Origin of the sequence: Anaerorhabdus sp. (genome assembly GCF_036657415.1) — a bacterium.
In the GTDB taxonomy this organism is placed as follows: Bacteria; Bacillota_I; Bacilli_A; order Erysipelotrichales; family Erysipelotrichaceae; genus Anaerorhabdus.
The window spans coordinates 1-57,671 of record NZ_JAVXGL010000003.1; the positions used below are offsets into that span (position 1 = coordinate 1).

Genomic DNA, 57,671 nt, shown 5'->3' on the forward strand with positions numbered 1-57,671 from the left:
GATGCCCTTATAGGGCGAAAATAAAACCACACGTTTTACGTGTGGATAGTTACTTCGTAAAGTTATAAAATTCTTCAAGAGTTAATCCACTATCGACAATTTTTTGAGCCTCTTCGACACCGACATATCTAAAATGCCAAGGTTCAAACATATATCCAGTTATATCTTCTTTACCATCCATGAAACGTAAAACAAATCCATATTTATAAGAATTCTCTTTTAGCCAAATACCTTCAGGAGTATCTTTAAAACTGTTTTTTAACCAGTTTGCCAAACTACCATCACCAATATCGGCAGCTAATCCCGTTTGATGTTCGGATTGTCCAGGTCGAGCACTGTATCGATTGGCTGCATCTTCTCCATCACGAGCTACATAATTATTAAATAAACGCTCTTGGGTAGAGTAAGAACGATAACCACTTCCAAAAATGAGTGTATGTCCTTCTTCTTTTGCAGCATTGAACATTAGTTCCAAAGCCTCTGCAGCTTCCTTACGCATTGTTAAACCATCTTTTGTCGCTTTTACATTAGGGACAACTAAATCAGTTGGCTCATAGTTTTCAGGTAAAGGATGCGTTTTATTAATGATGACATAGATACTGTCATAACTAGTATGATCCAAAGAAACGGGTGTTGGAGTTGGTGTTGGGCTAGGCGTGGAATTTGGTGTAGTTATAGGAGTCTCAACTTCTGGTGTAGCAGTTGAGGAAGGAAGTGTGTTTTTATCAAATATAGGTTTTGTAAGTATATAGGTAAATCCAATAAGAGCTATAAGTACCGCAAGCACCACAATAACTCGCCCTAATCTAATTTTTCTTTTTCGCTTCATAAGTTTCACCTCATGGTCCCAATTATAACACAATAATTGACAAGAGAAAAAGAATGCTGTATTATTGTATTATGTAATTAGTACAGTAGAAAAAGGAGTGGTGATATGCCAGGGTTTGATGCAAATATTCCAATTTACTTACAAGTAATGGACTATATTAAAAAAGAAATAGTTTCAGGAAAGCTAAAACCAAACGATCAGGTTGCGACCGTCAGAGAAATGGCTTTAAAATTTGGTGTTAATCCAAATACAATTCAACGTTCATTACAAGAATTAGAACGCGAAGGATTATTAAAATCAGAACGAACAACAGGAAGATTCATTTGTGCTACAGAGGAAATGATTTTAGAATTAAAACAAACACAAGGGAATCAAAAAACTAAGCAGTTCATTCACGAAATGAATGATCTTGGGTTTACTCATGAAGAAACTGTAAACTTAGTTGAGAATATGAAAGGTGAATAACTATGAGTGAGAAGAATATTGTTGAGATTAAAAGTCTAACAAAAACCTATGGTTCTAAAGTAGCGTTAAGTAATGTTAGCTTTAATCTTAAAGGTGGGAGAATAGTTGGTTTACTAGGACCGAATGGTAGTGGGAAAACAACACTTATTAAAGTATTAAATGGTTTATTAAAAGATTATCAAGGAACAGTAACAATTGATGGGCAAAAACCTAATGCCCATACAAAGAGTATCGTTTCATATTTACCAGATGAAACATATTTTGAAGATTGGATGAAAGCACGTGATGCTTTATCTATGTTTCATGATTTATACAAAGATTTCAATTTAGAAAAATGTATGAATCTAATGAAAAGAATGGAATTAAATCCAGATATGAAAATTAAAACAATGTCTAAAGGGATGAAAGAAAAATTTCAATTAGCTTTAGTCATGAGTAGAAATGCCATGGTATACATTCTCGATGAACCAATTGGAGGTGTGGATCCTGCAGCACGTGAATTGATTTTAGAAATTATACTAAATAATTATTCTGAAGACAGTGTAGTTATGATATCAACACACTTAATCAGTGATATAGAAGCAATATTTGAAGAAGTAATTTTCATAAAAGAAGGAGAACTTGTTCTTCATAGAAATGCTGAAGAATTAAGACAAGAAAAAGGTCAATCAATTGATGAAATATTTAGGGAGGTATTCAAATGCTAAAACTACTAAAATTCGAATTAATTCATAGTTACCGTAGCTTTGCGCTTGTATTCGTAATCTTCCTAATGGGTTGTGCAGCATTACCATTATTTCCACTCGATGTATTCGCTATTGCATCTGTTTTACTTGTTTTCGCAACATTTGGAATCACAATTGCAGTGTTTGTAACGATTGTAAGAAACTATAACTCTTCGATGTTTAAAAAACCTGGATATTTAACATTAACACTTCCAGTAAGCTCACATCAAATAGTAATCTCTAAAATAATTTCAGCACTTATTTGGTTTACTATAACAGGAATAGTACTAGGCTTTGGCTTATTTATTATGTTTCTAGTATTAGGTTTAAAATCAGGAGCAGAAATTGATTTCGGAATAATTTTCAATGCCATTGCCCAACAACTAAAATACTTAAGATTCGATGATTATCTTGAATTATTCAAACTATTAGTTAGAGGAATAATTATATCAATTACATCAGTAACAGGAATTTATGCACTTGTAACCATTGTACAAACAAAATATACAAGAAAGCATAAAGTAGTCATTGCCTTTGTAATTTACTTTATATATTCATTCATACTTAGTTTATTAACACAAAATATATTTGGTGTTAATACGAATCTTTATCCTTACACAGAGGATGTTTTATTCAATGTAACAACATTAATCAATATAGTCCAATTTGTTGTGTATTATTTCATTACAATTTATGTATTAGATTATAAACTTGAATTAGAATAGGCAATTTGCTTATTCTTTTTCTTATAATGGGAAATTAAGAAAAATAGTGTATGATTTATGATAGAATTAACTAAAGTAGGTGAGAATATGCAACTAATAAGTTTTTTAATTAATGTAGCATTGGTGGTTTTCATTCTATCAATGGCAATCGCATTCGTATTTTTAATTAGACGAAATACAAAAAATAAGAAAATTGTTGAATGTGTAGAAGCATTTGATAATGAAGATGTTTTCTTCAATAAAATTGATAACTACATCGAACTAGAAAAAGACAATGAATTTAAAATGAAAGGTAAAATACTAAAACTTTGGGGTTGTGTTAAATATGACCATAAAGACAGCATTGAACCACTGTTAAATGAAATTGATTGTACACCACTCTTTGAAAAAAAGGGTAAATACAATAAAACAAAAGCAAGCTTAAATGAAGACAGTTTTTATTATTTGTGTCTGGCTTGTTGCAATACATTGTATGGTAGAAAAGATCATGATTTATTAATGAAATTCAAAGAAAAACTAGATGATCTTGATCAAAGTATAAATCGTTTATTAGTCTATCAACTATCAATGAATGGGTTTAAGTTATATCAAGGCGAAGAAGATTTAGGTGAAGAATTCTTCTCAAATACTCTTCAAGGAGATACTGGTGATTTGCATTATGCAAAACAATTAATAGGTATCTATAAAGATATTTGTGCAGCATATTTAACGAAAATATATTTCATTCAAAATCGTAGTGAAGATTATGAAGCAATTAAAGAGGATATGCAACGCTTTTATAGATCTGGTTTAGGTAAACGATATTTAACAGAATTAGAAATTCCGCAAGAATGGGTAGTAGAACCGACTGAACCTGAAGAAAGTAGCGAAGAAATAGAATAGCTACTTAATTAACAAATAATTCTAAGAAGAATAAAGAATGAAACCTTCAGAATGGGTTAAAAATTGAAGTGTTAACAAAAGAGAGAGGCGCACTGCCTCTCTCTTTAATAAACTTACAACGATAGTGTGTTTATTCGTGAATTTTAGGTAAACCCGTGGTATTATAATTGAGCAAGAGATAGGAGGATGACATGAAATTAATTGTTGGACTAGGTAACCCTGGAAAAGAGTATGAAAAGACGCGACATAATGCCGGGTTTTGTGTTATGGATGAACTCGCAAAACTTTGTCATACCTCAATAGAACAGAAGAAATTTAATGCCTTGATAGGAACAACACAAATTAGTGGTGAACAAGTGATGCTGATGAAACCGCAGACATATATGAATTCATCAGGAGAAGCAGTTATACAAGCTGTAAACTTCTACAAGATAGATCCTAAAGATATCTTGGTAATCCATGATGATTTAGATATCCCAGTAGGTAAATTGAGAATACGTACACAGGGAAGTTCAGGTGGACAAAAAGGAATGCAAAGTATTATGAATCATTTGCATACCCAAGAAATTTCACGCATTCGTGTAGGAATTGACAAAAACCCACTTATTCCAATCGTAGACTATGTATTGGGTAAAGTCGCAAAAGAAGATTTAAAAAATTACGAAGACTCTGTTAAACGGGCAGCTGATGCCGCTTACATGAGCATTACCCATTCAATTGAAGAAGTAATGAATAGGTATAATAAAAATGAATAGTTGGCTATTAAACGAATTAGAAAATAATCCAGCGGTCATTGATTTAACAAACGGGATTTCAAACTATACACCAACTTCCTTTATTCAAGAAGCATTGATTCTTGCAAGCAGTTATCAAAAAAAGAAACGACCCATAGTGGTTGTGAAAAATAACTTATATTCCGCACAACGACTCTATGAGAGATTAAGCACCCTCCTCCCTCAAGACGAATGTGTGATTTTTAGTGTTGAAGAGTCTCTACGAGTTGAGGCAATTGCCGCAAGTCCAGAGAACATCGCAAACAAAGTAGAAGTACTTTCTAAACTACTAGATAATTCAAACCGTATTGTTGTTACACATGCTTCTGCATGCATTCGTCAATTACCACGAACAGAATTATTTAGAGATAGCAGTATTCATTTAAAAGTGGGAGACACAATTGCATTAGATACCTTAAAAAGAAAGTTAATACAAAGTGGTTATTCACAAGTATCCCATATTGATACTCCTCTTTGCTTCGCTGCTCGTGGTGGAGTTTTAGACTTCTATTCAATGAACTATGATAATCCCATAAGAATCGAATTCTTTGATACGGAAATAGAACGTCTTTGTTTCTTTGATATTCAAACTCAGCGGTCATTAGAATCAGTTGAAGAAGTTGTGTGTATACCAGCAACAGATATTCTATTCAGTGATGAAGATGTAAAACATATTAAAGAAAAAGTAGAGACAATATTAAAAGACTCTAAAGATGATGCACTAATCTCTAAGATAGATATTGATATTCAATATTTAGAAAATCATATTAAAGATAATAGTTTATACCAATACTATACTTTTGTTGAACAAACAGGATGCTTATTTGACTATCTTCAAAATCCATCGATTGTGTTATCCACAAGAGAAGAATGTCTAGAAACAATTCATCATTCATTAGAAGAAAATACAAGTTATCTTCAAGAGATGGTTCAAGAACACAAAGCACTACCAAAGTTTAGTATCACGCATGACTTTGATCGATTACTGATGAACTACAAAGTAATTGAAGGTGATCGTTTCGCAGATAATATTTCACAAATAAAAGAAGTTAATTTACCAAAAGAAACAATAAGTGTTCAAATTGAATTATTAAAAAGAGAAAGCGAAACAAAAAGAATTTATTTCTGTCTAAGAGACAAAGAAATAAAACAAGTCATTGATGCATGTATAGAACGTGATGTTGTATATCGTTTTATTCAAGAAGATGTACCTGCAGAAATTGGAATTAATATTACATTTGCATCACTGTTTGAAGGATTTGAAGCAGAGTTAGAGAATATAAAAGTTATTACCTCGACAGAATTATTTGAAAGTAGAAAGAGTCAATCTAAATTCACTAATAAATTTAAAAACGCAGAGGTATTAAAAAGTTATCAAGATTTAAAACCAGGAGATTATGTTGTTCATAATCAACATGGTGTTGGTCAATACATGGGACTAGAAACACGCTCTGTTTTAGGTGTACACAAAGACTTCTTGCGAGTAATATACAAAGGAAATGACGAGCTACTAGTACCATTAGAACAATTTAGACTTGTCAGAAAATTTGTATCACGAGAAGGTGTTGTACCTAAATTACACAAGCTTGGATCCAATGAATGGAACAATACAAAAGCTCGCCTAAAAGAAAATGTAAGTAATCTTGCAGAAAGACTAGTAGAACTTTATTCTTTACGTGAAGATCAAATTGGTTATGCTTATGGTGAAGATAGTGAATACCAAAATGAATTCGAAAATGAATTTGAATATGAACTAACAAGAGACCAAAAAATTGCGATTGATGAAGTGAAAAAAGATATGATGAAAAACAAACCAATGGATCGATTATTGTGTGGTGATGTTGGTTTTGGAAAAACTGAAGTTGCGATACGTGCAGCATTCAAAGCAGTAGCAGAAAATAAACAAGTTGCCTTCTTATGTCCTACAACTATCTTGTCACGCCAACACGCAAAAACATTTATGAAGAGATTCAAAAACTATCCTGTAACGATTGAACTTATGAATCGATTTGTAACTGCAAGCAAACAAAGAGAGACAATTGAAAACTGTAAAGAAGGAAAAGTAGATGTATTAATTGGAACGCATCGACTGTTAGGAAAAGATATTAAATTTAAAGACTTAGGACTTCTAATTATTGATGAAGAACAACGATTTGGAGTTGAACACAAAGAAAAGATAAAAGAGCTAAAAGCATCAGTCGACGTATTATCTTTATCAGCTACACCAATACCAAGAACATTACAAATGTCTTTGGTAGGAATTCGTCAATTATCACAACTAGAAACTCCACCAGATAATCGTGTATCAGTACAAACATATGTTGTTGAAAAAAATCCTGCTTTAATAAAAGAAGTAATAGAACGTGAATTATCACGAGATGGTCAAGTCTTCTATCTACACAACAATGTTGAGGAAATTTATCATACTGCAAGAAAAATCCAAGAACTCGTACCGTATGCAAAAGTTGCAGTTGCACATGGTCAAATGGGTAAGGAAGAAATTGAAGATGTAATGATGAATTTTACAAGTGGTGAAGCAAATGTATTAGTCTGTACAACCATAATTGAAACAGGAATTGATATTCCTAATGCCAACACTATTCTGGTTGAACATGCACAAAACTTTGGACTATCACAGCTCTATCAAATTAAAGGACGTGTTGGAAGATCAAATCGATTAGCCTATGCCTATCTAATGGTACCAAGTAAAAAACAACTCTCAGAAATCGCAAGCAAGCGACTACAAGCAATCAAAGACTTTGCCCAACTAGGTAGTGGTTATAAAATTGCTATGCGTGATTTAACAATTCGAGGAGCTGGTGATATGTTAGGTCCTGAACAATCAGGATTCATTGATACAGTAGGTATTGATATGTATATCGAAATGCTAGAAGAAGCCATCAATGAAAAGAAAGGTATTATTAAACCTGAACGTAAAGAAATGGTTAAAGCAAATGTTCAAGTGGATAGCTATATTCCAGAAGTATTTGCACCAGATGATTTTGATAAGATTAGCATGTACCAAACAATCGACAGAATAGAATCACAAGAAGAATTACGAGCTTATGAAGAACAAATCTTAGATGAATTTGGACAACTACCAAAAACAGTAAAAGTATTATTCGAAAAGAAACGTTTAGAGATATTAATTAACTCTGAAGATGTAGAAAAATATCGAGAACTAAAAGGACAAATAGAAATTACTTTTTCAAAAATGTTTAGCGCACATGTAGATGGAGTGAAACTTTTTGAAATCTTGACAAGCATTTCAAAAGATATTACACTTCGCTATACAGACCAAAAAATCATTGTGAAATTACCACAAACAAATGATGGTTTGAAAATGGCAATAGAAGTATTAATGAGAAGTAAAGAGGCTAAGAAAAATGAGAATTGATAAATACCTAAAAGTATCACGTATCCTTAAAAGAAGAACAGTATCTAAAGAACTAGCCCTTCATCAAAGAATAGAAGTAAATGGTAAGTCAGTAAAACCATCATATGATGTGAAACCAGGAGACTGTATTACTATAATTTTTGGTCAAAGACAAATGACAGTAAAAGTACTTGAAACATCAAACTTTTCTAAAAAGGCAGATGCTCCAATGATGTATGAAGTTTTAGAAGAAAAATGGCTAGAGGAAAATTGTTGCGAATAACTGCATTGAAACATATAATAAATATATCCAGAAAGGAGAAAAAATGACACAACAACCGGTAAAAAGAAAAGTTGTTAGAAAAGTAAAGAAACCTAAAAGAAGAACGCTTAGACCAATTACAAAACTTTTGTGTTTTGCTGTCATCATCTTCTCAGGCTGGTTAATTTATGGTGTAATTGAAGAAATTGGTACAACTGTTACATTACAACAACAACTAAAAGAAACAAAAGTTAAACTAGAAGAAGTTAAAGATGAAAATCAATATTTGATTGATCAAAAAAATAAATTATCTGATCCAAACTATGTACAAAGTTATGCACGTGGAAGTTATATGCTAACAAAAGATGGAGAAAAGATTTACTATTTACCATCAAAAGATAAATAAAATATATTCTAAACAAAGTATAAAAGATATTGAAAATTCAATATCTTTTATTTTACTTCAGCTGATGTATTTTTCAAAAAACAGTTTCGTGAAACTGTTTCATGAGAGTTAAATTATGTGGTTAAAGTTCAAGTAAATTTGTAATTAATTATTTCATTGATACAAGAAAAGGTATTAAACAAGGGAATAAAACAGATTTTGGAAAGTAATAAAATCATCCAATAGATATTGCATATTATATGATATTTAATTTATTTCTATATGGAGCAATATAGGAGGTATAGACTATTGAAAGACAACGTGCTATATAAGAAGTAGTCATTTAAACCAAGACTAGAAAGTGAGAATTATAATGAAGAAGATTGGTAAAATAGTGTGTGTATTTGCTTTGATTACAACTATGACATCATCAGTATTAGCAGAAGATAAAGTTGAAACATATCTTGATGATAATGGATGCGTTGTAACAACAGTAAACGGAGAAATCACAGACGTAGATTGTGACGTAGAGATACCTGGTATTACTACATTTGATTTGATTTATCCTTGGGGATAATAAGTTAAGCATTAATTTATAATGAAAGAATGGTATAATTGTCCTTATTAAAGAGTGGGGAAATAATTATGCCATTTTATGTTAAAAGTCTAAATAATGATACAAAAGAAAATCGGCTGTATGGATGTATAGTAAGACGAGCAAGAGAAGACCGTCAATTTAGTTTAAACTTTGCTGCGGATAGTACGTTTGTAAATCCTAGTCATCTAAGTAAAATTGAACATGGTAAACATGCCGCATCAAAAGAGTATAAGAAAATCCTAGAAAGCTCATTAGGGATAAATGTAAATACCTGCCTAGATTTTAAAGATGAAGTTGAGGAAAAGTTAATAATATTTTTTAATTGTTGGGCAACGTGCAATGCTCAAGGTATGAAAGATATTTACAATCAATTCATAGAAAATAAAAGTGAGTATAAATATTCATTCGCATTTCCATATTATGATTTTCTTATCATTTTTTATGAAGTTATTTTTGAAAAAGATTTAACAAATGCAAAAAAGATATTGGATGAAATGAAGAATTATAAAAATTTATTAGAGACTCCATATCAACTATTATATCAAGATTTAAAAGCACAGTATTATCTAAAAACAAGTAGCAGGGAAAAAGCAAAAGAAATATACGAAGATTTGGATAAAGAAATTCCAAGTTCACCTAAAAACTCAATTATATTTTCGATTATTTACTATCATCTTACATACTTTAATGCATTATCCAATGAAATTGATATAGCGATTAAATATTATAAACGAGCTAGAAATATGCTTGCGGATTTATTCATGTTTGAAAGAATTGCATTTTTAGGAATCGTCATTGCGAATGGATACACATCTGCAAATCAATATGAAAAGGCAATGAATATCTATGAAAATATCCTATCTTTTTACTCAAGAGAAAATAAACAAGGTGAAATGCAAATGTTATATGCAAATATGAGTTACTGCGCATTAAAAGAGAAGAACTATGAAAAAGCAATAGACTATGTACGACAATTGGATTTATCGAAAGATTTATATTTGAGCGCTAGTTTTTATGAACCTTATGCATTGTGGATGATGGGAAGATATAAGGAAACCAAGCAAATCATAGAAGATAATATAAATACCAAAAATATGAAAACAAAGTTAATCCAAGAAATAATCTTAAACTCAATAGAAGGAAAGGTTGAAGAAGCATTTAAAGCTTGTGATCATGCTTGTCAAATTATAGAAAAAGATAAAGACTTTGAGAACCAAGAATTTATCTATAAAATAGGACTTAAGATTGCAACAGACAACAATTTACTCGAGGAGAAATATAAGTACTTAGAACTTCTATATAATATGAAGTAAATAGTATAATGGACAAATAGAGTATAAAATTTAGTAACATTAAGGAAACTGTATAATTAATACAGTTTTTTTATATGGAGCAATACAGACGTATTGAAAAATCTTGAAGAAAGAAATAGTATTAAAGATGGAGAAGGATCTGGGTATGATGGGAAAAATTGGGGAGATAATAAAGCCTGTCTATCAAGGAGGGAAAAAATGTACAGTATACCTGGTTATGTAGATTTTGAATTAAAGGGAGACACAATTAGCATAATCGACCATTTAACAAAAAATGTAATTGAGGTGAATGCATCAAACAAAAAGGAACTGTTCAGTATCTACAATAGTGGATCAATAGCTATTAGAACAGACCTCGAAAAATTTTTGTTTCAACATGGAGTATTGGACGAAAAAGTTAAACTAGCTGCAAAGGTAAATGGTAAGCTAGAAAGTTTATCAAGTAAGTTGAATGTTACAATTATGGTTACTGAGTTATGTAACTTTAACTGCAAGTATTGTTATGAAAGAAAAAATCCTAAAGCTATGAGTGATGAAATGATGAGATCAATCGTAAATTTCGTCAGCAAGCAAGTGGAGGAAGACAAACAACTAAAAGCAATTAATGTGGTATGGATTGGTGGAGAACCACTTTTAGAAAAAACCAAAATTCTTAAGTACGGAAAGATGCTTAAAGATTTAGCAGAAAGCCATGGACTAAAGCATTCTGCAGAAATAAGTACAAACGGATATTTTTTAGATGAAGAAGTTTTTGGAGAATTGCTTAGTGTTGGAATAAGAAAATACTATATTGCATTAGATGGAAAAACACATGATTATCTAAGACCATTAATTACTGGTGAAGGAACATCAAAGGCAATATTTAGAAATCTTATCGCAATCAAAAGACATTATGGTAAAACGGAAGACTTTGAAATTGAGATTATAAACAATATTTTAGAGAATAATAGAGACTTCATTTGGTATGATAAATTGAAGATTCTTATCGGTGACACAGAACATTTTGTTTTTACAGTAAAAACGATTGATCAATTAAGAAAAGATTATGATGCTCAAAGTACAGCAAACATTGTAAAAAGAAATAAATTATTAAAGGAACATTATGACTACTTAGAATTTATTCATATGCGTACTGATCGTAAGAGTTCGAGTGAATATGGATTATGTAAAGCAGGATTAAAAAACGGATTTGTATTCCGTTGTGATGGACTAGTTGTGAAATGCAACTCATGTTTAAGTTACGATTTTAATAATGTTGGGTTAATTGGTTATGATGATATCAAAATAGATGCAGAGAAAAATAATAAATGGATTCATAAAATTGACCATGAAAGTTGTATCTCATGTAAGAATGTTCTGAAATGTGGTTATAACTCTTGCCCGAAAACAAGATTTAATAGTCAAAAGTGTATAAACTTTTCAAGAAGAAACTATGAAACAATATGAAAATAGTGACGATTAATCTCGTCACTATTTTTCTTACTTACAATTTTGTTTCCAACAACGACAATTTTCTATGCGTAGACCATTATCACCTTGATCTTTATCATAAGAAAAACCAATTAATAAAGTACAAGGAAAATTTGTACATTCACCACAATGTGAATGTTTCTTTTCTTCGCAACAATCTTTTATTGGACACGAGTCATCCCAAAAAGGTTTGTTTATTGCTAAGCAACCTTTACAGTTGAATTCTTCTTTATAATGACATTGACTACATGAAATACCACAACGAGATTCAATCATTTTAAATTCCTCCTGCCAATATGATACCAAAAGAAAGGTGACAACTATTTGTCACCTTCATTATAAAGAGGTAATGTTTTTAGTAAAATATCCTTTAATTCATTACGTAATTCTTGTGGTTCAAGAAGTTCTGCAAGATTTCCAAAACCAAGAATCCAACTAAAGAGATAATCTTTATTTGTGAATGGGAATTTAAATAACAGTTTTCCATTAGGTTGAGTAGTAAAGTAATCCAATCCATATTCTTCAACAATTCGCCATTTTACAGAAGGATCAAATAAAATTGTAACTTCATAATTGCTGGGGAAATATGAGGATGTTTCTAATAGTTCATGGGGAATATCTTGAAGGGTAAAAACATCATCTAAAAGACTTAGATTCCATATACGATTTAATTTTAGTAATTCAAATTGTTGAGATGGATGATTATAGCAAAGAACATACCAATTTGACCATTGGTAAATAATTAAATAGGGAGCACAAGTAATAGTTGCTTCACCTTGTCTACTATAATAGGTAAAAGTAATTGATAAAGTGCTTTCAATTGCTTCTTCAAGTAACTTAATTTTACTTGAGAGTGAGTCTTTATAATGTGATGCTAAATCAATCAACAAGTGATTGGACTCAACTAATCTATTTTTGTCGGGTAAAAATTTATCTATAATTTGATCATATTGATTATGTGAGGAAATACTGTTAAGGCTTTGAAGACCAGTGAAAATGGCTTGTAAGTCAGTGGTATTAAAATAAGTTTTATCTATTTTAAATCCATCTGCAATCTGGATACCTCCATGATATCCAGGTAAAGTAATAATAGGTATTCCAGCAATACTCAAGTCATCAATATCTCGAAGAATTGTTCTTTTTGATACTTCAAATCTTTCAGCAAGTTGAGTTGCAGTTACTTTTTCTTTTTGAAGTAATAATGTAAGTATGCCGATTAAACGATTCATTTTCATGGTAAGTACCTCAAGTATTATAATTGTACAATAAAACGGTAATCTACAAAACATCACTAATGTATAGTCCGTTGTATTTATTAGAATGTGGTAAAATATAAAAGAAAGTTTTAGAAGTAAGCAGGAGAGTAAAATGGAGTTTATAGGGACAATATGGGCGCTTTTACCAGCGATAATAGCGATTGGGTTAGCATTGGCTACAAAAGAAGTTTATTCATCTTTATTTTTGGGAATTGTTGCAGCGGCATTATTATATAGTAATTTTAATATTCTGAATGCAACAACAGAGATTTTCAATGTAATGATATCAAAGACAGGTTCAGCATGGAATGTAGGTATTTTATTCTTCCTTGTATTCTTAGGTGCAATTGTGGCACTTATGACAAGAGCTGGAGGAAGCAAGGCTTATGGTGATTGGGCGATTAAACGTATAAAATCAAAACGCGGAGCTATGCTCTCTACGATGATTTTAGGGATTCTTATCTTTGTGGATGATTACTTTAATTGTTTAACAGTGGGTAGCGTTATGCGCCCAGTAACTGATAAATTTAAGATATCACGTGCTAAATTAGCCTATATTATTGATTCGACTGCAGCTCCAATATGTATTATTGCACCAATATCAAGTTGGGCAGCAGCAGTTACAGGATATACAACTGGCGATGGTTTTAATCTTTTCCTTCAAACAATTCCGATTAATCTTTATGCATGGTTAACAATTATTATGGTATTCATTGTCTGTGTTTTTAATTTTGATTTTGGACCAATGAAGCAACACGAAGAATGTGCAGAGAAAGGTGATTTATTTTACGGTAGAAATGACTTTGAAATAATTGAAGAGGAAAAGGTATCAACAAAAGGGCGAGTTATGGATTTAGTACTCCCAGTCATATTTCTCATTTTCTCATGCATCACATGTATGGTTTATACGGGTGGATTCTTTGATGGAGTACCATTTGTTCAAGCATTTCAAGAGTGTAATGCATCATTTGGTTTAGTTTTAGGTTCATTTTTTACATTAGTATTTATGTTTATTCTTTATATTCCTAGAAAGATAATAAATTTCAAAGACTTCTTTGAAGCATTACCTGTTGGTTTTAAAATGATGGTTCCAGTGATTATGATTCTTGTATTGGCATGGACATTGGGTGGATTTGTATCCGATAATCTTCAAGCAGGTTTATTTGTATCTAATTTCTTAAAAAGTAGTAGTATTTCAACAGCATTCTTACCACCTTTACTATTTCTTATCGCAACAGGCTTGGCTTTTTCCACAGGAACTTCATGGGGAACGTTTGGTATTTTAATTCCAATTGTCACATCTGTATTTTTAGAAAGTGATCCAATGCTAGTTACAAGTATTGCGGCAGTTCTTGCGGGGGCAGTTTGTGGGGATCATATTTCTCCTATTTCAGATACAACAATTATGGCGAGTGCTGGGGCACAATCAAATCATATTTTCCACGTAACTACGCAACTTCCCTATGCATTAGTAGTAGCAACAGCATGTTTTGTTGGTTATTGCATTGCCGGATTTACAGGATCTACTATTCTAGCGTTTGGGGGAGCGCTTGTAGTATTAGGAATTATTTTGTTGATTATTAAGAAAGTGAAGCTTAGCAAATAAATAATTGCATTATTGTGCAAGACTATAATCTTGCAAAAGCTGAAAATTCTTGCTAAATTTAAATTAGTTGTTCGAATAACTATAAATAAATCGGGAGAAATTTTTCGTATTCATTAACGTTAAAGTAAGTGAATGAAAAAAATATCCCGATTTTAATTTTGTTGTAAGGAGGAATAATAAAAACTATAGATGTGAAAAAGTAATGAATTTAGCAAAACTTAATTGAATCATTTAAAAAGATGGAAAGAGGACAGAAATGCGTAATACAATTGATAAAGTTAGACCTGAAGTAAAAGAAGATGAAGAGTTTCAAAAAGGATTAAAAATAATAACAAAAATACAGATTTGGTTGTTTGTTTTACTAGCGGCATTTAATATTTTAATTGTTTTTATTATAAAATTACCAATTAATTTCCAGTTATTTTACCAACTAGTGATGAGATGTTTATTTATATCACTACTCGCTAGTGGATTTAAGAAATTATTGATAGCTGCTATTTCCTTAAATGTAATGGGTGTAATGGTAATGATAATCATGTTTGTTACCAATCTATACCGATTTAATATTTTTGGAATACTGATTAATATATTAGAAATTATATTCGTTTTAAGTTATATCATGTCAGGAATTATTATCCTCAATCTAAAAGAAACTAAATATGTCGTCACAAAGTCCGGACAAATAATGGAAGAAGTTAGAGAAGAAAATAAAAATAAAAAAATGAAGCAAGTAAATGATAAGACCACTTTATAGTTGCAATAGAAACTAATCAAGCCAGTAATAACAAAAAAAGAGAGGGCGAATCCTCTCTTTTCCCTAAAGCACTAAACACTTGATGTTCCAAAGCCAGTATACCATAGTAGATGTTTTAAACAAACCTATGAACTATCACTTTTATACCAAAGATAGAAATGATAATTGTTATTCATTCAATGAAATAAAACGATATTCACTAAAAAAATATTGTTATGCAACAAAAAAATTATAAGAAGAAGAGTAATAAAGTGCGTCATACTTAGTTTTTCAGAAAGAATGAAAAACCATTTAGTTAAGCACAAATTTGTAGTCTATACCATGAATCTTAGAATTTTCAAATATATCTAAAAACAATTCATGATGAAAGAAAAATAAAAAAAGTTTTATATTTTGGGGTTGACACAATAAAAGAAACCGCTTACTATGATAGCGTAGTTGGATTGTTATTGTTATACAAAGCAAGCAAAACCAATTTGTGAGTAATACAAAGGTATTACTATGCAAATTGGTTTTTATTATGCATATGGAGGGAAAATGAACAGTATATTATGTAGCCCAATAGTGGGAGAATTAGTAAATTTGGAAAATGTAAATGATGAGATGTTCTCGAAAAAAATGCTTGGTGACGGGATTGCGATTATTCCAAAAGCAAAAGAAATATTTAGTCCAGTGGATGGTGTGGTTACAATGGTTTATGAAACAAAACATGCAATTGGAATTGAAATGAGCAGTGGGTTGGAGATACTTCTACATATAGGAATTGATACGGTAACACTGAATGGAATTCCTTTTGATACAAAAGTTGAAGTTGGTGATCAAGTAAGACAAGGAGATTTATTAACGATTGTAGATTGGAAATATATTGAAAATAAAGGCTGTGATACTATTATTCCAGTTTTAGCAATAAATAAAAAAGTTAAACAAATTAAGTCGTCTGGAAATGTACAACCGGGAGATGAATTATTCGAAATTGAAAATTAAATGCATATGAGTTTCGTAAAAGGGGGTGTCATAATTGAAAATAAGGCAAATTTTTAATAACAATGTAATTCTTTCAGAAAATAACAAAGGCGAAGAAATCATACTGATAGGACGTGGGATAGCCTACGGATTATCAAGAGGTAGTACAGTTATTGAAGACAGAATTGAGAAGAAATTCGAATTAAAAGATGATGTTGGACAGAAGTTTAAAACACTTGTTCAAGATGTATCCTATGACTATATTATTGTGGCAGAAGACATTATTGATTATATGAAATCACAAAGTAAAAAAAGAATAAATGATTCAATTTATGTCACATTGACAGATCATATTTCAAATCTTGTGGAAAGAATAAAAATGGGAATTGTATTTGATACAACCCTATTATTGAATATAAAATCGCTATACAAAGAAGAATATAAAATTGGTTTAGTGGCAACTGAAATACTTCGAAAAAGTTTGAAACTAGATATTGATGAAAGTGAAGCAAATTTTATTGCACTCCATATCATCAATGCGCAAATAGATTCAAATATGCAACAAATGTATGAGATTACTGCAGTTATTGAAGATATATTAAGTATCGTAAAGGGAGAATTTGGAATACTTGATTTAGAAAATTTTAATTGTGATAGATTCATTACGCATTGCCGTTTTTTTGCACAAAGAGTTATAAACAAAGAATATATTGAATATAAAACAGTGGATAATCGAAGTACCTATAAAATACTTGCAGATGCAAACAGTAAACAAAGTGAATGTATTGATAAAATCTGCAAAGTTATCAAAGAAAAATATAACTATGAAGTAAGTGTAGATGAAAAACTATATATCATGCTTCATTTAATAAAGTTAACTGAACAATTATATGGAGACCTGGTTTAATTCACTAAATTAGTTGAAAAATGAATAGTGGAATATTTGTTTGTATTTAATTAAATGAAGTATTAATTTCATAAAGAAAAGATGATTATTGATATAACAATATTTAGGTAAATAAAAACAGCTTCTCAAAACGATGTAAACAACATTTTAAAAGGGTTGGGTTCAATCGTTAATTCTAGCTATTCATTTTCAAATATTAATCAGCACAGATAGTTCTGAAAGGAGAAAATTATGGGAAAGTATCAAGAATTATCAAAACAGGCTCTTGAAAATCTTGGCGGTGTCGAAAACATTAGTCATGTAACGCATTGCGCTACACGTCTTCGAATTGATTACAAGAAAAAAAGCCTTGTAAACGAGGAGGGATTAAAAGATCTTCCAGAATCAGCAGGTATCGTTAATAAGCAAGGTCAAGTACAAATCATTATTGGACCTGGTGTTAACGATGCATACAATGAATTTCTAACAGTATCAGGTTGGCAACCAGATGGAGCTGCTAAAAAAGTTGAAGAAGAGGAAGAAGGTCCTCATAACGTAACTTATTGGCTTAACAAATTTGGAAACTTCGTAGCACCGATTTTCATGCCAGTTGTTCCAGCAATGATTACAGGAGGTTTAATCTTAGCGATTAAAAATCTACTTGTGAACTACTTTGGTTTCTCAGTTGATAGTGGAACAGCACAGTTGATGCTCGCTATTTTCCAAGCTGGATTTACATTCTTACCAGTTTATATTGGTTACACTTTAGCTTCTCAATTAAAGATGCAACCAATCATGGGAGCCTTCTTAGGGGCACTACTAATATGTGATAAATTTAATAGCGGAGTAGTAACAGACTTCTTTGGAATCGGCATTCCTCAAGTGTCTTACGGCTCAACTGTACTGCCTATTGTATTGGGTGTTGCATTCATGTTCTGGGTAGATAAGGGATTGAAGAAGATTATACCAGAAGCACTAGTATTCTTCTTAAAACCACTTCTAACAATGGCAATTGTTGCTCCAGTTACATTCATCATCCTAGGTCCTGCTGGAAACCAATTAAGTGGTTATGTAGGACAATTCGTAGTATGGCTTACAAGTGCATTAGGCTTTATTGCACAACCTATTCTTGCGGTAATTTATCCATACATGGTTATGTTTGGATTGGATAAAGCGTTATCTCCAATCGGTATCGAATTAGTTGCAACACTTGGTTACAACTCAGTTACTGGTGTTATGGGATTCGTATCAAATATTTGTATCGGTGCTACAGCATTAGCTGTTGCAACAACAATTAAAAATAATAAAGGTCAAAAAGGTATGATCAGCTCATTTGGTGTAACAGCACTTTGTGGAGTTACTGAACCAGCATTCTATGGAGCATTAATATCAAGACCTAAAGCATTAATTGGTACTGCAATTGGAGCTGCATCAGCAGGTTTAGTAGCAGGTATCTTTGGACTTAGAGTATTCGTGCAAGGCGGATGCCCAGGATTATTAACTTTCTTATTCTTCGTTGATCAAAATGGAAGCTTATACTATGTTTGGATTGCAGCATTAGTAGCTGTAGTTGCAATCGTTGTATCTTTTGTATCTACGAAAATAATCTTAGCACAAGATCAAAAGAAGGCAGTTAATAAAGCTTAATCTTATTTAAACTTCTGCCGGAATAGAATTTATATTTCGGCAGAAACTGTATAGTAACAAACAAGAAAAAATATGAAGAAAGGAATAAGTAGTTAACTACTTAGGAAATTATATTATGAAAGTACTTATTGGTCAATTTATTACAGAATCAAATGCTAATGTTCCAATGAAAAATGAAATCACCAGTTTTGACATAGCATTTGGTGATGATTGTATTGAAAAAATGCTTGTAAAAGATATTTTTGAAAAAGAAAATATCGAAGTTATTCCTTCGATTTATGCAGTATCAGGGGCCTCTGGTATTATTAAAAAACATACATTTGATTATATTGAAACATGTATATTAAATACGGTAAAAGAACATCTCAATGAACTTGACGGAATTTATCTTATGTTACATGGGGCTAGTGAAGTTGATGAAATTGGTTCAGGTGATCATCATATTATTAAAGAAGTACGTAAGCTTGTAGGACCTTATCTTCCTATCACAGTTGCATGTGATCCACATGGCAATTTAAATAAGGAATATGTAGAGGCAATTACTGCAATTCGCAGTTACCGTGAATCTCCACATACTGATCAAAGTGCAACATGGAGAATTATGGCACAAATGTTATGTGATATCTTAAAGAATCGTCCAAATGTTCATTCTGTTTATCGCAAATTACCACTTATTCTTGGTGGGGAACAAAGTGTTTCAGCAGATGAACCAGTTCGATCAATCAATATTTTCATGAATGAGTTAGAAAAAGATCCTCGAATTATGAGTGTTTCTTGGCATGTTGGTTATATTCGTCATGATTGTGATGTTGCGGGATGCGGAATTGTTGTTGTTCCTCAAACGTTACAAGATCAAGATTACGCGGAAGAAGTTGCAGATAAACTTGCAAAATACGTATGGGATAAACGTCATGAATTTCATTATACTGGAACAACTGCAAAACCTATAGAAGCTTTGAAAATGGCTTTAGAATTTGATGGAAAACCAGTTGTAATCACAGACTCAGGAGATAATACAACATCAGGTGCTACTGGCTGGAATACATATATTTTAAGACAAGTTTTAGATGTAAAAGAATTGAAAAAATCATTCCTATTTGCAGCAATCACCGATCCAAAAGCACAAGCAAAATTAAATGAGGGTAATCTAGGTGAAGAAATGCACATTACATTAGGAACTAATTATGATGAAATGTCAAAGAGTGTTGAACTTGATGTTGTAATTAAATCAAAAGGGGATGTTATTCGTCCTATCAGCATGGGTGATTCTAATGTTGAACTTTATAATAAATTTGGTAACTGTGTAGTTGTGAATGTTAAAGGAACTTCAATTGATATCATTGTTTCAAATCATAGACAATCTTATGCCCATGCAATTCAGTTTAAACATGCTGGAGTTAATTGGCTTGATTATGATGTAACAGTTGTTAAACAAGGATACATTTTTCCAGAGTTGAAAGAAAATTCTCAATTCTATGTGATGTCATTAACAGATGGTGCAACACCACAAGACACAGCATCTATTCAATTCAAACGCATTATGCGTCCAATGTTCCCAGTAGATAATATTTAATCTTCCCAAAAATGTATTATAAAAAAATCGTTATTGAAAAGTTCATTTGATAACACTTTTCAGTGACCATAAATTAAAAAGAGGAGTTAGAAAATGAAAAAATATAATGTTGAATTAAGCAAAGTTGCTACACCTAAAAAAGATTGTTCAAACAAACCAGTAGTTTTAAGTGATAAAACAATTCAAGAACGTAAAAACAAAGTTCTAAAACAAATGAATGATCGAGGTTTAGAAAAAATAATCATTTATGGTGATGTTGAACATGGGAGTAATTTTGAATATCTTGTGGGATATTACACGCGTTTTGAAGAAGCATTATTAATTGTTAATAAATGCGGAGATATGACACTTGTATTAGGAAATGAAAATTTGAACAAGGTTTCAAAATCAAGAGTCGAAGCAAATGCTATTCACGCTTCATTATTCTCTCTTCCAAATCAACCGAATCGAAATGATAAAACACTTAAAGAGTTACTAAAAGACGCAGGAGTAAAAGAAAATACACGTATAGGATTAGTGGGATGGAAATTGTTTACAAGTTCAATTGAAGACAATAAGAATGTCTTTGATATTCCTTCATATATCGTAGATACAATCAAAGAATTAATTGGAGATCATAAACTTCTAAGTAATGAAACGGATTTATTCATCGGTGAAAATGGTGTACGAACAACTAACAATGCAAATGAAGTTGCTCATTATGAATTTGGTGCATCTCTTGCATCGGATTGCGTTTTAGATGCCATGGAACTTATAGAAGTAGGTACAAGCGAATTTGAACTTGGAGATACGTTAGTTAGACATGGTCAGCATACAAGCATAGTTACAATTGCTGCAAGTGGCCCTCGATTTGTGAAAGCAAATATGTATCCTACAAATAATACAGTAAAAATAGGCGATTCAATTGCTCTTACGGTGGGTTATCGAGGAGGTTCTTCAAGTCGAGCAGGATATGCTGCCCATAATGAATCTGAACTTCCCAAAGAATGTAAAGATTATGTTGAAAAAGTTGCAGCTCCATATTTTAGAGCTTATTGCTACTGGTTAGAAGAAATTAAAATTGGTTGCACTGGAAAAGAAATATTCAATAAAATCGAAGAAATTCTACCACGTTCAATTTATGGGTGGTCATTATGTCCAGGTCATTTAACAGCAGAAGAAGAATGGATGTCTTCTCCAATATATGAAAATTCAGAAGAAAAACTTCAAAGTGGAATGTTGTTTCAAATAGATATTATTCCATCAGTAAATGGTTATGGTGGAACAAGTGCTGAGAGTACAATTTTGCTTGCGAACGAAGAATTAAAGTGTGAAATAAAAAAGAACTATCCAGAATTATGGAATCGCATTCAAGAGCGAATAAAATATATTAAAAATCAACTAGGTATTGAGCTATCAGAAGATGTACTTCCAATGTGTAGTACAGTAGCATATTTGAGACCATATCTATTAAATAAAGAATTTGCATTTACGTGTGCAAAGTAAATAAGGAGAAAATTATGAAAATATTAATTGGTGGATTTATTGCCGAATCAAATGCCTATGTAGAAAAACCTTGTGAAATTCAAGATTTTACAATTATTACAGGTGATGCAATTGCAGACCGTCTCTATATCACTGAAATAGCAAAGGAAGAAAATATTGACTTAGTTCCTTGTTTCTTGGCAAGTGGGGCAGGTGCAGGACGTGTAAGTTATGATGCTTTTGACTACATTCTCAAACAATTTATTAAAGGAGTGAAACAGCATCAACATGAAATTGATGGATTATTTTTCTTCTTTCACGGGGCATCAAATATTATTGATTTAGAAGGTGGTTCTGGAGATCACGCACTTATTCGCGAGATTCGTAAAGTTGTCGGACCATACATGCCAATCGCAATGGTTATGGATCCACATGGGAATTTATCACAGGAGCAAGCAGATAACTGTAACATTATTCGCACATTCCGTCATAGTCCTCATACTGATCGTAATGAAGCGCATCAAATTGTTTTCAAAAGCTTGATTGATGTATTAAGAACAAGAAGAGTGATTCATCCAGTCTATCGCAAAGTTCCTATTTTACTAGGAGGAGAGCGTTGTGTATCAACAGATGAACCGCTTGTATCAATTAATAAATTATTGAATGAAATTGAAGCTGATCCAAGAATAATGTGCTGTTCATACCACATTGGTTATCTTCGTCACGACAATGAAAAATGTGGTGCTGCGATTATTGTAGTTCCATATAATCCTGAAGACATTGACTATGCTAATGAGAAAGCGGATGAGATTTATAAGTATGTATGGAATCGTCGTCATGATTTTCACTTTACGGGGTATGCAGATGATCCAGAACCAGCGCTTGATGCAATGATTCAGTTTGATGGAAAACCTTGTTTTCTAACGGATTCAGGAGACAATGTTACTGCCGGTGCACCCGGTGCAAATACAACTGTACTTAAGCAAGTTCTGGCATTAGAAAATTTTAATAACAAAGAAATTTTATTCGCAGAAATCACCGATAAAAATCTATGTGATAATTATTTTGAATCTAAAAATGAAGGTGATTATGTTGAGTTTGATATAGGTGCGCAATTCGATAAGCTTTCAGAAAAAGTTCACTTAAAAGGAACGATTATATCAAAGGGAGATTTACATAACCATTATCATGATGTAAAAGTTGTAGGAACGTGTTGGACTGTAAAGTTAGATAACTATCCAGTTACTGTTATTATCGGAAATAAACATGTATCCTTTGCAGAACGTGAGCAATATGAGTGGGCCAATGTAGAAATGGATAACTATGATTTGATTATTGTCAAACAAGGATATCTATACCCACAACTAAAAGCAATGGCTAAACATTATGTTATGTCATTAACAGAGGGTGCATGTATGCAAAGAACAGAACGCCTCATTTATAAAAAAGTTATTCGCCCTATTTATCCGTTAGATAATATTTAGATGCCATATTTCCTACTTATTTAATAAGTAGGAAATATTTCAATAATATGGAAATAGGGATGATTTTGATTACATTATCGGTAGCCAGTATAGGGTGGTATTTTGCTGATAAGTTAAAACTATCTGCACCAGCAATGTTGGGAAGTATGATAGCAGTAGGAGTAACAAATATTTTTTTGGATTATGCTTATTTACCTACGTCAATTAAAATTTTTACGCAAGCAATTTCAGGAGCATTTATTGGAATGCAAATTGCAAAAAAAGATATTATGAATTTTAGATATTTAGTAAAACCATTTATTTTTCTTATCGCTTTACTTACAATCAATACCTTTGTGATGGGAATATTAATAAATAAGATTTGTGGACTTGATTTAACAACAACACTTCTCTCTTGTGTTGCTGGTGGTGTTACTGATATTTCTCTCATCGCAATGGATATGAATGCTGATGCAGGAACAGTAGCATTGATGCAAACATCAAGACTTGTCTTTGTTTTGCTATTTTTTTCAACGTGGATTAAATTCATGACAAAAAATAAAAGCGAGACAGTAGTAGATTTGAGAATGCAACAAAATAATGTAGTGAATCAAACAGTAATAGATAGGTTAATAAAGACAAAATTCCAAAGAATTATTTTTACAATTATTACAAGTTTTGCTATGGGTTATGTTGGATATATAAGTAAGATACCTGCAGCTACAATGGTATTTCCAATGTTTCTTATTGTTTTTTTAAATTGTACAACATGCATTTGTTTCGTTCCTACTCAAGCGAAAAATATTGCACAATTACTAGCGGGTGCATTGGTTGGAACGAGCATATGTTCATCCACATTTTCGAATTTAAATAAAACACTCATTCCCATTGTTTTGTTGTTGATTAGTTATTGGTTTATTAATTTAATCTACGGGATTGTCTGCGAAAAATATAAACTATTAGATTTAAAATCAGCGATGTTTGCTTCAGCGCCAGGTGGTGCAACAGATATGGCTTTAATCGCTGCAGATTTAAATGCAGATCTAACAAAAATTGCTTTGATACAAGTTTTACGGGCAGCTTATGTTGTTGCGGTAATGCCATTTCTAATTATCATATTTGTGAAGTTATTTTCTTAAATGAATTAAGTTCATATAAAAAATAGGAGGTGTAATATGAACGGAAAAGTTAAACATGATTTTTTGTGGGGAACCGCAAGTGCTGCATATCAATGTGAAGGTGCATGGAATGAAGATGGTAAAGGTATAAGTACTTGGGACCAATTTTGTCATAGTGATAAAAATATTAAAGGATTAACAGGTGATGTAGCTGTTGATTTTTATCATCGTTATAAAGAAGATATTCGATTGTTAAAAGAAGGTGGACATAATACATTACGGTTTTCTATTTCGTGGACACGGATAATTCCTGATCAAAGTGGAAAAATTAATCAAGCTGGAATTGATTTTTATAAAAATGTTATTAAAGAATGCAAAGCTAATGGAATCGTTCCAAATGTAACATTAATCCATTATGATTTACCAGCGTGGCTAGAGAATATAGGAGGATATGCAAATCCAGTCTTTTCTGACGAATTCGCAAAGTACTGTAAAGTTATTTTTGAAAATTTCAGAGATGATATTCCAATGTATGTCACAATCAATGAATCAACACATAATGCGTATTGTTCATACTTAACAGGTAATTATCCACCAAATGTTCATGATGTTCAAACATTAGTGCAAGTTTGTTATAACTTGGTTATTGCAAATGCAAAAGCAATTTGTGAGTTCAGAAAACTAAATCTAAAATCAAAGATAGGAATTGTACATACAACCAATACAGTTCAAATTTTAAAAGATACACCAGAATATCGCATAGCGCAACGACGTGGCGATTTGTTTAAAAATAAATGGGTAACAGATCCTGCAATTTTAGGTAAGTTTCCAGATGATTTATTTCCTTTATTGATTGAGAGTGGCATTGATTTGTCTTTTGTTAAAGAAGAGGATTTAGAAATACTTAAACATAATACAATTGATTTCTTAGGGCAAAATTGTTATACGCGAGCTGTTGTAAAACCATATGAGTCAGGAGAAACAAATTATTATCCAAATAATGTTGGTGCAGGACAAAAGACAATAGAAGGATACGTGGTAAAAGGTTGGTTTCAAACAGATGTGGATCCTACTACGCCTAAAAATGCATGGAGTCGTGAAATATATCCAAAGACAATTTATGACATGTTAATGGGAATAAAGAAGGATTATGGTGATATTCCGGTATATATTACGGAAAATGGTCATGCAATGGCAGAAAAACCAAATGAAAATGGTGAAATAATTGATGATGAACGAATTGAATTCATGAAATCCTATTTAGAATGGTTAATTAAAGCTGAAAATGAAGGATGCAATGTAAAAGGATATTATGCATGGTCAACAACAGATTGTTATTCGTGGATAAATGGATATGAAAAGCGATATGGATTAATTTATATTGACTATGAAAATGACTTGAAGAGGATTCCGAAGAAGAGTTATTCATGGTATCACGATTTCATTAAGGAGCATACGGAGGGAAAATAATGACAAAAGAAAAATTTCTGTGGGGTTCTGCAACAGCTGCCTATCAATGTGAAGGAGCTTGGGATATCAACGGAAAAGGAATTAATATTTGGGATGAATTTTGTCACTCTGATAAAAATAAGACGGGTATAACCGGTGATGTTTCATGCGATTTCTATCATCATTTTAAAGAAGATATCAAAATGATGGCAGAAGGTGGTCAAAACACATATAGATTTTCAATATCTTGGTCACGAATTGTTCCAAAAGAAGACCGAATAGTCAATGAAGCTGGATTAAAATTTTATGACGAAGTCTTGAATGAATTAGAAAAATACAATATTGTTCCTAATGTCACTTTGGTTCATTATGATTTGCCAGATTATATTGGTCACAAAGGTGGTTGGTGTTATGAAGGAATATCAGATGAATTTGCTTATTATGCTTCTGTAGTATTTAAGCATTTTAAAAATCGTATTCCACTATATGTAACAATTAATGAACCAACACATAATGCATTTTGTAACTATATGGTTGGGAACTATCCACCAAATGAGTTCAACATGCAACATCTTTGTGAGTGTGCATATAATATGATGGTTTGTAATGCAAAAGCGATACGTGAATTTAGAAAATGTAACTTAACATCACAAATTGGTATTGTACATGCATCTTGTCTTGCGGAGGCTCGCTTTGATACACCAGAGTACAAAGAAGCTGTTAAATATGGAAACATGTTTAATAATGATTGGGTTTTAGATCCAGCTATTAAGGGATTTTATGAAAAAGAATTAATTGAAAAAGTTAGAAAATCAGGCATTGATTTATCATTTATGAAACAAGAAGATTTAGCTGTTATGAAAGAGAACACAATTGATTTCCTAGGACAAAATGCATATAGTCGACTACTTGTAAAACCTTATGAAAAAGGTGAAACTTGTGCAACTGTAAACAATGCGGGTAATAATGACGGAACTGAGAGAGCAGCCAAAGAAGGAAAAACAGTAAAAGGATGGTTTGAGTCAGATACAGACCCTAATATTCCGCTTAACCCGTGGGGTAGAGAAATTTATCCTAAATGTATCTACAATACATTATTGAATCGCAAAGAAAAGTATGGTGATATTCCTATTTATATCACGGAGAATGGCCATGGTGCCTATGATATTGCGGATGATCAAGGATATGTTGAAGATGATGATCGTATTAATTTCATTAATAATTTTCTCGCCTATATTCTAAAGGCAAAAGAAGAAGGGGTAAATGTAAAGGGATATTATGTTTGGTCTACCATGGATTTGTATTCATGGATTAATGGTTACAAAAAAAGGTATGGCCTAGTACGTGTAGATTATGAAGATGGAAATTTGAAAAGAATTCCAAAGAAAAGTTACTATTGGTATAAGAAATTTATAGAAGAACATAAAGATGTTTAATTTAAATGTTTTAATTAATGTTGAAATGCAAATTTTGCTTTTCTTCGTTATCGGAATGGTATTGAAAAAGAAAGGAATCACAGATCGTCATGTAGATGGATTCCTTTCTACACTGGTTTTAAATTTAATTATGCCAATGAGTATTTTTGTATCATTTTACAAAAGTATTTCCACAGAAATATTGAAAAGCAGTATTATGCTAGTTGTTGCAGGAATAGTCGTAGCAGTATTTGTTATGATACTTGGAAGATTTATTCCAAAAGCAATGTCAGAAGATAAGCGTAGAATCGCACAATATGCAATTCTCATCTCAAATGGTTCATTGATAGGTCTTCCATTAATTTATGGTTTATGTGGTGATACAGGAGTTTTCTACGCCAATATTTTTATGATACCAACACGAATTTTATCATTTACATCAGGAGAAAAATATTTTAATCCACAGTATAAAGGAGTAAGTGGATTGACAGTAATAAAAAATTTCATTTTCAACCCAATTACACTTGCAATGATTTGTGGATTTGCATTGAATGCATGTCAAATACAAATACCAGGAGGAATTAATTCCGTATTCGAAAGCTTGTCGGCATGTATGACACCACTTGCTTTGATCTTGGTAGGATCAACACTTATTGATTCGGCAGAAGATATGAAAAAATCTTCACTAGATATTTTAGGGATAAGTTTTTTTCGATTGATTTTATCTCCACTTTTCACATATTTTATTTGCATTTTATTAAAAATAGATTTGAGCATGACCATTGTGGCGGTATTAATTAATGCAACTCCAGTGGCGTCAACTGCAACAATATTTGCACAAAAATATAAAGGAGACACATTATTTTCAAGTAATTGCGTTTTTCTTTCTACGGTACTTTCATTCATTACACTATGGGGAGTTTGTATAACGCTGGCGGGGATATAAAAAGCTATGACAAAGATATTGATGGACTTACAAATTATGATTTTAACATATATTGCGGTGGGATTTATTCTTTACAAAGTTAAAATGATTGATACAAATGCACAAAACTTCTTATCAAAAATGACATTAAATTTATTATTACCAGTTAGTGTTTTTGTATCATTTGTTGAAAATATGTCGCTCAATCTAATTACGAGCTTAGCAACAATATTATTTTTAGCAATTATCATTGAAATAGTTTTATTTATCATTACGAAAATTCCTACTCGTATACTTAATAAGCAACAAGCGAGTGTTGCCCATTATGGTTATTTAGTTAGTAATGGAGGACTTATAGGGACACCAGTAATTGAAGGATTGTTTGGTGGTTTAGGAGTTATGTACTGTAATGTATTCATGATTCCTACACGAATTATGGCATATAGTGCGGGGGAAAGTGTATTTAATCCAAAACTTCAAAAAGATTGGAAAGAAATTATGATGGCAATAGTGACGAATAAAATTATTCTAGCTATGATTATTGCGATGGGTATTACAACATTTCATTTAATTATACCTTCACCATGTTTAAGTGCACTAAAAAATATTGGTGCTTGTTTATCTCCAGTATCACTTATGCTTGTTGGGAGTATGTTAGCAGAAAAAATGCATTTTGACTTTAAAATATTTGGTAGAATAAGTTTAATCACAATGATGCGACTTGTAATAATACCAGTGAGTGTATTATTACTTTGTATGCTACTAAAAATTGATTTTCAAAATACATGTATTGTAACCCTTTTGATGGGAATGCCTGTAGGTAGTACTTGTGCGGTATTTGCGAAAAAGTATAAAGGTGATGAATCATTTGCATCTTTAACGGTTTTCGCGACAACACTTTTGTCATCAGTTACACTTGTAGTATTGATGAAATTAATGGAAACAGTATATTTGTAACTAAGATGAATAACATACTTGGCTAGTGATAATTATTGAAAATCGTTATTTAGTTAGAACTTAGGATGAATTTCTGATGTAAACAGGAGGACATCCTTTTTACTTCCCTCTAATTCAATCATAGGGATTTAAAAATTGGAGAGTAAAATTCATACCTTCGTAAAAGAAGGGGACTATAATGAAATAGACCTAGTAGTGGCTAATTACAAATCAGGGGATAAGCCTTGATATTGCCCGTTTCGTCAAAACCAATAGAGTTTGAAAGGAAAAAAATTATGTTAAGACAAGATTTTACTATGGAAGTATCTGTAGAGGACATGTTGAAGCGTCATGCCTTTGCAGGAATTATTGCTGCTATTTTAATGGTAGTAATGGGCGTTTTATTATTTATTAATCCACTTGCAGTTAGCATTGGTGCTGGATTGTTAATTGCGATTGGAGTAGGCATTGAGGGGATTTATATTTTCTTCCGTTACTTTGGTTCAAAAAGCAGAAGTGCTTGGGACTTAGTATTAGGGATAATCAATGTATTATTTGCTGGCTGGATTCTTACCCTTTGGTTAGGGGATTCAAAGCTATTAACAACAGGAATCATTCTAAATTTCTTAGCGATGATTTTCGCAATTATTTTATTAATGTCAGGATTTAATAAACTTAACTTTGCTTCATCATTAAAAATGGCAGGAGAGTATAAAACTGGAATGATTACATTCAGTGGATGGCTCAATCTCTTTCTAGCGTTATTCTTTATTGTTAGTCCATATGTGACAACATTAACGTTTGAATGGATATCTAGTATTTACCTTATCGTGAGTGGAATTATATTATTAATTCAATCAATTGCATTCTCATTTGCAGTAAATAAAAAATAAACCAAAACCCATAAGTTGGATACCTAATGATAAATAAGGTAAATACTTATGGGTTTTTATATGCTTAAAACGTTAAATATCCATTAGTAATAAAAAAAAGCTTGTATGTGACGTTACGTAATAAAATATACTATATCTAGGAGGTAATAAATATGAATAAAGAATACTTAACTGTGGGTGAATTATCAAAAAAAATGAATGTTACGGTGAGAACATTACAATATTATGACAAAGAAGGATTATTAACGCCTTCTAGTATGACAGAAGGTGGAAGAAGATTATATTCTTCTAAAGATATTATCAAACTTTATCAAATACTATCATTTAAATCTCTGGGATTTTCTCTTGAGGACATAAAAGAACGAGTTTTAAAAATGGATACACCAGAAGAAGTTTGTATTATGCTAGAGCAACAAGAAAAGATGATTGAAGCACAAATAAAGTCAATGAAATTAGTTAAAACTTCACTCCATGCTTTAAAAGAAGAAGTAATTCAAATGAAAGAAGTTGATTTCAATAAATATGCAGATATTATTCAACTTTTAAAGATGGGTAATAAAGAATATTGGGTTATTAAATTATTTGACGATGAGCTAATGGATTATTTTAAAGAACGATTTACCGATAATGTTGAAGAAGGTAAAGTAATTCTTAATACCTATAAAGAAGTTGTGGAAAAAGCCATCCAATTAAAAAACAAAGGAATTTCTCCTGAAAGTGATGAAGCAATTGAGCTTGCATCAAAATGGTGGGCAATGATCATGGAATTTACTAAGGGAGATTTAACATTGCTAACCAAATTAATGGAATTCAATGACAATAAAGAAAATTGGGATCAAGAAATGGCGAATAAACAAAAAGAGATTGATGATTATATTGGTCGTGCGATAGACAAATATTTGAGAATTCAAGGGATGGAGTTTCCAACGGAGGAGTTAAATAATGACAACAAATAGCATTGAAGTAAATAAATTAAAGAAAAGTTATGGGAAGAATGATGTTTTACACGGAGTATCTTTTGATGTAAAGCAAGGTGAAGTGTTTGGATTTCTAGGTGTCAATGGAGCGGGTAAGACAACGACCTTAAGCTGCATAGAAGGAATTACAAATTATAATGAAGGCGAAATTAAAATCAATGGAAAAGTAGGGGTGCAACTACAAGTATCTTCACTCCCTGCGAATATTAAATGTTTAGAAGCTATTCATTTCTTTGCGAAATGGCAAAAGGCAAAAATAGATACAGAATTGATAAAACGTTTAGGGATAAATGAGTTTAAAAATAATCAGTATAAAGACTGTTCAACAGGCCAAAAAAGAAGACTTCATTTAGTCATAGCATTAATAGGAAATCCCGATATTGTGATTTTGGATGAGCCAACTGCAGGATTAGATGTAGAAGGTCGTTATGCATTGCATGAAGAAATACGTAGTTTGAAAAAACAAGGTAAGACAATTTTATTGGCAAGTCATGACATGGCAGAAGTAGAAGAATTGTGTGATCGCATTGCAATACTTAAAGATGGTGAAATTGCATTTATCGGTAATCCACAAGAGCTATCAAAAGTTGTTCAAAAAAGTTCAAATATGCAAATTAGATTTAATAGTGAGATGGAGTTCAACAACTTAAATAAAAGTAAATACTGTGATATGAACAATAAGTATTATGTATTCCAAACAGAAAATATAACAGAAGCTATTTTAGAAATAGGTCTACTTGCGAAGACCCAAAATAGAATAATCCAAGATATAAAGATTGATTTGCCTACACTTGAACAACAATTTATGGCAATTGCAAAGGAGAAAACAGTATGACAGCATTACTTTCAAACATTGCATTGCAATGGAAATTAAACTTAAGAGATAAAGAAATTATAACCGTTTATTATATAGTTCCACTCGTGTTTTATTTATTCATGAGTGGCATATTTAAAACAATCATGCCAGGTATGGATCAAACAATCATTCCAACAATGTGTGTGTTTGGGGCGACAATGGGGGCTATGTTAGGAAGTCCTGCACCATTAATTGCGGTATTTGCGACAGATATCAAAAAATCATATCTAGTTGGTGGTGTTCCACTTTATTCAGCACTAATTGTAAATTTTGTTTCAGCATTTATTCATATCTTTATTATGAGTTGCATCATTGTTTTTACAGCACCAATTTTCTTTAATGCAACATTACCTACAAACCTAACATTTTGGATTGGCTTAATTTTATTCATCTTTGCTAGTTTAAGTATCTCATCAATATTTGGACTTTATGTAAAAGATAGCTCTAAAGCAAGTATGCTTGGACAATGTATTTTCTTACCAACAGTGATGTTATCTGGAATTATGATTCCTTCCTCAATGCTTCCGAGTATATTTACTACATTCGCTAAAATATTACCCGGTACATGGGGATTTGAACTTATGACATCGAATGAATTAACAATGCAACCAATCTTATTTCTAGTCGTGATTTCGATTGCAGGATTGATTATCTGTTTTGGAAAAACATTAAAATCAAATTAATTGAGAAGAAGTCAAACTCATGGTATAAGAAAACTGTATAGAAATATACAGTAAGAAGGTAATACTATGGAAAATACAATATTTAAGAAAATGCATATCAAAGAAGGAAGTACATTGATATGTATAAATGCACCAAAAGAATTCATAGAATTAATTAATAGCCAGGAAACACTAGAATTAAAAAAAACAGGATTGGCTGATTATGTATTTCTCTTTGTATCTAGTCTTGATGAATATGATAAAAAAATAAAATCAGCGCTTTCAAAATTAAGTAAGACAGGCATTCTTTGGATTAGTTACCCAAAATCAAAGGGTAAGATAAAGTATGATGTTAACCGTGATATTTTATATGGACATTCTAAGAAAGATGGAATAGAACCGTGCTCGATGGTAGCGTTAGATGAATCATGGTCGATGATGCGGTTTAGAGAAATCAAGGAATAATATGAATACAGTAGATGATTATCTAGAATCACTTAGAGGAATTCGAAAAGAACGTATCAAAGAAGTAGTTGATCATATTAGAGAGAATTATCCATATTGTGAAGAAAGCTGTAGTCTATCTCCAAAGTGGAAATATCCTACGTTTAAAGTAGGAGAGGCATATGTAGCGATAGCAAGTATGAAAAATTATATTTCAATTCATTTTGGACGATATGGTGCAACTAAAATTATTGCGGAAAGAAATCCAAAGATCAAAACAAAGGTAGGATGTGCGAACATCAAAGATAAGGATGAATGGCCAATTGAAGATATAGAGAAGGCAATTAATTATACATTAGGTAGAGAATAAGATATTCTCTACCTTTTTATGTAGATAGTATTAGTTGACAGAAACAAAGCTATCATTTAAAATGAACAGTGTTCAGTTTGAGGAGGAAAAGAATATGTTTAAGAAATTAGAATCGAAAGAAGATATTCTAATATGTGCAGTTCAACTTGTGAAGGAAGAAGGATTTGGACAACTTAATATTCGTTCACTGGCAGCAGCATGTGATGTTTCTACTGGGACTATATATAACTATTTTCCCTCAAAACAGGAACTTGTCGCTGAGACAGTAGAAACTATCTGGCGAGGAGTATTTCATGATCAAAATTGTGCATTTGACAAAATAAGTTTCATAGACGCAATTGAGTGGTTTGAAAAATGTGTAAGGAAAGGTACAAATGAATTTCCTGAATTTTTATCACAACACAATCAAGTGTTCATGAAAAAAGAGAAAAAAACAGGTAAGAAAATGATGGATGAATATTTTGAACATATCCAGCAAGGATTATCTTTAGCTTTAAGAAATGATGTTGGATCAAAGAAGAACATGATAGAAGCTAACATTAGTGAAGATGAGTTGATCTCATTCACATTAAGCAACATGATTTCAAATGCACAAAAAAATCAAGATACAAAAACACTTAAAAAAGTAATAGAGAGTTTAATTAGGTAGAGGAGCAATTATGCAAGCAATTATGGAAACAGCGTTTGATGCGGTATATTTAATTACCGTAGTCACTTTAGGTATCATCATGATTCTTAAAGGAAAAACAAAAGAAAATAAATTATTTGGTATTATGGCAGTTACATTAGGTCTTGGGGATTCATTTCACTTAATTCCAAGAGCTTATGCATTATGTACAACAGGGTTAGATAGTTTTGTAGTGGCTTTAGGAGTAGGTAAATTCATCACTTCAATAACAATGACAATTTTCTACATCCTACTTTATTATGTATGGCGTTTACGTTATAAGGTTGAAGGTAAAAAGGAGTATACAATTGCAATCTATGCTTTAGCATTAATTAGAATTGTATTATGTTTCTTCCCACAAAATATGTGGACAAGTGCGAACGCTCCTTTAAGTTGGGGAATCTATCGTAATATACCATTTGCACTTATGGGTATACTTATTATTTACTTATTCTATACAAGTGCAAAAGAGCATAATGATAAAGCATTTAAGTATATGTATTTAACAATCGTATTAAGTTTTGCATTCTATATTCCAGTTGTACTCTTTGCGGATACAATTCCGCTAGTAGGAATGTTGATGATTCCAAAGACATGTGCGTATGTATGGACAGTATGGATTGGTTTCCAAGATATGAGAAAGGCGGGTAATTAAAATATGAAAAAAATGATTAATTTAGCATTTATTTATGGCATTGTAGCAATGGTAGCTGGAGTATTCTACCGTGAGTTTACAAAGTTTAATGACTTTGTAGGAGTAACAGCATTAGGAAAGATGCATGGACATTTCTTGATGCTAGGAACATTCTTTATTCTAATATTAGCGTTGTTGTCACAACATCTAAAATTACAAGAACAAAAAGGATTTAATACAGCTTTCCTAACATACAATATTGGACTTATTTGGATGGAAGTGATGTTTCTTGTAAGAGGTATTGTTGAAGTATTAAATATAGAAGTTTCTTCAGGAATTAATGCAGCTATTTCAGGTGTTGCAGGAATTGGACATATCTTACTTGGTGTTGGATTCGTCTTGATTTTCTTAAAATTAAAGAAAGCAGCAAATTAAAGTATTACTTATAAGTAGATACAGAAGTAAGATAAAATAATTATCGTAATAAAGGTAAACTGCCAGTGAGCTTGTTTATCTTTTTTTTTGTCACCACAAATACCGATACCAAAATAATGTAAACATGCTTCCTCTTGTAGTTTCAACTTTTCGGTGTAGTCATCATAGTCCTTGCAACTTTGGGCAACATCACTAAAGTCTACGATGGTACAATCACTAAATTCCTCAGTATAACATCTTTGACGTAGTTCTCTAATAAGTTGTTCATTGCCTTTTAATATTGGAATTGGTATTGCAACTATCCCTTCATGTTCATAACCACTTTTATCTTTAATGCTGGGACCGATAATTTCGTTTCTTTCTTTTCCTAAAGTAACACCAAGTACAGCAGCAGTATTTGTAAGAATACCTAAGGGTAATGCTTCATCTAAAATAATGACACATTTTTTATTTTCTATTTCCATGGGAATCTCCTTTAAATAAATGTTTCTTTTCTGAAAGTAATAATCCAAATAAAGTTAAAAGCATACCAAATAATGAATAAATAGTGATTTCTTCATGAAGAATAATTGCTGAAGTAATCATTGTTAGAATAGGGACTAGATAAATGTAAACACTGGTTTTAAGTGGACCCAAAATCTTCACGGAGAAATTCCATGTGATGAAACATAATGCAGAAGCTCCTAAGCCTAAGTATAAAATATTGAATAGATTAATTGGACGTATGATTGCATCTAAATCAAATTGAAAATTAAAGAGGAATAAAGCAGGAATCATGATAAGTAAACCATAAAAGAAAATTCGTCTGGTGGTACCAATAGTATGATAACCAAATGTACTTATTTTTTTGATTAGAAGTGAATAAATAGCCCACAAGAAGGCAGCAATCAAAGCAAGTAAATCACCTACTAGATTAACTTCAACTCTATTGCCATTAAAGCTAATTAGTGAAATACCGACCATTGCGATTATAAAACCAAGGATAAAATTTAATGACATCTTCTCTTCCTTGAAGAATATTATAGAAAGAAGTCCAGTGAAGAAGGGCGCAACTGAAATAAGTACACCAACATTAGAAGCACTTGTATAGGTTAAGGCAATATTTTCTAATAGATAGTATAAACAAATACCAGTACATCCAGCGGCTATGAAATAATACTCTTGCGATTTAGTTGTATGAGGTAAACGCTTTGGATAAATGATTATTAATGCGACAAAACCAATAAGAAAGCGAATGAATAATATTTCAATTGGTTTGAAATCGGTGAGTAATATTTTAGTCGATACAAAAGTAGTTGCCCAAATACAAATCGTTAGTATAGCGTAAAAATGTCCACGAGATTTATTCATCATTTTTCTTACCTTTACTGGTGAAAATATCACGATAAGCACCGGGTGTTAAACCGGTAAAGCTATTAAAATAATTTGTGAAATGGCTTTGATCAGAGAAGCCAGTTTGTTGAGCTACGTCAATTGGTTGTAGTCCCTTCTCCAATAACTTACGAGATTCATTGATTCTTATTGCCTCTAAATAACGATAAGGAGTTACTCCTTTAACTTTTGTAAAAGCACGAAGTAATGAAGATTTACTAAGATTTGTGATTTCGCAAAGATCATCTAGAGATATTCGTTTTGCATAATTTTCCTCTATATACGAACAAGCCTTTTCTACTTCTATATTACAAGTAGGGACAATCGTATCAAAAGGTTGAGCATAGTTTTGAAGTAGATGAGATAGAAGTAAATATAGATATTCTTCTCTTTCAAATTCTTGTGATCCATTCATAATCATTTCATGTAAGGGTTGATAATAGGATTTAGCTTCATCATCTACTATGACATTTTTAGTAAACCGTGGCAATTTTCTATCACCTGTTATATCTTCTACTAAATTTAGCATTACATTTGAATTAATGTTTATTCCACGATAATAAAGGGTATCTTCATTCAAAGGAGCACAACCATGATTATCGTTTGGATTAAAAAGAATCATATCGCTACGCATAAGGGAATATTCTTCATGGCGACAATTTAGGTAACGATGTCCTCTTTCCATTAAGCCAATAACATAAAAATCATGAAAGTGGTTTGGGAAGGGTTGTACGATTCCTTCCAATAAATAGGCTTCAATGTTTAATTTGTCATCAACGACAATTGTACGCGTTTCTTTTTTCATAAAATGTTCTCCGTTGTTGTGATTTATTGTAGCACTTTAAAAAAGTCATGGCTTGTAAAATATCTTCAAAATAAAAGATGTATAATAGGATAGAGGTGATATTATGAAATACGACTTATTAAAAATAATGGACAATCTAGAAATTTCATATCAGTATATTGAACATGAACCGATTGTTGATTACGCAACAGCACATGCTGTTGATGAGAAATTCAATTTAAAAGGGACTGAAAGTAAAAACTTAGTGCTAAAGGATAAAAAAGGAAACTTTTATGTTCTTGTGACAGAAGAAGGAGTACGTTTTGACCGTGCTTTCATGAAAGAGGTGACAGGAGAGAAATTATCGATTGTTACTCCTGAAGAGTTGGAAGATAAAACGAGTTATGTGGTTGGTTGTGCAACCAATTTTGGCTATGATAGTGATGTAGCATTAGTTATTGATGAAGCTATCTATAATAATGAATATTTGATTTGTTCAGCAGGGTCTTCTACACAAAGTTTCGTGATAAAAACGGAAGATTTAAAGAAAATTTATGCGACATGTGATAACAAATTAATTCATGTCATAGTACCTAGGAATCAAGAGCAATAGATTTTTTGTTTTCACGTGCGAATCTAGTGAAAAAAGTGACAAATCGTGATAAACTATGAAAAGAAAGTTGAGGAAGTAAAAAGATGATTAAAAAACCAGTAGTATTAGTTGTCATGGATGGCGTTGGAAGTACTGAAAAAGACAACGGAAACGCCGTTATGCATGCATATAAACCACAACTTGATACACTTATGAAAACATGTCCAAACATTAATATTAAGGCACACGGTCTTGCAGTAGGATTACCTAGTGATGATGATATGGGTAACTCTGAAGTAGGACACAATGCTTTAGGATGTGGACAAGTATATAGCCAAGGCGCAAAACTTGTAAATGAAAGCATTGAAACAGGTGCAATTTACCAATCAGAAACATGGAAAGAAGCAATCAATTTCTGTAAAGATGGAACATTACACTTTTTAGGATTATTATCTGATGGAAATGTTCACTCAAATATCGCTCACTTAGAAGCAATGCTTAAAGAAGCGAAAGCAGAAGGTGTTAAAAAGGTACGTATCCATGCATTACTTGATGGACGTGATGTACCAGAAACAAGTGCTCTATTATATGTAGAACAAATTGAAAATTTAATTAAAGAATTAAATGACGCAAACTTCGATTGTAAAGTAGCATCAGGCGGTGGACGTATGAAAATTACAATGGACCGTTATGAAGCAAACTGGAAAATGGTTGAAGAAGGATGGAAAATCCACGTTCTTGGAGAAGGAAGAAAATTCCCTTCAATGAAAGATGCAGTTGAAACATATCGTAATGAACTAGGAGTATCTGATCAAGATCTTCCAGGATTTGTCATTGAAGAAGATGGAAAACCAGTTGGTACTATTGAAGATGGTGATACTGTGATTCTATTCAACTTCCGCGGTGACCGTGCGATTGAAATTTCAAAGGCATTTGGAAATGAAGACTTTAAAGAATTCGACCGTGTTCGTTTCCCTAAAGTATTCTATGCAGGAATGCTTCAATATGATGGAGACTTAAAGATTCCTAATAAATTCTTAGTAACTCCACCACATATTACAAATACAATGAGTGAATACCTTGTTAAAAAAGGTGTACAATCATATGCAATTAGTGAAACACAAAAATTTGGTCATGTTACTTATTTCTGGAATGGTAACCGTTCAGAAAAATTTGATGATAAACTTGAAACTTGGGTAGAAATCCCTAGTGATGTTGTTCCATTTGAACAAAGACCTTGGATGAAAGCAGCTGAAATCACTGATAAATTAGTGGAAGCAATTGCATCTAAAGAATATGAGTTCTTACGAGTTAACTATCCAAATGGTGACATGGTTGGACATACTGGAAACTATGAAGCTACATTAATCGGTGTTGAATCAGTTGACTTAATGCTTAAGAGAATTATGAATGCTTGTGATAAAGCAGATTGTACTCTTGTAATTACAGCTGACCATGGAAATGCAGATGAAATGTACGAAAAGAGAAAAAATCCAGAAGATGCACCAAAACCAAAAACAGCACATACATTAAATCCAGTTCCATTCATCATCTACAACAATGATGTTGAATTAAAAGAAGGTAACTTTGGATTAAGTAATGTTGCCGCAACAGTTGTACAATTATTAGGCTATGACGTTCCAGCTGGCTGGGATGAAAGCATGATTAAATAGTATTAAAATGTAAACCCCGTTATCAGAATCAAAGTCTGAAAGCGGGGTTTTAAAATGAAGTTGCATAGTCTTTTTACTGCAATCAAAATATAAATAGTGTAAACTATATTTATAACGAAACGATGTATTAATAGGAGGATAGAATGGAAATAAGTAATGAAATAATGAAGGTAGTAATTGACTCACAAATTGATGAAATTGAAGGATCAATTATATATGGATTTATGGCATCTAGACAAAAAGATGATAAAAATAAAAAATTGTTGCAAAAAATGGCTGATGATGAGGCTAAGCATGCATTAGTTTGGAAATCTATTACAAAGAAAGATTTGAAAGCTAATGGATTCAAAATGTTCATACTGAAAGTTGCGACAGTAATTTTGGGATTTACATTTGTAGTTAAGAAAATGCAGAAAGGTGAACATAAAACAATTGGTTCTTACGAAAAGTTAGAGAAAGATTTACCTCAAATAGGCTACCTTGTTGAAGAGGAAAGAAGACATGAAAAAGAATTATACGCCATGTTGGATGAGGAAAGACTACATTATGTTGGCTCAATGGTTTTAGGATTGAATGATGCGCTTGTAGAGCTGACGGGGGCCATTGCAGGAGTAACCTTTGCCCTTCAAAATACAAAGCTTGTGGCAATGACAGGAATTATTACTGGAATATCTGCAACATTATCAATGGCTGCATCGAACTATTTAGCGGAAAGATCAGATGGAGCAAGTGATGCCCTTAAATCAAGTTTTTATACAGGAATGGCTTATTTGATTACGGTTGCCTTATTGGTATTACCTTATTTGTTATTACCTTCATCCATGTATGTCATTGCCTTTGCGACAATGATCGTAACAGTGTTATTGATTATTCTTTTCTTTAACTATTACTTGTCTGTAACTAAAGATGAACCATTTATAAAACGATTTATGGAAATGGCTACAATTTCACTTTCAGTAGCCGCAATTTCTTTTGTTATTGGTATTCTTGCGAAACAATTTCTAGGCATTGATACACTATAGAAATGGTTTAAGCAAATCAATAAGATTGTGAATGTTTTTTAGTTAAAGTATACTTTCTCTATCAATGAAGACTTGTAAAGAGGTGATTTAATGCAAGAATTAGATTCCATGATGAATATTGGAAAAGAAATGAAAATGAAACTTTTTTCGATTGGAATTCGTTCTCCTAAAGATTTAATTCGATTAGGAAGTAAGAAAGTATTTGCACAATTAAAAGAATAGTATCCCAATGTATGTTTGGTTCATTTATATGTTATTCAGGGCGCTATTGATAATGTTGAATATAATCAACTTTCAGATGAAACCAAACTAGATTTAAAACGATTTAGTGATAGTCTTAAATAAAAATTTTAGTTTTTAAAGCTATTAATCAAAGTGATTAAGAGCTTTTTTTTCTAAAAAGAAAACACTTCATCGTAAGCAATGCAAAAAGATTGGTTCTAGTTTTAAAGATGTAAAAGTCTTGAGCATTTCCTTTGAATTAAAAGTTATTCATTGTTAAAATTCAATTATAAGTTAAGTAATTAACTTCCCAAAGGAGATCTAAAAATGACAGTATACGGATTTAAAGTTTTAACTAAGACAGGTGAAGAAAAATCACTCAATGACTATAATGGAAAAGTATTACTTATTGTAAATACTGCAACAGAGTGTGGTTTTACTCCACAATATAAAGAATTAGAAGAATTGTATGAAAAATACAATGAAAAAGGATTGGAAATTCTTGATTTCCCATGTAATCAATTTGGTGGACAAGCACCAGGAACAGCTGAAGAAATTGATGAATTCTGTTCATTAAACTTCGGAACAAAATTTCCACGTTTCGCAAAGATTGAAGTAAATGGAGCAAATGCAACGCCTTTATACAAATACTTGGTTAGTGAAAAAGGATTTAATGGATTTAACCCAAAGCATAAATTAGCAGCTGTACTCGAAGATATGTTAGGGAAAGTTGATCCACATTTTAAAAAGGATCCAGCAATTAAATGGAACTTCACAAAGTTCTTAGTAGATCGTGAAGGAAATGTAGTTGAACGTTTTGAACCAACTGAAGATTTAAGTGTTGTAGAAGAAGCAATCAAAAAGTTAATATAATACGAAAAAAGGTAGAGTTGGACAAAACTCTACCTTTTTTGTGTCAAATAACAAGAAATTTGACAAAAGTCGAATAAAACGAAAGAATTGCAGGTCTATTCAATAGACCTTAGGAAATAGCTATAGGATACTTGTATACTTCATAATCAAAAGAAGGGAAGATAAAGCATGATGGGTGTAGACCAACGTATCCTATATAAGTATTGTAAAGTTTACATATTCATAAAGCGAGAGAGTTGGTACAACTCTCTGATTAGTGGGTATAAAGCATAACTATTTTAAATTATTGTGAAATTATTTATCATAAATAAAGAGGGTAAGAAAATGGAATGGGATGAATTTGTAGAGATAAAACTCAAGGAGAATAAAATTTATTTTCTTAGAGATGAGTTAATTAAGAACTATACCACCCTTAAAATCGGTGGTAAAGCTAAATATATAATTGAAGTTGAATCAATAGAAGATATTGAAATTGTTTTAGATTTAGTAAATCAACATGAAATACCTTATTTATTATTGGGTAATGGCTCAAATGTACTATTCGATGATTTAGGATTTGATGGAATAGTTATGGTTTTATCAAAAAGATTCAATAAGGTTTATGTTGAAGAAGATGAACTCGTTTGTGATGCCGGTGCTAATCTAAAACGGGTGTGTGAGATTGCGTTAGAAAACTCATTAACAGGATTAGAATTCGCTTATGGGATACCAGGTTCTATTGGAGGTGCCGTGTACATGAATGCCGGTGCTTTTGATGGTGAAATAAAAGATGTAGTTACAGAAGTTTACTACATCGATAAACGAGGAATCATTACTAGAGAATTGTGTAAACAGGAAGATTTTTCATATCGCAAGAGTAAATTTACGAATAGAGATGGATGCATTTTACAAGCTCGATTTAAACTGGCAAAAGGTGTTCAAACGCAAATAAAAAGCAAAATGGATGATCTAATGACAAGGCGAATCAGTAAACAACCATTAGAGTATCCAAGTGCTGGTTCAGTATTTGTAAGACCAACTGGGAATTATGCCAGTGCGCTTATTGAACAATGCGGACTTAAAGGCAAACAAATTGGTGGAGCGATGGTTTCAACAAAACATGCAGGATTTCTAGTTAATTATGATAATGCAACTTATGAGGAATTTACGGCACTAATCTATCACGTTCAAAAAGAAGTTGCAGAACAAACCGGATATTCATTAGAATGTGAAATCAAGATAATTAAAAAAGAATAAACATTCGTTTATTCTTTTGATAGGTTTAATTCTAATAACCCATTTCATCTAACAACTGAATTAACAAATCAGGGCGATCAGTAATAATACCATCCGCTCCAAGTTCAATACATTTTCTCATATCATCAACATCGTTGATTGTCCAATAATGTAAGAACATATTATTTTTATGAATTTTATAAACAAGGTATTCTAGATCTAAAGGAATACCTTTTTGTGACATGGGTAGTTGTAATCCATTATTTGGATAATTCATGAATAGACCATAGCCAGCATAATTTGCGATAACAAAACTAGTTGCGGTACTCATATCGAATGAAGTTACAGTATTTTCAGGTGCAATTGACAAAAAATAGTCCATTGTATCTTTGTGAAAAGATGCCACACATACTTTATCTTCCATGCCATATTTTTTTAGAAGTTCAACCATCTTTTCAGCTGACTTTCTGCCAAGTTCACCTTCATTTTTCAATTCACATACATAAAGCATATTAGGACCATACTTTTGAAACATTTGTTCAAGACTTGCGGGAACTAATGCATCGCCATAAAGTGCAATTTCTACATCAGTTAAATCACGATATGGAGTGTTACCATCCAAGTCAGTAAAATTTTCACCGAAGTTATATTGCTTGATTTCAGCATAAGTTAGTTCAGAAACAAGTCCTTCTGCATCTGAAAAATCTTCTAATTCATTATTATGATAAGTAATCAGTTCACCATCTTTTGTGATTTGTAGATCCATTTCTAAAACATCAACACCAAGTGTGTAAGCATAATTAAAAGCCATCCACGTATTTTCGGGATTCATAAGCTTTGCACCACCATGAGCCATAACAAGAGGACGTTCACCTTCTTTTATTTTAAAAGGAGTATCGATATCTTTTTTACCATATGGAATGACTTGTAATAGGACATAAACCCCAATAAATAGGGACAAAACTAGCAATATTAACTTTTTTTTCTTCATAATTTTCTCTTTTCATCATTTTAACACAAATTGTATTATAGCCGTTTTTAAGGGGTTTTTCAATATATATAAGATATTGAAAGGGTTATCATCTATTGTTGAATAATAGATGATGTTTACATTTAAAAAACACAATGTTATAATCAATATGCTCATTGAAAAGGAGAGATATTATGTTTGAAAAAGTAAAAGAAGTACTTGTAGAAACCCTAAATGTTGATGAAGATCAAATTAAACTAGAAGCATCATTAAAAGACGATTTGGGTATTGATTCCCTTGCAGCGGTTGAACTTTCACTTGAACTTGAAACTCAATTTGATGTGAAAATCGAAGACGAAGAATTGGTAAACTTAAAAACAGTTGCTGATATCGTTAATTTATTAGAAGGGAAATAAAGGGGAATGACTTCCCTTTTTTACTAACAAATATGAAAAAAGAAGAATTAAAAGAACTTATTAATGAATTTGAATCAACAACACTATCAAGATTAACGATAGAAGAGAAAGATTTCAAAGTGACTTTAGAAAAAAATAATAGTTATACACCAGTAACTACATCACAAGTTGTAACTCAAACAACGATGCCAGTTATAGAAGCACCAGTGAGTGTTAAGTCAATTAAGGCACCACTTGTGGGAACTTTCTATTTAACGCGCTCACCAGAAAGTAAACCACTGGTAACAGTAGGACAACACATAAAGGTGGGAGATGTTGTTGGTATTATTGAAGCTATGAAAGTTATGAATGAAATACAAGCTGATAAAGAAGGAATTGTAAAAGCGATTCTTGCTCCATCGGGCAAGCTTGTTGAATATGATCAACCGCTATTAGAACTAGAATAATGATTAAGAAAATATTAATAGCGAATCGTGGAGAAATTGCAGTACGTATTATCCGCACATGTAAGATGTTGAATATAAGTACAGTAGCGGTATATTCAACAGCAGACAGAGATGCGTATCATGTGCAAATTGCCGATGAAAGTGTATGCATTGGAGATGCTCCAAGCAAAAATAGTTATTTAAATATGAATGCCATTCTTGAAGCAGCAAAAGGAACACATGCAGATGCGATTCATCCAGGATTCGGATTCTTAAGTGAAAATAGTTCTTTTGCTCGTAAGGTAGAAGAAGAGGGAATTATATTTATTGGACCTAATCCAGATGTAATTGACCGTATGGGTGACAAATCAAATGCCCGCGCCTCAATGATTGAAGCTGGAGTGTCAGTAATTCCTGGTTCAAAAGAATGTATTAAGACGAAAGAAGATTGTGTTTCTATGGCAAGGACTATTGGCTTTCCCGTTATCATCAAAGCAGCAAGTGGTGGTGGAGGACGTGGCATGCGTATTGTTTATGAAGAAAAGGATTGTATTACCGCTTATGAACAAGCACGTAGTGAAGCAGCAATTTCTTTTGGTGATGACAGTGTTTATATGGAAAAGTATTTAGTTAACCCTAAGCATATAGAGGTACAACTTCTATGTGATAAACATGGTCATGTACTCCATTTATTTGAGAGAGATTGTTCAATGCAACGACGTAACCAAAAAACTGTCGAAGAAGCACCTTGCGATATTTTATCGCAAGAAGCCAAGCAACGTTTATATGATGATGCTATCAAGGCCGCAAAATATGTAGGATATGACAGCGTAGGAACAATTGAATTTCTCGTGGATCATAATCAAAATCATTATTTTATGGAAATGAATACACGTATCCAAGTTGAACATACAATCAGTGAAATGATTACAGGTATAGACTTGATACGCCAACAAATTCGTGTGGCAGAAGGAAAACAACTTGAGTTTACACAAGAAGATATTATATGCAATGGACATTCAATTGAATGTCGAATAAATGCTGAAAACGTAAAAGCTAATTTTGCTCCAGTACCTGGAACAGTGAAGACATTTCATGTACCTGGAGGACAAGGAATAAGAATTGAAAGTGCCGTATATGCGGGATATACAATTCCACCATTTTATGATTCTATGATTCTTAAACTTATTGTTCATGCACCTAATCGTTTAGAAGCAATCAAACGTATGCGCATTGCTTTAGAAGAATTATTGATTGAAGGTGTAGATACAAACATCGAATTTCAGTACTTACTATTTCATGATCCAATCTTTGTGAGTGGTCGTTATGATACAGCATCACTTGCAAACTTTATTGAAGAGGTAAAAAAGAATGAATTCAATATTTAAGGAAAGAAAGGATCGTTTACAAGTATTCAAAGAATATCGTGAACGACTCACTTCAAAACCTAAAAATAGAATTGAAAATCCAAGCACATGGCAATGTAATAAATGTCAAAGTGAGTTTCCATATCAAGAGATTGAAAAGAATTTTTTCGTGTGTCCACATTGCCAACATGTTCATGCATTAACAGCAATACAACGAATTGATTATCTATGTGATAAAGATTCATTTATTGAAACTTTTCACTCAGTACGACGATTAAAGAAAAGTGAATTTCCTGGTTATGAAATCAAGATAAAAAAACTTCAAGAAACAACCCAACTAAGTGAAGCAGTGCTTACAGGTGTTGCGAGAATTGGTAGCTATCGTGCAGCGTTGTGTATCATGGATAATCGTTTCATGATGGGCAGTATGGGTGAAGTCGTAGGCGAAAAAATTACACGCCAAATTGAATATGCAACACGTAAAAAATTACCCCTAATTATCTTTAGTTGTTCAGGTGGTGCACGTATGCAAGAAGGAATTTTATCTTTAGTACAAATGGCAAAAACAAGTGCAGCTCTTGCGAAGCATGATGAAGAAGGATTACTTTATATTTCCTACTTAACACATCCTACAACAGGTGGTGTAAGTGCAAGCTTTGCGATGCTAGGTGATATTCAATTAAGTGAGCCACAATGCTTGATTGGATTCGCAGGTAAAAGAGTAATTCAATCAACAGTAAATGAAAAGTTACCAGATGATTTTCAAACAGCAGAATTTTTGGAAAAGAAAGGTTTCCTAGATCAAATTGTTGAACGTGAAAATATGCGTTCCACTTTGATTCAATTACTGAAGATTCACGAGCGAGGTAAAAAATGAGTTTACAAGACATTGATGTACAGTTACAAGAACTTCGTTCGCAATTAGATAACTGTAGTGTAGAAGAAGCACAGATTATAAAAAAAGAAATAGAAAAAATAAAAAGAGAAGCATTCACGGATATGAATGCTTGGGATATTGTTTGTCTTGCAAGACATCCCCGTCGCCCCAAAGCGATGGATCTAGTAGAAAGTTTGTTTACAGATTTGTTTGAACAAAAAGGTGATCGACTCTATGGAGAAGATGCAGCATTGTGGGGTGGTCTTGGATGTTTCTTAGGAAAGCCAGTGACGATTCTTGCACAGCGTAAAGGAAAAACATTACAAGAAAATATGCTTTGTAATTTTGGAATGATGAATCCAGAAGGTTATCGCAAAGCGTTACGATTAGCGAAACAGGCAGCAAAATTCAATCGTCCAATCATTAATATTGTCGATACATCAGGAGCATATCCAGGAAAAGGTGCTGAAGAACGTGGACAAGCTGAAGCTATTGCTCAATGTTTGAAACAATTTATGACACTCAATGTACCTGTCATCACAATTGTTTTATCAGAAGGTGGTAGTGGTGGTGCTTTAGCATTAAGTGTTTCTGACCATATTATGATGTTAGAGAATTCAATCTATTCTATTCTTTCACCAGAAGGATTTGCGAGTATTTTATGGAAAGATGAAAGTCGTGTTCAAGAAGCAGCAAAGATGATGGAATTAACTTCAAAAGATTTATTCAGTAAAGGAATTGTCGACACAATCATTTCAGAACCTCTTGGTGGTATGCAAGAAAATCCAAACTTTTGTATCGAACAAATTCGTCAAAATTTATATGAACAATTAAATAAATTACAAGCACAAAATCCAAAAGTAAGATTAAAAAATCGTTACGAAAAATTTCGTAAGTTAGGAGCTTGCCATGAGTAGAATAGTATCGTGTGCGTCCTATGCACCAATCAATGTAGTCACTAATGATGACTTAAGCAAAATGGTTGAAACAAATGATGAATGGATTGTACAAAGAACAGGAATTAAAAGAAGACATATTCTAGATAATGAAACTAATGGAGATATGGCTTATCAAGCAGCAAAAAAAGCGATTGAAAAATCAGGATTAAATAAAGAAGAAATTGATGCGATTCTCTTCGCAACAGTTACACCCGAACAATTATTTCCTTCTATGGCTTGTAGTTTAAAAAAACGTTTAGGCATAGAAAAGAAAGAAGTGTTAGCATTTGATTTGAGTGCTGCATGTAGTGGCTTTGTGGTTGCGTTAGAATGTGCGCATCATCTTTCAAAAAGCTACAAGAATATTTTAATTGTTGCAAGTGAAGCAATGAGTAAAATAATCGATTGGCAAGATCGCTCAACCTGTGTTTTATTTGGTGATGGAGCGGGTGCTATTGTGCTAACAAGAAGTATGGATGAACATACGTTTCATAGTTATACAGAACATGATATAAATGACAGCTTAGTAACCAATACCATTTATGATGAAAAAATAAAAGTATCAATGAAAGGGAATGAAGTGTTTCGCTTTGCGGTTCGTGCATTAGAAAAATGTATTCGAAAAGAATGTGAAGAAGCCAATTGTACAATCGATGAAATTGACTACATTGTTGCCCATCAAGCAAATCAAAGAATTCTCCAATTTGTTGCAAGACAACTTGGTATACCAGAAGAGAAATTTTACAAAAATTTGGATGAATATGGAAATACATCTTCTGCAAGCATTCCACTTGCGCTAAGTGAAATGGTTGAGAAGAAGTTAATACAACCAAATCAAAAAATATGTATGGTCGCTTTTGGAGCAGGATTGACCTATAGTAGTTGTCTTTGGAAAGTTGAAGGAGAAATAAAATGAAATTTAAAGAAATGTTTAATGTAAAATATCCAATCTTGCAAGGAGCAATGGCTCACATCGCAACACCAGAATTTGCAGCTGCAGTATCGAATGCGGGTGCACTAGGAATCCTTGCGACAGGCGCTATGAAACCAGAAGAAGTCAAAGATGCAATTGCAAAATGTAAAGAATTAACGGATAAGCCTTTTGGTGTAAATCTCATGTTGATGAATCCTTACTCAGATGAAATTGTAGAAATTGTCGTGAAAGAAAAAGTTGCATTTGTAACAACTGGAGCAGGAAATCCTGGTAAATACTGTGCAGCATTAAAAGAAGCTGGAATTAAAATATTTCCGGTTGTTAATAGTGTGGCACTTGCCAAACGTTTAGAAGCAAGTGATGTAGATGGCATCATTGCAGAAGGTACCGAATCAGGTGGTCATGTAGGTGAACTTACGACAATGGCACTTGTACCACAAATTGTAAATGCAGTATCTATTCCTGTGATTGCAGCAGGAGGCATTGCATGTGGTCGTCAAATAAATGCTGCTTTAGCATTGGGTGCAGTAGCTGTGCAAATTGGAACACGTTTCTTAGTTAGTGAAGAATGCCCAGTACATGAAAACTACAGACAAGCAGTAATTAAAGCAAAAGATTTAGATACGATTGTAACAGGTAGAAATCTTGGTGCTCCTGTACGTATTTTAAAGAATCAAATGGCATTACAATATCGTAAATTAGAACAAGCGAATGCTGAAAAGGAAGAACTTGAAGTTATTACTTTAGGGGCTCTTCGTAGAGCAGTATTTGAAGGGGATATGAAACATGGTTCAGTAATGATGGGACAGGTTGCAGGACTTTGTAATAAAATTCAACCACTTAAGGAAATCCTTGATGAGCTTATGAGTGAAGCTACCGCAAGCAAAGAGGAGTTACTTCAAGTATGGCAAGATCTATCAATATAAAATTAGAAAAACTTACAACACCTATTATTCAAGGGGGAATGGGTGTTGGAATATCATTAGGTAATTTAGCAGGAAGTGTAATGGCAGAAGGTGGTATGGGTGTAATTTCACTTGCTCATCCAGGCTATCGCAAAGAAGACTTCATGAAAAATCCTTTCAAAGCGAATGAACAAGCAGTTCATGAAGAAGTAAAAAAAGCAAGAGAGTTAAGCCAAGAAAAAGGACTACTTGCGGTTAATGCAATGTGTGCAATCAATCGTTATGATGAATATGTAAAAGTAGCTTTAGACGCTGGTGTCGATGCGATTATTAGTGGAGCAGGATTGCCACTCTCTTTACCAGCAATCACCAAAGATTATGATGTGTTAATTGCCCCAATAATTTCAAGTGCAAAAGCATGTGAACTACTATTAAAAAGTTGGGATCGTCATTATAACTGCACAGCTGATTTCATTGTTATTGAAGGACCAGAAGCAGGCGGACATTTAGGATTTAAGCCAGAAGAATTATTTGAGCATCAAGCGAAAGACGTATATACACTTCTTGAAGAAGTAAAACCCGTTGTACACTATTATGAAGAAAAATACGATTGTATTATTCCCATCTTCTTAGCAGGAGGAATGAATACAAAAGAGAAAATAGATCAAGCAATTAGACTAGGTGCAACAGGTGCACAAGTCGCAACTTCTTTTATTCCAACGATTGAATGTGATGCAGATACACAATTCAAAGAAATGTTTTTGCACCATCCATCAAAAGAATTGACGTTGATTAAAAGTCCAGTTGGATATTATGGAAGAGTACTTGTAAATCCATTGACAAAAAAATTAGAAGAAGGGCGAGTAAAACCTAACTTCTGTTTAAAATGTATAAAACCATGTGACTTCAACACAACTCCTTTTTGTATCAGTGAGGCACTTATAGAAGCTGCAAAAGGAAATGTTATTGACGGTTTAGTTTTTAGTGGAGCAACAATTAAAGACTTAGACAAATTACGCACAGTTAAAGAAGTCATTGATGAATTAATGGGAGGTCAACGATGAAAATCGCATTTGTATTTGCTGGCCAAGGTTCACAATACCTAGGTATGGGAAAAGAATTAAGTACAACAAATCAAACATTCAAATCATGTTTTGATGAAATTAACCAAGATGGTGATTTAGCAAAAGTATGTTTTGAAGATGAGCAACGATTAAATCAAACTAAAGATGCTCAATGGGCTATTTATAGTATTTCAATGGCTACAGTAAAACTTCTTGAACAAGAAGGAATCAAACCAGAAGGATGCATCGGTTTAAGCTTAGGTGAATATAGTGCATATGCTTGTTCAGGTGCAATGAGTATTGAAGAAGGAGTAACGCTCACTAAGAAAAGAGGAGCTCTCATGCAAGATACAATTGAAGGAACAAACAGTGGCATGGCAGCAATCTTATCACTCGATCCATTATTAATTGAAGAAGCATGTAGAGAAGCAAGTGATCTTGGAAAAGTAAGTGTTGCGAATTATAATGCACCTGATCAAAGTGTAATTACAGGTGAAATACCAGCTTTGGAAAAAGCCATGGATTTGTGTAGTAAAAAAGGTGCTCGCCGAGCAATCAAATTGCAAGTAAGTGGAGCATTTCATTCAGAATTATTAAACCCTGCAAAGAAGGATTTGAAAGAAGCTCTAGAAAAAGTAAATTGGCAACTTTGCACAGTACCAGTGTATAGCAATGTAAGTGGAAAAGTAACAGACTCACTTGTGGATAGTTTAGTGAACCAACTTGTATCACCAGTACATTTTATCGAAGGCATTGAAAACATGATTGATGATGGGTTTGATACATTTATTGAAATTGGACCAAAAGCAACATGTTCTAGTTTTATAAAAAAGATTGCATCAAAAAAAGGTGTAACTGTAACAACATGTAATGTTGAAGATGAAAAGAGTTTAGCAAAAACAAAAGAAACTCTTCAAGGAGGTCAAGCATGACAAGAAAAGTAGCACTAATTACTGGAGCAAGTCGTGGTATTGGGGCAGCAATTGCAAAGGTATTATCGGAAGACTATGATATTATCCTAAATTTCGCAAGCCGTGAAGAACAAGCACAAAACGTATTAAATGAATTACATCCAGGTAATCATAGACTTTACAAATGTGATGTACAAGATCATGAAGCAGTCAAACAAATGATGGATGAAACAGTAAAAGAATATGGTCATATTGATGTTCTTGTGAACAATGCTGGAATTACAAAAGATGGATTGTTACTACGAATGAGTGATGAAGATTTTGATAAAGTCTTATCAATTAATACAAAAGGATGTTTCAACTGCATTCAAACAGTAAGCAAGATTATGATGAAACAACGAAGTGGAAAAATCATAAATATGGCAAGCATTATTGGACTAATTGGAAATATAGGACAAGTGAATTATGCAGCTAGTAAAGGTGCTATCATTGCGATGACAAAAGCAGCAGCCAAAGAACTAGGTTCTAGAAATATTCAAGTAAATGCAATTGCACCAGGATTTATTCAAACGGAAATGACAGAAAGTTTAAATGATGAATTAAAGAATCAAATGATGCAAGCAATTCCATTAAAACGTTTTGGGCATGCTGAAGAAGTTGCGAAAGTAACAAAATTTTTAGCAAGTGATGATGCAAGTTATATTACAGGACAAACAATTGTTGTTGATGGCGGGATGGTGATGTAAATGAAAAGAAGAGTTGTAATTACAGGAATGGGAGCAGTCACTCCAATTGGAAATACAGTAGAAGAAGTAAAGAAAGCAATTCATGAAGGAGTGTGTGGTATCAGAGAGATTACAGCATTTGATACAACAGACTATCGAGTAAAACTTGCAGCTGAAGTTAAGGATTTAAGCACAGAGCAATATTACACACCTCGTGAACTTAAATTTAATGATCGTTTTACACAATTCGCAAGAATCGCAGCCAAACAAGCTATGAATGATGCAAATCTAGAAGAGTGCGATAAAGATCGTGTAGGAATTATTTTAGGATCAGGAATTGGTGGATTATCATCAATTGAAAATGCAACAAAGACATTGTGTGATCGTGGACCAACACGTGTTTCCCCATATTTTATTCCAATGTCATTAATAAACTTAGCAGCAGGAGAAATTGCCATTGATCATCAAATTCATGGTGAAGTGCAATGTATTGTAACAGCATGTTCATCTGCAACAGATTCAATAGGACTTGCATTCCAACGTATCCGTGATGGTTATGAAGATGCTATTCTTGCAGGAGGATGTGAAGCAAGTATTACTCCTGTTGGTATTGGTGGTTTTATGGCAATGCGAGCTCTTTGTGAAAGTACAGATCCAAAACGCGCAAGCATCCCATTTGATAAAGAAAGAAATGGCTTTGTCATGGGAGAAGGAGCAGGTGTACTTGTATTAGAAGAACTTGAAAGTGCTAAAAAACGCGGTGCAAAAATTTATGGTGAGGTTGTAGGATACGGAAATACCTGTGATGCAAATCATATTACAGCCCCAGCTGCTGAGGGAGAATTCGCAACCAAAGCAATGTGCAAAGCAATTGCAGATGCTGGTATTAAACCAAGTGATATCAACTATGTAAATGCGCATGGAACATCAACAAATTTGAATGATAAGACAGAAAGTAAAGCAATGAACAATTGCTTTGGTGAGCATAAGCCTTATGTTTCATCAACAAAATCAATGACTGGACATTTGCTTGGAGCAAGTGGTGCAATTGAAGGAATTATTAGTGTTCTTGCATTAGAAGAACAATTTGTACCACCAACAATTAATCATCAAATAATCGATGAAGAATGTGATGTAAACTTAGTTTTAAACAAAGGAATTGAATCGGAGTTAAATTATGTGATGTCAAATTCATTTGGCTTTGGTGGACATAATGCTTCAATTATTTTCAAACGATGGGAGGATTAAGATGATTTACAATAGTGATGATATTAAAAAGATTATTCCGCATCGTTATCCTTTTTTATTAGTAGATACAATTGAGGAAATTGATGGAGATCGAATTGTTGGGAAAAAATGTGTTAGTGCAAATGAAATGCATTTTATGGGACACTTTCCAGAGAAACAAGTGATGCCAGGAGTTTTAATTTTAGAAGCGTTGGCACAAGCAGGTGCAGTTCAACTTTTATCAAAAGATGAATACAAAGGAAAAATTGCGTTATTTGCAGGAATTAATAAAGCAAGATTTAAAAGACAAGTAGTACCAGGTGATGTTTTGATGTTAGAAGTTGAACTTGTGAAAGTTAGAATGGGAATTGGGTTTGCGAATGCGAAAGCAACAGTAAATGGTGAACTAGCATGTGAAGCAGAACTTATGTTTGCGATTGACAATTCTCAATAGAGGTAAAAAATGATAGTAGGTATTGGATGCGATCTTTGCAAGATAGAGCGTGTTAATGAAGAAATAGCAGTTAAGATTTTAACAGAAAAAGAATTGCATGAATTTAATCAACTAAAAAATGCTAGACAAAAAGAATGGTTAGCAGGGCGCTTTGCAGCAAAAGAAGCAATTATAAAAGCAACAGGAATCAAAATAATGAGTGAAATTGAAATTATGAGTACACATGAGGGTAAACCAACATGTGTAATTAAAGGTTACAATGTTCACTTATCAATTACTCATGATGGAGATTATGCAATGGCAATGGTGGTACTTGAAAATGTTTAGATTACTTAAAGGTGGAATTTATATCCTATTTACAGGGTCTAAAGCAAGAAGAGTAAAAAATGCCTCTTTTGAAGAACGCTATAAAGCTGCCAGAGAATGTTGTCTCAAGTTTTTTAAACTTGTGAAAACACCTGTGATTTATAATGATGTGAAACTACCAGAAGGACCGGTTCTTTTTGTATCTAACCATCAAGGGACAATTGATCCCCTTGTTATTGTAGCGGCACTTGAAAAACCTACTACGTTTATTTCCAAGCAAGAAAATAAAAAAATTCCAATTATTAGTACATGGGCGTCATTATTAGATTTGATTTATTTTGATCGTGATGACCAAGCCAGTGCAATTAAAATGTTGAGGGAATCAACCCGATGGTTAAAATCAGGAAAATCAGTTCTTATTTTTCCAGAAGGAACTCGTTCTAAATCAAATATTGTGAATGAGTTTCATGAGGCATCATTAAAACCAGCGTATCTATCAAAAGCAACAATAGTTCCAATTACATTATGTAATGTCTATTTAGATTTTAATAATATCAAAACTAATACACCATATAAAATAAAGATTGGAACTCCAATATTCTTTGAAGAATACAAAAATATTGAATTAAAAGAACTATCAGAACAAGTAAGAAAGATAATTATTGAAAATATGAATCACGGTAGTATTTAATAATAAGATAGAAAAATGACTTATTTTGGCTATTAAAAAGACAAAAAAATGAATATAACGTATCAATAAACAAGCAAATTGGAGAAAATGCTTGTTTTTTTTTATTTTTTTTCTAAAAAAATGGCACACTTTGTCTAAATTAGGTGTCATAAGTACGAGAACTCTTTAATTTCCATAAAAATGAAAATTTTAGAACATTTCGAATAGAGGAGAGAGGATAGATGCAAATATGAAGAAAATAAGCAAACTATTGTTGATTGCAGGATTATTAATTTCAACATTTTCGGATAGTGGAATTAATGCAATAGCAGAAGATATTATGCCTACACCAGAAATTGTAGAAGGAAGTGAGCCAACGCCACCCGCTGCTACAATTGACCCTGGTACAATAGATGGAGAAATAACCGCAGAGACACCAACCCCAGCACCTGAGGATGGGATGGAAGGACCGACAGTAGAGCCATTAGCGGTAGATACGCTATCAGTTGCTTGTAGTAAGCCAACAGCACCTACCGAATGGGTTTACTATGAAGATACTGATCCAATAACGTATACTGTTCATATTTCTCGTGATGATACATTACCAGGTAATACTCTTAGAACAATAAAAATAGATACGAATCCATTTTTGAATACTGGAACTGGATATTTTTATATTGTAGATTATCCAAGAGATTTAGGTTACCAAATAAAAGCTGTTCGAATATCCTCGGATAAACAAAGTGTAGAATATGACATTGCGAACGATGCTTTACCAGATTCAGGATTATCTTTATCAATTGCATTAGCCCAAAACGCTTCAAAGACAACATATGTTAAAGCTGCAGGAACACCAGCTAAAGCAATTGGTTTAATGTTACTTGCAGAACCAAATGCTAGATTAGGTGTACGTGTAACAGATAATAAATCGCCGTCATCAACAAAAGAATTAGAAATCAAGTTTGAAAGAACAGGCCATGATGATTCAGATTTTTTGACCAATATTGGTATGATTACCACTAATGGAACACCTACTTCTTTTAAAGCAGAAGATGATCTTTGGCTTGGAAGTGATGGATATTTATACGCAGGAACTCCTATAGGAAATAATAATACATATTCAATACGAATGAATTTTAGTAATACCAAACATACACCGGTTGGAAATATAAATTTTAAAATACCAATGCCGGTAGGATTCAAAGAGCAAAGTCAAAGTTATGACAGTGTAAATAAGTATAATTATATTTCATTTTACGTAAATTCATCAGGTAGTTTGGGTGGTAATGATGTTTCACAAGGAGCTACATCAGTTAGTACAGGTTATCAAATAACAACATCACTAAACTCATCAAAAGTAGATATGCTGAGTGGAATTGTACCAATTTTAGATCAATGGTTTTCAATTCGTATGACTGGCAAATCAAGTTATGCACCCACTGCTCAAAATCCAATCTATACTTATACAGCAGGTGATAAAATTGAAGGTGCTCCAATTATAGGAACTTACCAACAAGTAGTAAGTAATAATGATGGAACTTATAGTGTTGTAGATAGAAATATTGATTTAGGACATATTTCAGTTAATATACCTACATTTACATATGAAGATCGCTTCAATGTAATAACTTCTTCACCTACAAAAGTAAATGAAGATGATGATTTAGATACTAAATATTCATTTTCAATAACAAATGCATTGGCGGGGGCGGATGTGCAAAATAATATTGCACACAAATATTATCGCAATGAAAATATGACATTTGAAATGCCAAATGAGTTTGATCCAACGAAGTTTTATATTGATACCTCAGTAATTTCAAATTATCAACTTGTTTACGAAGATGGAACAAGTGGTCCTGTCCTAGCGGCTACAAATACAATTAGCACGCCACATAATGCAAGTGGTAGTAAAGTAGTAAAAATTATTTTAACAGTTTCTGATCGTGGGTTAGTCACTACAGGAGCTTCTAGTGGTTACAGTACCACATGGAGTTTTTCTGGAACGTTTACTGAGCCAAAAACTGGAACGACAATTACAATGCCAGTAACAGTTGGTAATACAAGTCCAGTGACAAAAACATTGAGTTGGATATATGAAAGTGGTGTAGATAACTTAGCAATTAGTACTAGATACTATTCGAACAACATAACTAGTACGAATCCATATTTCTTAAATAATGGAACAGGAATAAATGACACAGCAGGATTTTATATTGATCTATATAGTTCTGGTTCAACAGCATCATCGATAAAATATGAAAATTTTGAAATTGATATCAACTTGGATGCACCAGCAGTTGAACTAATTAGTAAATCATTCTACTTTTTTGGAACAAGTACTTATTATAAAATTTATGGGCAAGCTTGGTTGGAATACACAACGAACTTAGATTCTAATCCGCGCCGTCTTGAATTGAGTACAAGCTATTCAAATACTTATCAAATTCCTCTTGTTACTGGAGAATATTTAGAAAGTATCAAGTTTAAAGCAGATGGAATTCGACTTTATGCTAACAATTCTCCATCTTCTA

61 protein-coding genes (1 of these 61 running past the window's edge) are annotated in these 57,671 nt (G+C 32.5%); 54 read left to right on the forward strand and 7 right to left on the reverse strand.

The genetic code is table 11. The features are described from left to right. Nucleotides 1-49 precede the first annotated feature (49 nt). Nucleotides 50-829: a M15 family metallopeptidase gene (locus RSB60_RS00735; protein ID WP_332613921.1), complete on the reverse strand. Its 780-nt coding sequence runs from the start codon at nucleotides 827-829 to the stop codon at nucleotides 50-52. 105 nt (nucleotides 830-934) lie between these two features. On the opposite strand from RSB60_RS00735, the gene RSB60_RS00740 reads away from it, so the two are divergent. The 11 genes from RSB60_RS00740 (at nucleotide 935) to RSB60_RS00790 (ending at nucleotide 11,779) form a co-directional block, all read left to right on the forward strand. Then, nucleotides 935-1,294: a GntR family transcriptional regulator gene (locus tag RSB60_RS00740; RefSeq protein ID WP_323382099.1), complete on the forward strand. Its 360-nt coding sequence runs from the start codon at nucleotides 935-937 to the stop codon at nucleotides 1,292-1,294. Between the two features lie 2 nt (nucleotides 1,295-1,296). Continuing rightward, the gene (locus tag RSB60_RS00745) at nucleotides 1,297-2,001 is read left to right on the forward strand and encodes an ABC transporter ATP-binding protein (RefSeq protein WP_323382100.1); all 705 of its coding nucleotides are present in this window, start codon (nucleotides 1,297-1,299) and stop codon (nucleotides 1,999-2,001) included. Next, nucleotides 1,995-2,744, forward strand: coding sequence for a hypothetical protein (locus tag RSB60_RS00750; RefSeq protein ID WP_332613924.1), 750 nt, complete (start codon nucleotides 1,995-1,997; stop codon nucleotides 2,742-2,744). The genes RSB60_RS00745 and RSB60_RS00750 overlap by 7 nt, the downstream gene beginning before the upstream one ends. 87 nt (nucleotides 2,745-2,831) lie before the next feature. Then, the gene (locus RSB60_RS00755) at nucleotides 2,832-3,626 is read left to right on the forward strand and encodes a hypothetical protein (protein ID WP_332476074.1); all 795 of its coding nucleotides are present in this window, start codon (nucleotides 2,832-2,834) and stop codon (nucleotides 3,624-3,626) included. Between the two features lie 191 nt (nucleotides 3,627-3,817). Next, the gene (gene pth, locus RSB60_RS00760) at nucleotides 3,818-4,381 is read left to right on the forward strand and encodes an aminoacyl-tRNA hydrolase (protein ID WP_323381029.1); all 564 of its coding nucleotides are present in this window, start codon (nucleotides 3,818-3,820) and stop codon (nucleotides 4,379-4,381) included. Further along, nucleotides 4,374-7,796 carry a transcription-repair coupling factor gene (mfd, locus tag RSB60_RS00765; RefSeq protein ID WP_332613926.1) on the forward strand — a complete coding sequence of 1,141 codons (3,423 nt, stop codon included), beginning with the start codon at nucleotides 4,374-4,376 and terminating at the stop codon, nucleotides 7,794-7,796. Before pth ends, mfd begins: the two co-directional genes overlap by 8 nt. Continuing rightward, entirely contained in the window at nucleotides 7,786-8,058 is a 273-nt protein-coding gene (locus RSB60_RS00770; RefSeq protein ID WP_332613928.1) for an RNA-binding S4 domain-containing protein, read from the forward strand. The genes mfd and RSB60_RS00770 overlap by 11 nt, the downstream gene beginning before the upstream one ends. A 43-nt stretch (nucleotides 8,059-8,101) precedes the next feature. Next, nucleotides 8,102-8,443 carry an FtsB family cell division protein gene (locus RSB60_RS00775; protein WP_323381026.1) on the forward strand — a complete coding sequence of 114 codons (342 nt, stop codon included), beginning with the start codon at nucleotides 8,102-8,104 and terminating at the stop codon, nucleotides 8,441-8,443. Between the two features lie 352 nt (nucleotides 8,444-8,795). Continuing rightward, complete coding sequence (locus RSB60_RS00780; RefSeq protein WP_332491282.1) at nucleotides 8,796-8,999, forward strand: hypothetical protein; 204 nt, start codon at nucleotides 8,796-8,798, stop codon at nucleotides 8,997-8,999. A gap of 68 nt (nucleotides 9,000-9,067) precedes the next feature. After that, a complete protein-coding gene (locus RSB60_RS00785; RefSeq protein ID WP_323381396.1) occupies nucleotides 9,068-10,333 on the forward strand; it encodes a helix-turn-helix domain-containing protein in 1,266 nt (421 codons plus the stop codon). Between the two features lie 198 nt (nucleotides 10,334-10,531). Beyond that, nucleotides 10,532-11,779 carry a radical SAM protein gene (locus RSB60_RS00790; protein ID WP_332613931.1) on the forward strand — a complete coding sequence of 416 codons (1,248 nt, stop codon included), beginning with the start codon at nucleotides 10,532-10,534 and terminating at the stop codon, nucleotides 11,777-11,779. A 33-nt stretch (nucleotides 11,780-11,812) separates the two neighbouring features. Here RSB60_RS00790 and RSB60_RS00795 read toward each other — a convergent pair whose 3' ends face one another. Both RSB60_RS00795 and RSB60_RS00800 read right to left on the reverse strand, forming a co-directional pair. Next, nucleotides 11,813-12,079 carry a DUF3795 domain-containing protein gene (locus tag RSB60_RS00795; RefSeq protein ID WP_332613933.1) on the reverse strand — a complete coding sequence of 89 codons (267 nt, stop codon included), beginning with the start codon at nucleotides 12,077-12,079 and terminating at the stop codon, nucleotides 11,813-11,815. Nucleotides 12,080-12,123: 44 nt separating this feature from the next. Beyond that, nucleotides 12,124-13,038: a helix-turn-helix transcriptional regulator gene (locus RSB60_RS00800; protein WP_332613936.1), complete on the reverse strand. Its 915-nt coding sequence runs from the start codon at nucleotides 13,036-13,038 to the stop codon at nucleotides 12,124-12,126. A 133-nt stretch (nucleotides 13,039-13,171) separates the two neighbouring features. Here RSB60_RS00800 and RSB60_RS00805 point away from each other — a divergent pair, with 133 nt between their 5' ends. From RSB60_RS00805 to RSB60_RS00910, 22 genes are all read left to right on the forward strand, one after another. Next, a complete protein-coding gene (locus RSB60_RS00805) occupies nucleotides 13,172-14,665 on the forward strand; it encodes a Na+/H+ antiporter NhaC family protein (protein WP_332613938.1) in 1,494 nt (497 codons plus the stop codon). A 256-nt stretch (nucleotides 14,666-14,921) separates the two neighbouring features. Beyond that, nucleotides 14,922-15,419, forward strand: coding sequence for a hypothetical protein (locus RSB60_RS00810; protein WP_332613941.1), 498 nt, complete (start codon nucleotides 14,922-14,924; stop codon nucleotides 15,417-15,419). 537 nt (nucleotides 15,420-15,956) lie between these two features. Continuing rightward, complete coding sequence (locus RSB60_RS00815) at nucleotides 15,957-16,403, forward strand: PTS sugar transporter subunit IIA (RefSeq protein WP_323382487.1); 447 nt, start codon at nucleotides 15,957-15,959, stop codon at nucleotides 16,401-16,403. Nucleotides 16,404-16,437: 34 nt separating this feature from the next. Next, entirely contained in the window at nucleotides 16,438-17,289 is an 852-nt protein-coding gene (locus tag RSB60_RS00820) for a PRD domain-containing protein (RefSeq protein WP_332613943.1), read from the forward strand. A gap of 231 nt (nucleotides 17,290-17,520) precedes the next feature. Continuing rightward, nucleotides 17,521-18,915 carry a PTS transporter subunit EIIC gene (locus RSB60_RS00825; RefSeq protein WP_332613945.1) on the forward strand — a complete coding sequence of 465 codons (1,395 nt, stop codon included), beginning with the start codon at nucleotides 17,521-17,523 and terminating at the stop codon, nucleotides 18,913-18,915. Nucleotides 18,916-19,030: 115 nt separating this feature from the next. Continuing rightward, nucleotides 19,031-20,488, forward strand: a complete 1,458-nt coding sequence (locus tag RSB60_RS00830; protein ID WP_332613947.1) for a M81 family metallopeptidase — start codon at nucleotides 19,031-19,033, stop codon at nucleotides 20,486-20,488. Between the two features lie 93 nt (nucleotides 20,489-20,581). Next, on the forward strand, nucleotides 20,582-21,973 hold the full coding sequence (locus RSB60_RS00835) for a M24 family metallopeptidase (protein WP_332613949.1): 1,392 nt from the start codon (nucleotides 20,582-20,584) through the stop codon (nucleotides 21,971-21,973). A gap of 14 nt (nucleotides 21,974-21,987) precedes the next feature. Further along, complete coding sequence (locus RSB60_RS00840) at nucleotides 21,988-23,436, forward strand: M81 family metallopeptidase (protein WP_332613951.1); 1,449 nt, start codon at nucleotides 21,988-21,990, stop codon at nucleotides 23,434-23,436. 47 nt (nucleotides 23,437-23,483) lie between these two features. Continuing rightward, entirely contained in the window at nucleotides 23,484-24,554 is a 1,071-nt protein-coding gene (locus tag RSB60_RS00845; protein ID WP_332613953.1) for an AbrB family transcriptional regulator, read from the forward strand. Nucleotides 24,555-24,590: 36 nt separating this feature from the next. Further along, a complete protein-coding gene (locus RSB60_RS00850) occupies nucleotides 24,591-26,003 on the forward strand; it encodes a glycoside hydrolase family 1 protein (RefSeq protein ID WP_332613955.1) in 1,413 nt (470 codons plus the stop codon). Continuing rightward, on the forward strand, nucleotides 26,003-27,418 hold the full coding sequence (locus RSB60_RS00855; protein WP_323382479.1) for a glycoside hydrolase family 1 protein: 1,416 nt from the start codon (nucleotides 26,003-26,005) through the stop codon (nucleotides 27,416-27,418). Before RSB60_RS00850 ends, RSB60_RS00855 begins: the two co-directional genes overlap by 1 nt. Next, the gene (locus tag RSB60_RS00860) at nucleotides 27,411-28,343 is read left to right on the forward strand and encodes an AEC family transporter (RefSeq protein ID WP_332613957.1); all 933 of its coding nucleotides are present in this window, start codon (nucleotides 27,411-27,413) and stop codon (nucleotides 28,341-28,343) included. The genes RSB60_RS00855 and RSB60_RS00860 overlap by 8 nt, the downstream gene beginning before the upstream one ends. Before the next feature lie 6 nt (nucleotides 28,344-28,349). Then, nucleotides 28,350-29,279 carry an AEC family transporter gene (locus tag RSB60_RS00865; protein ID WP_332613959.1) on the forward strand — a complete coding sequence of 310 codons (930 nt, stop codon included), beginning with the start codon at nucleotides 28,350-28,352 and terminating at the stop codon, nucleotides 29,277-29,279. A 275-nt stretch (nucleotides 29,280-29,554) separates the two neighbouring features. Further along, nucleotides 29,555-30,151: an HdeD family acid-resistance protein gene (locus tag RSB60_RS00870; protein ID WP_332613961.1), complete on the forward strand. Its 597-nt coding sequence runs from the start codon at nucleotides 29,555-29,557 to the stop codon at nucleotides 30,149-30,151. A gap of 152 nt (nucleotides 30,152-30,303) precedes the next feature. Further along, on the forward strand, nucleotides 30,304-31,107 hold the full coding sequence (locus RSB60_RS00875; protein WP_323382658.1) for a MerR family transcriptional regulator: 804 nt from the start codon (nucleotides 30,304-30,306) through the stop codon (nucleotides 31,105-31,107). Then, nucleotides 31,094-31,963, forward strand: coding sequence for an ABC transporter ATP-binding protein (locus RSB60_RS00880; protein WP_332613963.1), 870 nt, complete (start codon nucleotides 31,094-31,096; stop codon nucleotides 31,961-31,963). The genes RSB60_RS00875 and RSB60_RS00880 overlap by 14 nt, the downstream gene beginning before the upstream one ends. After that, nucleotides 31,960-32,667, forward strand: coding sequence for an ABC transporter permease (locus RSB60_RS00885; RefSeq protein ID WP_332491861.1), 708 nt, complete (start codon nucleotides 31,960-31,962; stop codon nucleotides 32,665-32,667). Before RSB60_RS00880 ends, RSB60_RS00885 begins: the two co-directional genes overlap by 4 nt. Before the next feature lie 66 nt (nucleotides 32,668-32,733). Continuing rightward, the gene (locus RSB60_RS00890; protein ID WP_332613966.1) at nucleotides 32,734-33,111 is read left to right on the forward strand and encodes a hypothetical protein; all 378 of its coding nucleotides are present in this window, start codon (nucleotides 32,734-32,736) and stop codon (nucleotides 33,109-33,111) included. Between the two features lies 1 nt (nucleotide 33,112). Beyond that, nucleotides 33,113-33,460, forward strand: coding sequence for a DUF5655 domain-containing protein (locus RSB60_RS00895; protein ID WP_323382654.1), 348 nt, complete (start codon nucleotides 33,113-33,115; stop codon nucleotides 33,458-33,460). A gap of 94 nt (nucleotides 33,461-33,554) precedes the next feature. After that, nucleotides 33,555-34,109: a TetR/AcrR family transcriptional regulator gene (locus tag RSB60_RS00900; RefSeq protein WP_323382653.1), complete on the forward strand. Its 555-nt coding sequence runs from the start codon at nucleotides 33,555-33,557 to the stop codon at nucleotides 34,107-34,109. A 10-nt stretch (nucleotides 34,110-34,119) separates the two neighbouring features. Further along, nucleotides 34,120-34,782 carry a hypothetical protein gene (locus RSB60_RS00905; protein ID WP_323382652.1) on the forward strand — a complete coding sequence of 221 codons (663 nt, stop codon included), beginning with the start codon at nucleotides 34,120-34,122 and terminating at the stop codon, nucleotides 34,780-34,782. A gap of 3 nt (nucleotides 34,783-34,785) precedes the next feature. Beyond that, complete coding sequence (locus RSB60_RS00910) at nucleotides 34,786-35,196, forward strand: DUF2871 domain-containing protein (protein ID WP_332491864.1); 411 nt, start codon at nucleotides 34,786-34,788, stop codon at nucleotides 35,194-35,196. 8 nt (nucleotides 35,197-35,204) lie between these two features. Here the strand turns inward: RSB60_RS00910 and RSB60_RS00915 are convergent, their stop codons facing one another. Genes RSB60_RS00915 through RSB60_RS00925 form a run of 3 tightly spaced genes read right to left on the reverse strand, consistent with a single transcriptional unit; the run spans nucleotide 35,205 to nucleotide 37,372 of the window. Continuing rightward, a complete protein-coding gene (locus RSB60_RS00915; protein ID WP_332613969.1) occupies nucleotides 35,205-35,660 on the reverse strand; it encodes a DUF2000 domain-containing protein in 456 nt (151 codons plus the stop codon). Next, complete coding sequence (locus tag RSB60_RS00920; protein WP_332613971.1) at nucleotides 35,644-36,546, reverse strand: DMT family transporter; 903 nt, start codon at nucleotides 36,544-36,546, stop codon at nucleotides 35,644-35,646. Before RSB60_RS00920 ends, RSB60_RS00915 begins: the two co-directional genes overlap by 17 nt. Then, complete coding sequence (locus RSB60_RS00925; protein ID WP_332613973.1) at nucleotides 36,539-37,372, reverse strand: AraC family transcriptional regulator; 834 nt, start codon at nucleotides 37,370-37,372, stop codon at nucleotides 36,539-36,541. The genes RSB60_RS00920 and RSB60_RS00925 overlap by 8 nt, the downstream gene beginning before the upstream one ends. A gap of 103 nt (nucleotides 37,373-37,475) precedes the next feature. On the opposite strand from RSB60_RS00925, the gene RSB60_RS00930 reads away from it, so the two are divergent. The 6 genes from RSB60_RS00930 to murB all read left to right on the forward strand — a co-directional run bounded on the left by RSB60_RS00930 (nucleotide 37,476) and on the right by murB (nucleotide 42,969). Next, nucleotides 37,476-37,964, forward strand: a complete 489-nt coding sequence (locus RSB60_RS00930; protein WP_332613975.1) for a YbaK/EbsC family protein — start codon at nucleotides 37,476-37,478, stop codon at nucleotides 37,962-37,964. Between the two features lie 83 nt (nucleotides 37,965-38,047). Continuing rightward, nucleotides 38,048-39,616, forward strand: coding sequence for a 2,3-bisphosphoglycerate-independent phosphoglycerate mutase (gene gpmI / locus RSB60_RS00935; RefSeq protein WP_332613977.1), 1,569 nt, complete (start codon nucleotides 38,048-38,050; stop codon nucleotides 39,614-39,616). Nucleotides 39,617-39,759: 143 nt separating this feature from the next. Beyond that, complete coding sequence (locus RSB60_RS00940; protein WP_332613979.1) at nucleotides 39,760-40,638, forward strand: VIT1/CCC1 transporter family protein; 879 nt, start codon at nucleotides 39,760-39,762, stop codon at nucleotides 40,636-40,638. 90 nt (nucleotides 40,639-40,728) lie between these two features. Then, nucleotides 40,729-40,860, forward strand: a complete 132-nt coding sequence (locus RSB60_RS00945; RefSeq protein WP_332613981.1) for a helix-hairpin-helix domain-containing protein — start codon at nucleotides 40,729-40,731, stop codon at nucleotides 40,858-40,860. Between the two features lie 327 nt (nucleotides 40,861-41,187). Then, on the forward strand, nucleotides 41,188-41,733 hold the full coding sequence (locus tag RSB60_RS00950; protein WP_332613983.1) for a glutathione peroxidase: 546 nt from the start codon (nucleotides 41,188-41,190) through the stop codon (nucleotides 41,731-41,733). Nucleotides 41,734-42,057: 324 nt separating this feature from the next. Beyond that, on the forward strand, nucleotides 42,058-42,969 hold the full coding sequence (gene murB / locus RSB60_RS00955; protein WP_332613985.1) for a UDP-N-acetylmuramate dehydrogenase: 912 nt from the start codon (nucleotides 42,058-42,060) through the stop codon (nucleotides 42,967-42,969). 31 nt (nucleotides 42,970-43,000) lie between these two features. Here the strand turns inward: murB and RSB60_RS00960 are convergent, their stop codons facing one another. Further along, on the reverse strand, nucleotides 43,001-43,939 hold the full coding sequence (locus tag RSB60_RS00960; RefSeq protein WP_332613987.1) for a glycerophosphodiester phosphodiesterase: 939 nt from the start codon (nucleotides 43,937-43,939) through the stop codon (nucleotides 43,001-43,003). Between the two features lie 173 nt (nucleotides 43,940-44,112). Between RSB60_RS00960 and RSB60_RS00965 the strand changes: the two genes are divergently transcribed. The 15 genes from RSB60_RS00965 to RSB60_RS01035 form a co-directional block, all read left to right on the forward strand. Beyond that, nucleotides 44,113-44,334, forward strand: a complete 222-nt coding sequence (locus RSB60_RS00965; RefSeq protein WP_323382333.1) for an acyl carrier protein — start codon at nucleotides 44,113-44,115, stop codon at nucleotides 44,332-44,334. 32 nt (nucleotides 44,335-44,366) lie between these two features. Next, nucleotides 44,367-44,780, forward strand: a complete 414-nt coding sequence (locus tag RSB60_RS00970; protein ID WP_332613989.1) for an acetyl-CoA carboxylase biotin carboxyl carrier protein — start codon at nucleotides 44,367-44,369, stop codon at nucleotides 44,778-44,780. Further along, nucleotides 44,780-46,147 (forward strand): acetyl-CoA carboxylase biotin carboxylase subunit, encoded by a 1,368-nt coding sequence (gene accC, locus RSB60_RS00975; RefSeq protein ID WP_332613991.1) that lies wholly within the window; start codon nucleotides 44,780-44,782, stop codon nucleotides 46,145-46,147. Before RSB60_RS00970 ends, accC begins: the two co-directional genes overlap by 1 nt. Next, nucleotides 46,131-47,003: an acetyl-CoA carboxylase, carboxyltransferase subunit beta gene (gene accD, locus RSB60_RS00980; protein ID WP_323382330.1), complete on the forward strand. Its 873-nt coding sequence runs from the start codon at nucleotides 46,131-46,133 to the stop codon at nucleotides 47,001-47,003. Before accC ends, accD begins: the two co-directional genes overlap by 17 nt. Continuing rightward, nucleotides 47,000-47,920: an acetyl-CoA carboxylase carboxyltransferase subunit alpha gene (locus tag RSB60_RS00985; RefSeq protein WP_332613993.1), complete on the forward strand. Its 921-nt coding sequence runs from the start codon at nucleotides 47,000-47,002 to the stop codon at nucleotides 47,918-47,920. Before accD ends, RSB60_RS00985 begins: the two co-directional genes overlap by 4 nt. Continuing rightward, entirely contained in the window at nucleotides 47,913-48,857 is a 945-nt protein-coding gene (locus RSB60_RS00990; RefSeq protein WP_332613995.1) for a beta-ketoacyl-ACP synthase III, read from the forward strand. Before RSB60_RS00985 ends, RSB60_RS00990 begins: the two co-directional genes overlap by 8 nt. Continuing rightward, complete coding sequence (locus tag RSB60_RS00995) at nucleotides 48,854-49,801, forward strand: DUF561 domain-containing protein (protein WP_332613997.1); 948 nt, start codon at nucleotides 48,854-48,856, stop codon at nucleotides 49,799-49,801. The genes RSB60_RS00990 and RSB60_RS00995 overlap by 4 nt, the downstream gene beginning before the upstream one ends. Further along, on the forward strand, nucleotides 49,780-50,844 hold the full coding sequence (locus RSB60_RS01000; protein ID WP_332613999.1) for an NAD(P)H-dependent flavin oxidoreductase: 1,065 nt from the start codon (nucleotides 49,780-49,782) through the stop codon (nucleotides 50,842-50,844). Before RSB60_RS00995 ends, RSB60_RS01000 begins: the two co-directional genes overlap by 22 nt. Then, a complete protein-coding gene (locus RSB60_RS01005; RefSeq protein WP_332614001.1) occupies nucleotides 50,841-51,776 on the forward strand; it encodes an ACP S-malonyltransferase in 936 nt (311 codons plus the stop codon). The genes RSB60_RS01000 and RSB60_RS01005 overlap by 4 nt, the downstream gene beginning before the upstream one ends. Further along, nucleotides 51,773-52,501, forward strand: a complete 729-nt coding sequence (gene fabG, locus RSB60_RS01010) for a 3-oxoacyl-[acyl-carrier-protein] reductase (RefSeq protein WP_323382324.1) — start codon at nucleotides 51,773-51,775, stop codon at nucleotides 52,499-52,501. Before RSB60_RS01005 ends, fabG begins: the two co-directional genes overlap by 4 nt. Further along, nucleotides 52,502-53,728 carry a beta-ketoacyl-ACP synthase II gene (gene fabF, locus RSB60_RS01015; protein ID WP_332614003.1) on the forward strand — a complete coding sequence of 409 codons (1,227 nt, stop codon included), beginning with the start codon at nucleotides 52,502-52,504 and terminating at the stop codon, nucleotides 53,726-53,728. A 1-nt stretch (nucleotide 53,729) separates the two neighbouring features. Continuing rightward, a complete protein-coding gene (fabZ, locus tag RSB60_RS01020; protein ID WP_323382322.1) occupies nucleotides 53,730-54,161 on the forward strand; it encodes a 3-hydroxyacyl-ACP dehydratase FabZ in 432 nt (143 codons plus the stop codon). A 9-nt stretch (nucleotides 54,162-54,170) separates the two neighbouring features. Beyond that, nucleotides 54,171-54,488 (forward strand): holo-ACP synthase, encoded by a 318-nt coding sequence (locus RSB60_RS01025; protein WP_332476116.1) that lies wholly within the window; start codon nucleotides 54,171-54,173, stop codon nucleotides 54,486-54,488. Then, nucleotides 54,481-55,158: a lysophospholipid acyltransferase family protein gene (locus RSB60_RS01030; RefSeq protein ID WP_332614006.1), complete on the forward strand. Its 678-nt coding sequence runs from the start codon at nucleotides 54,481-54,483 to the stop codon at nucleotides 55,156-55,158. The genes RSB60_RS01025 and RSB60_RS01030 overlap by 8 nt, the downstream gene beginning before the upstream one ends. A gap of 229 nt (nucleotides 55,159-55,387) precedes the next feature. Further along, nucleotides 55,388-57,671, forward strand: partial view of a hypothetical protein gene (locus RSB60_RS01035; RefSeq protein WP_332614008.1) — the 5' end (the start) only. It continues 6,704 nt past the right edge of the window; only the first 2,284 of its 8,988 coding nucleotides appear in the window; the start codon lies at nucleotides 55,388-55,390; the stop codon falls past the right edge of the window.

Bases quoted from the DNA above. Each gene is read 5' to 3' on its own strand.
- RSB60_RS00905 (WP_323382652.1), top strand. From the start codon at position 34,120: ATGCAAGCAATTATGGAAACAGCGTTTGATGCGGTATATTTAATTACC.
- RSB60_RS00855 (WP_323382479.1), top strand. From the start codon at position 26,003: ATGACAAAAGAAAAATTTCTGTGGGGTTCTGCAACAGCTGCCTATCAA.
- RSB60_RS01025 (WP_332476116.1), top strand. From the start codon at position 54,171: ATGATAGTAGGTATTGGATGCGATCTTTGCAAGATAGAGCGTGTTAAT.
- RSB60_RS00945 (WP_332613981.1), top strand. From the start codon at position 40,729: ATGCAAGAATTAGATTCCATGATGAATATTGGAAAAGAAATGAAAATG.
- murB (WP_332613985.1), top strand. From the start codon at position 42,058: ATGGAATGGGATGAATTTGTAGAGATAAAACTCAAGGAGAATAAAATT.
- RSB60_RS00745 (WP_323382100.1), top strand. From the start codon at position 1,297: ATGAGTGAGAAGAATATTGTTGAGATTAAAAGTCTAACAAAAACCTAT.
- accD (WP_323382330.1), top strand. From the start codon at position 46,131: ATGAATTCAATATTTAAGGAAAGAAAGGATCGTTTACAAGTATTCAAA.
- RSB60_RS00780 (WP_332491282.1), top strand. From the start codon at position 8,796: ATGAAGAAGATTGGTAAAATAGTGTGTGTATTTGCTTTGATTACAACT.
- pth (WP_323381029.1), top strand. From the start codon at position 3,818: ATGAAATTAATTGTTGGACTAGGTAACCCTGGAAAAGAGTATGAAAAG.
- fabF (WP_332614003.1), top strand. From the start codon at position 52,502: ATGAAAAGAAGAGTTGTAATTACAGGAATGGGAGCAGTCACTCCAATT.
- RSB60_RS00810 (WP_332613941.1), top strand. From the start codon at position 14,922: ATGCGTAATACAATTGATAAAGTTAGACCTGAAGTAAAAGAAGATGAA.
- RSB60_RS00755 (WP_332476074.1), top strand. From the start codon at position 2,832: ATGCAACTAATAAGTTTTTTAATTAATGTAGCATTGGTGGTTTTCATT.
- RSB60_RS00960 (WP_332613987.1), bottom strand. From the start codon at position 43,939: ATGAAGAAAAAAAAGTTAATATTGCTAGTTTTGTCCCTATTTATTGGG.
- RSB60_RS00750 (WP_332613924.1), top strand. From the start codon at position 1,995: ATGCTAAAACTACTAAAATTCGAATTAATTCATAGTTACCGTAGCTTT.
- RSB60_RS00795 (WP_332613933.1), bottom strand. From the start codon at position 12,079: ATGATTGAATCTCGTTGTGGTATTTCATGTAGTCAATGTCATTATAAA.
- RSB60_RS00895 (WP_323382654.1), top strand. From the start codon at position 33,113: ATGAATACAGTAGATGATTATCTAGAATCACTTAGAGGAATTCGAAAA.
- RSB60_RS00885 (WP_332491861.1), top strand. From the start codon at position 31,960: ATGACAGCATTACTTTCAAACATTGCATTGCAATGGAAATTAAACTTA.
- RSB60_RS00800 (WP_332613936.1), bottom strand. From the start codon at position 13,038: ATGAAAATGAATCGTTTAATCGGCATACTTACATTATTACTTCAAAAA.
- RSB60_RS00940 (WP_332613979.1), top strand. From the start codon at position 39,760: ATGGAAATAAGTAATGAAATAATGAAGGTAGTAATTGACTCACAAATT.
- fabZ (WP_323382322.1), top strand. From the start codon at position 53,730: ATGATTTACAATAGTGATGATATTAAAAAGATTATTCCGCATCGTTAT.
- RSB60_RS00830 (WP_332613947.1), top strand. From the start codon at position 19,031: ATGAAAGTACTTATTGGTCAATTTATTACAGAATCAAATGCTAATGTT.
- RSB60_RS00930 (WP_332613975.1), top strand. From the start codon at position 37,476: ATGAAATACGACTTATTAAAAATAATGGACAATCTAGAAATTTCATAT.
- mfd (WP_332613926.1), top strand. From the start codon at position 4,374: ATGAATAGTTGGCTATTAAACGAATTAGAAAATAATCCAGCGGTCATT.
- RSB60_RS00925 (WP_332613973.1), bottom strand. From the start codon at position 37,372: ATGAAAAAAGAAACGCGTACAATTGTCGTTGATGACAAATTAAACATT.
- RSB60_RS00740 (WP_323382099.1), top strand. From the start codon at position 935: ATGCCAGGGTTTGATGCAAATATTCCAATTTACTTACAAGTAATGGAC.
- RSB60_RS00950 (WP_332613983.1), top strand. From the start codon at position 41,188: ATGACAGTATACGGATTTAAAGTTTTAACTAAGACAGGTGAAGAAAAA.
- RSB60_RS00985 (WP_332613993.1), top strand. From the start codon at position 47,000: ATGAGTTTACAAGACATTGATGTACAGTTACAAGAACTTCGTTCGCAA.
- RSB60_RS00890 (WP_332613966.1), top strand. From the start codon at position 32,734: ATGGAAAATACAATATTTAAGAAAATGCATATCAAAGAAGGAAGTACA.
- RSB60_RS00865 (WP_332613959.1), top strand. From the start codon at position 28,350: ATGACAAAGATATTGATGGACTTACAAATTATGATTTTAACATATATT.
- RSB60_RS00910 (WP_332491864.1), top strand. From the start codon at position 34,786: ATGAAAAAAATGATTAATTTAGCATTTATTTATGGCATTGTAGCAATG.
- RSB60_RS00915 (WP_332613969.1), bottom strand. From the start codon at position 35,660: ATGGAAATAGAAAATAAAAAATGTGTCATTATTTTAGATGAAGCATTA.
- RSB60_RS00860 (WP_332613957.1), top strand. From the start codon at position 27,411: ATGTTTAATTTAAATGTTTTAATTAATGTTGAAATGCAAATTTTGCTT.
- RSB60_RS00990 (WP_332613995.1), top strand. From the start codon at position 47,913: ATGAGTAGAATAGTATCGTGTGCGTCCTATGCACCAATCAATGTAGTC.
- RSB60_RS00965 (WP_323382333.1), top strand. From the start codon at position 44,113: ATGTTTGAAAAAGTAAAAGAAGTACTTGTAGAAACCCTAAATGTTGAT.
- RSB60_RS01000 (WP_332613999.1), top strand. From the start codon at position 49,780: ATGGCAAGATCTATCAATATAAAATTAGAAAAACTTACAACACCTATT.
- RSB60_RS00840 (WP_332613951.1), top strand. From the start codon at position 21,988: ATGAAAATATTAATTGGTGGATTTATTGCCGAATCAAATGCCTATGTA.
- RSB60_RS00850 (WP_332613955.1), top strand. From the start codon at position 24,591: ATGAACGGAAAAGTTAAACATGATTTTTTGTGGGGAACCGCAAGTGCT.
- RSB60_RS00995 (WP_332613997.1), top strand. From the start codon at position 48,854: ATGAAATTTAAAGAAATGTTTAATGTAAAATATCCAATCTTGCAAGGA.
- RSB60_RS00920 (WP_332613971.1), bottom strand. From the start codon at position 36,546: ATGAATAAATCTCGTGGACATTTTTACGCTATACTAACGATTTGTATT.
- RSB60_RS00735 (WP_332613921.1), bottom strand. From the start codon at position 829: ATGAAGCGAAAAAGAAAAATTAGATTAGGGCGAGTTATTGTGGTGCTT.
- fabG (WP_323382324.1), top strand. From the start codon at position 51,773: ATGACAAGAAAAGTAGCACTAATTACTGGAGCAAGTCGTGGTATTGGG.
- RSB60_RS01030 (WP_332614006.1), top strand. From the start codon at position 54,481: ATGTTTAGATTACTTAAAGGTGGAATTTATATCCTATTTACAGGGTCT.
- RSB60_RS00970 (WP_332613989.1), top strand. From the start codon at position 44,367: ATGAAAAAAGAAGAATTAAAAGAACTTATTAATGAATTTGAATCAACA.
- RSB60_RS00785 (WP_323381396.1), top strand. From the start codon at position 9,068: ATGCCATTTTATGTTAAAAGTCTAAATAATGATACAAAAGAAAATCGG.
- RSB60_RS00825 (WP_332613945.1), top strand. From the start codon at position 17,521: ATGGGAAAGTATCAAGAATTATCAAAACAGGCTCTTGAAAATCTTGGC.
- RSB60_RS00770 (WP_332613928.1), top strand. From the start codon at position 7,786: ATGAGAATTGATAAATACCTAAAAGTATCACGTATCCTTAAAAGAAGA.
- gpmI (WP_332613977.1), top strand. From the start codon at position 38,048: ATGATTAAAAAACCAGTAGTATTAGTTGTCATGGATGGCGTTGGAAGT.
- RSB60_RS00775 (WP_323381026.1), top strand. From the start codon at position 8,102: ATGACACAACAACCGGTAAAAAGAAAAGTTGTTAGAAAAGTAAAGAAA.
- RSB60_RS00815 (WP_323382487.1), top strand. From the start codon at position 15,957: ATGAACAGTATATTATGTAGCCCAATAGTGGGAGAATTAGTAAATTTG.
- RSB60_RS00790 (WP_332613931.1), top strand. From the start codon at position 10,532: ATGTACAGTATACCTGGTTATGTAGATTTTGAATTAAAGGGAGACACA.
- RSB60_RS00900 (WP_323382653.1), top strand. From the start codon at position 33,555: ATGTTTAAGAAATTAGAATCGAAAGAAGATATTCTAATATGTGCAGTT.
- accC (WP_332613991.1), top strand. From the start codon at position 44,780: ATGATTAAGAAAATATTAATAGCGAATCGTGGAGAAATTGCAGTACGT.
- RSB60_RS00870 (WP_332613961.1), top strand. From the start codon at position 29,555: ATGTTAAGACAAGATTTTACTATGGAAGTATCTGTAGAGGACATGTTG.
- RSB60_RS00835 (WP_332613949.1), top strand. From the start codon at position 20,582: ATGAAAAAATATAATGTTGAATTAAGCAAAGTTGCTACACCTAAAAAA.
- RSB60_RS00875 (WP_323382658.1), top strand. From the start codon at position 30,304: ATGAATAAAGAATACTTAACTGTGGGTGAATTATCAAAAAAAATGAAT.
- RSB60_RS00880 (WP_332613963.1), top strand. From the start codon at position 31,094: ATGACAACAAATAGCATTGAAGTAAATAAATTAAAGAAAAGTTATGGG.
- RSB60_RS01005 (WP_332614001.1), top strand. From the start codon at position 50,841: ATGAAAATCGCATTTGTATTTGCTGGCCAAGGTTCACAATACCTAGGT.
- RSB60_RS00805 (WP_332613938.1), top strand. From the start codon at position 13,172: ATGGAGTTTATAGGGACAATATGGGCGCTTTTACCAGCGATAATAGCG.
- RSB60_RS00845 (WP_332613953.1), top strand. From the start codon at position 23,484: ATGGAAATAGGGATGATTTTGATTACATTATCGGTAGCCAGTATAGGG.